Genomic DNA, 57,671 nt, shown 5'->3' with positions numbered 1-57,671 from the left:
ATGGTCATTTGTTAGATAAAGGCAAATACCAAATAATTGGTAGACCTTTGGGAAAAGGGGGATTCGGCATTACTTACAAAGCAGTGCATACCAGGCTAAATAAACAGGTGGTGATTAAAACACCAAACGACGATCTGATCTTCGATCCAGAATACCCTAAGTTTGCTCATCGATTTATCAATGAAGCGCAAATGCTTGCCAAGCTAGGAGAATGTCCACATCCTCATATTGTGTCTGTCAGCGATTTGTTTGAAGAAGAGAATATCCATTGCTTAGTCATGGATTTTATTGATGGGGAAAGTTTGTGGGATTTGGTACGGCGAAAAGGTGCTTTACCAGAACTTGAGGCGGTTAAATATATTTGTCAAATTGGCGATGCTTTAAATGTATTGCATCAGGCGGGGTTGGTACATCGGGATGCTACGCCAATGAACATTATGCTGCGGAATAACGGTAATGCGGTGCTGATTGACTTTGGCATTGCTGGAGAAATTATTCCCCATACAGTTACTTCTATGCGTCCGATGAATGAGGCTTTTGCTCCCTACGAACAGCGAAAAGGTGTAAGATCGCCAACAGTGGATATTTATACTCTGACAGCTTCTCTGTACTATACTGTCACAGGTCAACGCCCGACACCTTGTTTAGATCGCAAGCTTGACGATGTAGGGTTAGTGCCACCAAAGCAGCATAATTCTAGTATTAGCGAGAAGTTAAATCAAGCAATTCTTCAGGGAATGGCACTGGAGGCTGAAGGTCGCCCACAATCAATCCAGAATTTGTTGGTATTACTTCAGCCAGATACAGATGATTTAAGTTCGGATAAAAGGGTAGATTACCAGAATTTACGGGATTTACTCAAGGCGGGAAATTGGCGGGAGGCGGATTTAGAAACTGCTAAAGTAATGCTTAAAGTAGCAGGAAGGGAAAAGGAAGGCTACTTAAATGTCGAACACATCGAAAATTTTCCCTGTACCGACCTTCGCACCATTGACCGACTTTGGGTAAAATACAGCAATGGGCGCTTTGGTTTTTCTGTACAAAAGCGCATTTGGGAAAGTGTCGGGGGAAAACCTGGAGAGTTAAGTTACGAGATTTACAAGAAGTTTGGCGATCGCGTAGGCTGGTATGAGATGAAAAAAGACAACTGGAAAACATACAAGGACCTCACCTTCTCCCTAAATGCCCCTGTGGGGCATCTCCCTGTAGTGTTTAAAACAAGATTGGTTAGAGGGGTGATAGAGTTCATAAGGTTTGAAATGTGGGGGAAGGGGATGGCTCTTCTCTCGCGTCGAGACTTGTAAATTGTAACCTATAAGGCTTTCCGAAAATTTTTAAGAATTGCAACAGAGGGAAATTCCTCGAAGCTATGAGGATTCTGGCTTTCCGATACCTGGCACTGAGGTCGGATAATAGGAATTAGCCTGAACAAACTTTTCTGCCACCTCTGCAATTTCCGGGTCAGTTGCTTCCCACTCGCCCCAAGGAAAGCACATCTGTCCAGGGGCGGATTTTTTGGCTTTGCATTTAATTTTCATTCCCGCTAACAGACGACTACCCCAATGATTTTTCTTGTCTGATTTTGGTTGAGGGCGGTATTTTTTACAGAAACCCCGATATTTAGCGGCGCATTCATCCAGCGTTTTACCGAGAGACAAAAAAGCAGGATGCCATTGCGTAATGCCATCATCGCCTAATCTGTCGTGAATACGGTAGCGAATGGAATTCGCGGCTACACAGACGAAACCCGCCTGCGCGGGTTGAAAAAATGGTACGATGCTAACAGGTATAGCAATATACTCAAAAATTATTTAGTCCGCGTAGGCGGACTTGGTTTGTGTAGATGCGAATTCCATTCGCCGACTTTCTCTGCGCTTATCGGTATTAGGAAAACCTGTACTGTGATAGCGTTTTTCCCAAAAATGTCCAGTCCGATTCAGCATTCGATTAAAACACATGGCAGTGTACCAATTCAACCAGTGCATAATTTTGGGTAAATCTTCTGGTTGTGCTGGTTGTAGCAAATAATGAACGTGATTGCTCATTATACAAAGAGCATAGAGTTTAAATTGGTATTTGTCCTGTGCTTTTTTAATGGCGTAAAGAAACACTTCTCGACATTCTAATCGTGTTAGGCGAAACTCGCGGTTGTTGCAGCGAGTTGTAACGTGATAGGAGTATCCGGTTTGTAGTTGGCGTGGTTGGCGTGGCATTGGTTGGTGATTAATGTGGCATTAATGCCATTTTTTCGGAGTTTGGGGCGGGGTGGCGGAGGTTGGGGGCGAATGGAATTCGCGTCTACACAGACGAAACCCGCCTACGCGGGTTCAAAAAATGGTACGATATTAACAGGTATAGCAATATACCCAAAAACTCTTTAGTCCGCGTAGGCGGACTTGGTTTGTGTAGATGCGAATTCCATTCGCCGACTTTCTTTCCATTGGTTGCAAATTCCATTCGCCCCATATTCCATTCCTCAAGGATTTAAAAGGTAAAAAAATGAGGTCAAATTTCACCCAATTGTATGTGCATTGCGTCTGGGCAACTTGGGATAGATTACCTTTAATTACACCAGATATTCAAAAGGCAATTTATGCCGCAATTATTGCCGAGTGTACCCAGATGCGATGTACAGTGATTGCTATAGGTGGAATTACCGATCATGTGCATTTGTTAACAGGATTTCCGCCCACAGTAAATATATCAGAATTAATTAAACAAGTTAAAGGTAGCTCTTCCCATTTAGTTACTCATAAAATCAAACCAGGTGAATTCTTTAAATGGCAAGGTAGTTATGGGGCATTTACAGTTAGTCATGATGTCATATATCAAGTAGTTAACTATATCCAAAATCAAGCTATTCACCATCAACAAAAATCAATGATTCCTACCTGGGAATTAAATCATCAATAACTTCTTTGAACTTTATCTTTTACAAAGGTATGGAACAACCAGCAGCGCATCAGATAGCAAATCAACAATACCCTTGGGGAGAAAGACTAAGTGAAAGTAGGAGAAATTATGATTGATTCAGAACATAAATTTTTGCAAGCATTGGATAAGTGTATAGCCTTAGCAGATATGAAAGCTAAAGCTTCTAGTTTGCCTTATGAAGCGATCGAGCTTTTTTGTGAAATTTCCCAAAAACCATCAGTAATTATCAATCTAATTTCTCACCATTCAGCCAAAGTTCAAATAGCATTGAACAGCGTTCGAGACTATGCTGCAAATGCCGATAACTGGAAAATAAATGCTTATCCCTTTGGCGTTAAAGATCACTGTAGTATTTTAGGCTTTTTTCTTCAACTTAATCGTCAACCAAATGAGTTTGAGTTCTTTAGTGGTAATTTCCAGACTCCTGAAGATGTTTCCCACCTTTTAATAGAATGGAAGGGAATAAATCTTTTTGCTTCATTCAAATAGATGAGGCTAGGATAAACTTTAACCCAAGGGATAACCGTTATGGCATCAAATTTAACTAAAGAAGAAATCAAAGAGATGATTTTCCAGCTACCTGTCGAACAAATTATTGCACTGATGGCAGATATTGAGGAAAAAGTGGAAAATCTCACGATGATGCAGTTAGCAGAAACAGGATTTGCAGAGTGGAACGATCCAGAGGAAGATATTTATAATGACGAAACCTAATCCTACAGAAATCTGGTTAGTGCGGTTTCCATTTAGCGATCTAACTTCCACAAAACTCAGACCTGCTCTTGTTTTAGCAGTTCATAGAGAAGAATTCATCATTTTGGGTATTTTCTCAAAAGTACCTGTTGACCAATTACGCGATACTTGGGTTTTAATTGACGAAAATAATCCCAAATTTTCCCAAACTGGTCTGAAAAAGCAATCTTTAATTAGAGCAGATAAAATTGCCACTGTAAGTGAATCAATATTTCAGAAACAATTAGGAATATTACCAACAGATATTCAGATTTTAGTACAAGAGGCTTTGAAAAAAGCTCTTGGCATTGCTTTTTAAGTCTTCATTCATTTTTGCTTAAGAAAAAATGGGAATGGTAGATTTCATTATATATTGTTTTTAGAACGCAGATGAATGCAGATGAACGCAGATGAACGCAGATGAATTTTCTGATTCTATGTCTTGGGAAAGGGTAAGGGAAACTTTCAAAAAGATTTGGGGTTATGATGATTTTCGTCCGCCACAAGGCGAGGTAATTCGTTGCTTATTATCCCAAAAAGATGCAATGATTATTATGCCCACTGGTGGGGGAAAGTCGATTTGTTTTCAGCTTCCAGCTTTGCTACAAACTGGGTTAACTTTAGTGGTTTCGCCTTTGGTAGCTTTGATGGAAAATCAGGTGCAAGAGTTGCGTCAGCGGAAGTTACCCGCAGCACTTTTACATAGTGAGTTATCGCCGGGAGAACGCAAGCGAATTTTGGCAGATTTGGAACAACAAAAGTTAAGATTACTGTATGTTTCTCCTGAAACTTTGCTGAGTAAACCTGTTTGGGAACGGTTAGCGCAACCACAGTTAAAAATTAATGGGTTGATATTAGATGAAGCACATTGTTTGGTGCAATGGGGTGATACTTTTCGCCCAGCTTATCGACGGTTGGGAACGGTAAGAGATGCTTTACTTAAAGATAAACCATCGGGGAGTAAAATGGCGATCGCAGCTTTCACCGCAACGGCAGATCCTTTCGCCCAAAAAACTATCCAACAAGTATTACAATTACAACAACCAGAAATTTTCCGCCTCAACCCTTATCGAGATAATCTCAACTTAAAAGTTCAAATCGCTTGGACACCTTGCGGACGGAAACATCGACTGCTAAAATTTATTCAAGCTAGACCAAAACAAGCGGGTTTAGTATATGTGCGAACTCGCAAAGATAGCGAAGAACTTGCCGAATGGTTGCGAAAAAAAGGTTGCACAACCGCAGCTTATCACGCAGGTTTACATCCCCAAGAACGGCGCGAAATGGAAAGAGATTGGATTTCGGGAAAAGTACCTTTTGTAATTTGTACTTCGGCGTTTGGAATGGGGATAAATAAACCGGATGTGAGGTGGGTAATCCATTTTCAACCACCATTATTACTCTCGGAATATGTGCAAGAAATCGGACGGGCGGGGAGAGATGGGAAAGTTTCCCAAGCGTTATTATTAATGAGTGAACCGACGGGATTTTTAGATTCTGGGGATAAGCAAAGACGGGAGTTTTTTGAGGGGAAAATGCGATCGCAACAACGACAAGCCCAACAACTATTAAACAAACTACCCAAACAAGGCAATATTAACGATATTTCCCGGAAATATCCCGAAGCTGCAATAGCTTTATCTTTGTTACATAGTATGAATAAATTATCATGGCTTGACCCTTTTAATTATATCATTAAACCAGGGGAAAAAAGCCAAAGTTCTAATCAATTTGATGCAGCGAAACAGATGGATAAATATTTGCAAACTCGCCAATGTCGCTGGCAATTTCTGTTAACCGCTTTTGGCTTTTCCCAAGAAGCAGAGAAGATGAAATGCGGACATTGTGATAATTGTTGGAAGAGGGGACTGGGGACTAGGGGCTAGGGACTGGGGCGTTTTTTCAAAGTTATCCATTAGATTGAGATCCCCCTAAATCCCCCTTAACAAGGGGGACTTTGAACTTTTACTTCATCTTTTAAAGGAGGAATTTGAACTTTTTACTTCCTCTTTTTAAGGTAAATTTTTAAATTCTTACTCCCCCCTTTTTAAGGGGGGTTGGGGGGGATCTCAGGATTGAAAACAGACCAAAAAAACTGAAAAATAGAATAAATTAAACTTACTTATTTCTCCTCTTTTCCCAATCCCCAATCCCCAGTCCCCAGTCCCCAGTCCCTCATCAAAACTGCCGCAAAAAGCGCAAATCGCTACTATATAAACGGCGAATATCATCAAGTTGGTGCAACAGTAAAGCGACTCTTTCTACCCCAAAACCTGCGGCAAAACCTGTGTAAGTTTCTGGATCGTAACCAACAGATTTGAGTACATTTGGATCGATCATTCCACAACCCATAATTTCCAACCATTTACCTTTCCATCGCATATCAACTTCGGCGGAAGGTTCAGTAAAAGGGAAATAACTGGCGCGGAAACGAATTTCCATTTCTTCGCCGAACATTTGATGCAAAAACTCTTTGATTGTGCCTTTCAAATCGGTGAAAGTTAGGTTTTCATCAACAGCGAAAAACTCTATTTGATGGAAAACAGCGGTGTGAGTAGCGTCAACAGTATCCCGCCGATAACAACGCCCAGGTGCGATTACTCTGATTGGCGGATCGTTCTCTTCCATATAATGAATTTGAATGTTGGAAGTGTGAGTTCGCAACAAATTTCCATCAGGTAAATAGAGAGTATCCTGCATATCACGGGCGGGGTGATCTGGGAGGAAATTTAAGGCTTCAAAATTATAGTAATCGGTTTCCATTTCTGGGCCTGTTTCCACAGTGTAGCCCATCCCGACGAAAATATCGATCGCCCTATCAATAGTACTATTAATCGGATGTACTCTACCTTGCGGGCGATAAACCGCTGGCATTGTAACATCAATAGTTTCTGCTTCCAACCGCGCTTGAATTTCAGCTGCTTGTAAAGATGATTTCTGACTTTCTAAAGCAGTTTGCAAAGCTTCTTTAACTTCGTTCGCTAATGCGCCAATTTTCGGACGTTCTTCTGGGGAAAGTTTACCCAAACCGCCTAAAATTTGGGAAAGTTGACCTTTTTTACCTAAATAGGCAACTCGCAATTCTTCGAGTTGGGGTAGAGTATTAACAGCGGCGATCGCTTTTTGCGCGTCAACTTTTAACGCTGTTAGTTTTGCCTCTAATTCATTCGGCTGATTCGTCATGCTAATCTATTGTCAAACAGAAGGGGAAAGGTGTGGGTAAACACAGCCTATCGCTACCAGTTTAAGAGATTTTCGATCTTTTCTTAGAACTGCGGTTGATCCGAAGCTCATAATCTCTGAAAATCAGAATATGAAACTCTTAATCAGTAACGATGACGGTATTTTCGCACTTGGCATCCGCACCTTAGCCAATACTTTGGCAGAGGCAGGCCATGATGTTAGTGTAGTATGTCCTGACCGCGAGCGATCGGCAACCGGGCATGGTTTAACCCTACACGATCCAATTCGCGCCGAAGTGGTAGAATCAGTTTTTCATCCCTCGGTAAAAGCTTGGGCAAGTTCTGGAACTCCCTCCGATTGTGTAAAATTAGGCATCTGGGCATTATTAGATAGCCCTCCCGACTATGTGCTTTCCGGCATCAATCACGGTGCAAATTTAGGCACAGATATTCTATATTCAGGTACAGTTTCCGCTGCAATGGAAGGAGTAATTGAAGGAATACCCGGAATAGCTTTTAGTTTAACCAGTTTTACGCACCGAGACTTTCAGCCTGCGGCAACATTTGCCAAACTTTTATTAGATCGTTTAGCCAAAAAAACTTTACCCCAATTAATGTTGTTAAATGTCAACGTACCGCCTATAGAATGGGAAGAAATAGCAGGAGTAGCAATAACTCGCCAAGGAATACGTCGCTATATTGATGTATTTGAAAAACGCCTAGATCCTCGTGGCAAAACTTACTATTGGTTAACCGGAGAAGTACAGGAAGAAATAGAACCTCAAACCCATCCTTTCTTACCCCCAGAAATTCTCACAGATGTAGAAGCAATCCGCAAAAATTATATTACCATCACCCCCTTACAATACGACTTAACTTACGGTTCAGGATTGCAAGATTTACAACAATGGGGAAACCTAACAAACGATTGGGAACTAGGAAACAACCCTTCTTAATTCCAAATAAAAAACCTCAGCATCCCCACCCAAAACTAACAAAAACATCTGCGTTCATCCGCGTTCATCCGCTTACTCTGCGAGAAGGCTACGCCTACATCTGCGTTCTAAAAATAAAACCTAAATCAACGCATGAAAATCCAAATAAAAACCTTCACCGTAAACAAACGCTTCCCCTTAACTATCAGTAGAGGAACAACATCCCAAACTACAAACATTTGGGTAGAAATCGCAGAAGAAGGAATCACCGGATGGGGAGAAGCGTCGCCTTTTTCCATTGGCAACTTCCCCCAAAAAACCCCCTTTCTCCAAGAAACTCTCCAACAAATAGCCCCAAAATTAGAAAAATTTCACCCCTTAGAAAGACAACAAATCGAACAAGTTTGCATAGAAACAAAATTACCTTCCGCCGCCTGTGCAGCAATAGACGTAGCGTTACATGATTGGATGGGAAAAAAGGCAGGTTTACCACTCTGGAAAATGTGGGGTTTAGATTGTAAAAATATCGTCCCCACCTCCGTCACAGTTGGCATCAACACCCCCGAAGCGGCGGTTCAAAGAGTGCGAGACTGGGTAAACTTTCTCGATGCCAAAGTATTTAAAATCAAACTGGGAAATCCCCAAGGAATCGCCGCAGATCAAGCCATGTTTACCACTATTTACCAACAAGAACCCAAAGCAAAATTCAGCGTCGATGCGAATGGCGGTTGGAGTTTAGAAGATGCGGTGAAAATGTGTGAATGGTTAGCTCAATATGGCGTAACTTATGTTGAACAACCCTTAGAAAAAGGAGAGGAAAAAACCTTACCAGAATTAAAGCAAAAATCCCCGCTTCCCATCTTTGTCGATGAAAGTTGTTTTACCAGTAAAGACATTCCCAGTTTAGCAGATAAAGTTGATGGAATCAATATTAAATTGATGAAATCTGGCGGATTAACTGAAGCAATGAGAATGATTAATACAGCCAAAGCGTGCGGATTAAAAGTAATGTTTGGCTGTTATTCTGATAGTTCGCTGGCAAATACCGCCCTTTCCCACCTCTCCCCATTAGCAGATTATTTGGATTTAGACAGTCACCTAAATTTACTAGACGATCGTTTCAATGGTGCAACCATAAAAGAAGGACGTTTGTTACCCAATGATTTACCTGGATTAGGAGTAACATCAACCAAATATAACCTTTAAAATTTCATCTGTGTTTATCTGTGAACATCTGTGGTAAAAAAGCAAGAATTTGCAATTTTACAATAACTATAAAAATCGATATTCATTATGCTGCAACCTAACCAAAAATTAGCTATCTTACTTCATGAAGGCATTACAGGTACTAATGGTAAAACTGGATTAGCACTTTTACGCTATAGCCGATCGCCAATTGTAGCAGTAATCGACCAAAAATCAGCCGGAGAATCTCTCCCCAAACTAACAGGAATACCCTGCGATGTACCAATTGTAGCATCAGTAGAAGAGGCGCTTGCTTACCATCCCGATGTATTAGCAATTGGGATAGCACCTTCCGGGGGAATTTTACCAGATCCTTGGTTGCAAGAAGTTAAACAAGGGGTAGCTGCTGGTTTATCTGTGATGAATGGTTTACATACCCAATTAGGCAAAGATCCAGAAATTCAAACATTACTAAAAGAAGGACAATGGATTTGGGATATTCGCCAAGAACCTGCGGGTTTAGGTGTGGGGAGTGGGAAGGCGCGATCGCTCTCTTGTCGCCGGATTTTAGCCGTTGGAACTGATATGGCAGTTGGCAAAATGTCAACTACTTTAGAATTAAATAAAGCCGCACAAAACCGAGGTTTAAAATCAAAATTCCTGGGAACTGGACAAGCAGGAATTATGATTTCTGGGGATGGAATACCTTTAGATGCAATACGAGTAGACTTTGCTGCTGGTGCAGTTGAAGGGTTAGTAATGCGTCATGGCGAAGCAAATGAAATCCTGTTTATAGAGGGACAAGGTTCGCTTTTGCATCCAGGTTCAACAGCAACTTTACCACTTTTGCGCGGTTCTCAACCCACACATTTAATATTAGTACATCGCGCAGGACAAACACACATTAATAAACTTCCTCATGTGCCAATTCCACCTTTAAAAGAGGTGGTGAATTTGTATGAAACTGTGGCTTTTTGTGGGGGTGCTTTTGCTGAGGTTAAGGTGAGTGCGATCGCGCTTAATACCGCACATTTGGATGAGGAAAGGGCTGGAGAGGCGATCGAGCAAGTTAAGATAGAGACAGGTTTGCCTTGTACAGATGTAGTGCGTTTTGGTGGTGATTTGTTGTTAGATAGGGTTTTGAATTGAAAGAGGTAATAAAATGATAGAAAAAATAGTTCAAATTTCCGAAATTCAGGAAGAAAAAATCAAATCCTTGGCTGAATCTTTTGGCATATCTGAAGATGAAATAATCCGTCGTGCGTTGGATGAATTTATTCGATCGAATATGTTCAGACTTGAACCTAGTGACGGTAAGGGGCTTGAGCAATTTCTCGCCATAGCACAAGAAATCTCGAAAAAACACCGTTTTCCAGAAGGCTATCGTTTTAGCCGTGACGAACTATATGGAGAATATAATGCTTCTTTACCACAGGAATCTTTGCCAGAAAAGCAACCACAAGATACACATAAGATTGATTGAGAAGGAGTGCAAGTGATATCAGGTGCATCTAGTTATCAATATTTACTAGATACAAACATACTTATTTACCCAAACGATCCTAAAGATCCAGTGAAAAATAAACGGGCGACAGAGTTATTAAATTTTTTGCAGAGTGAGAAAAATGCAGCTTTGCCTGCTCAAGCACTTGCTGAATTTGCTAATGTCGCGTTGCGAAAACTTATTCCCCCTATGGATATGAGCTTGATCTATCTCCAAATTGAAGGACTAATACGGGATTTTCCAGTACTGCCACTCACAAAAGAGATAATATTAGAGGCATTCCGAGGTGTCCGAAACTACCAATTTTCTTACTACGATGCTCAGATTTGGGCTTGTGCAAAATTCCATCAAATCCCTGTGATTTTGAGTGAAGATTTTAATAGTCGATCGGTAATTGGTGGAGTAACCTTTTTAAATCCCTTTGATAGTGGATTTGATTTAAGATCGCTAGTATAAGAAGTACAATTTAATTGAACCGCAAAGACGCGAAGGACGCGAAGGAAAGAGGGAGGAAAGAGGTAATAGTTAGGGGAAGTGAATTATGGTGGAAATAATTCCAGCGCAGACAATTGAGTTGCATGATTTAATCGAAAAGTTTGGTCTACAACGTATTGAAGATGAGCAATTTTTTCGGGAATGGCAAGAGAATTTACCGGAACTTACGGATGTGGAAAAGCAAGCTTTAGATGAGGTAAAGCGGGATTATTTCCACTTAGCTGAGTATCCGATGTTGGAACCAATTGTTAAAATGGTTGTGCTTTCTCCGTTGTTGAAATTAGCGGGTTTTTATCGTCCTCCGTTTTACCTTTCAGCACAAAAAGAAGTAAGAATTGCTTTTGAAGATGAGGGAGTTACGATAACCGGAAGGTTGGATATTTTGGTTTTTACGCCTGAGTTTTGGATACTTGTAGTTGAATCAAAAAGAGCAAAGTTATCTTTACAAAATGGCATACCTCAAGCATTAGCTTATATGTTGGGTAATCTTCATCCTGAAAAACCCGCCTTTGGATTTGTTACTAATGGAAGTGAGTTTAGGTTTTTAAAACTGACTAGAGAAGACAGACCAAAATATGCCACGTCTTATTTGTTTTCGCTCGATCGAGGTGATGATGTCTATACAGTTTTGCAGGTGTTAAAACGGCTTGCTCTATTCTTTAGTAGTGATTTGTAGGAATTGAAAATAATCTGAAGTTATGGTTTTCAAATGGCGATCGCACTTTCCCCAAAATGCGATCGCCCTAAACCCTACCTATTTGTAAATCAATCTTCCTTCCAGATGACTATCCAAATGTTGATGATGGCTAAAGTATTCTTCTAAAACATCATTCTCGGATGTGGTAATTACTTTAGAGTCAGCTAATTTGGTCATTTCTTCCAGAGTCATATTTAGATTCTTCTCTGAACTGTGATAATTATATCCATTTACGCAAATAGTATAGTGGCGATCGGGTTGTACTGGTTGCCCGTGAATTGTCAAAGATTCTAGCTTCTTTTCAGCCTCATTGTAAACTGCTTGAACACCCTTATTTACCTGATAACAAGAATTACTTTGACCTGGCATTCTGTTTTCCGGTCTCATAATGTAGCTAAATAATTTGCTCAACTGTTCCCCAGTAATAGTTAGCTTATAAAGCGTATCATCATAAGGGTGAACTTTCCTTAAATCGTTTAACGTAACTATAGGCCCTAATTCAGTTCCTCTGATTGAACCGCTAAGTACAAAAACTACATCGCACATACTTTTTTCGGCAAAAATATCAGCAATTAAGTTACCTAATTCCGTTTCTTCTTCACGTCTAGGATGAGTTAGTTTACGTGCTAATCGACAAATTAATCGATTATACTTACGGTCTACTTCTTCTTTGAAACTAGCAATAAAAGTTTCTAATTCTGCATCTGGTTCTGCTAATGTATTATCCACAGGTAGGAGTTTCCACTTCCATTCCACAATGCTGTTAGTATCATCATCCACTACAATGTCGAAGCGTCCAATTTGGTCTGTACCAACCCCAGCTTGTGCAATCAAAATGTTATTAACTTCCGCAGGTTGTTCTAAAAATGTATGGGAATGTCCGCCAATAATCATATCCACACCCCATACTGGATCTAGCATTGCCGCTAGTTTTTTATCCTCTTCAAACCCGATGTGAGTCAGGAGAATTGTTAAATCGATATCTTCATCTTTGTATGCGTTACAAATCTTTCCAACTTCCGCTGCCGCATCTTCCAAACCAACAAATGTGCTGATACTTTGATCGCGTTTTAATGACTTCAGAGCTTCTTCGGTGATAATTCCAATAAACATGATATCAAATCCATCTACATTGAGAATAACGTAGGGATTCATCAATCGTTTATTATATTTTTTGATATATAGATTGGCATTGACGATCGGAAAATTTGCCATCTTTTCCAAAACCAACAAATGCGGAAATCCATAATCTAATTCGTGGTTCCCCAAACTTACCACATCAGGAGCCAAATAATTCATAATTTCTATAGTTGAAAGACCTTTATATTCGGTATCAATCATAGAACCTTGAAGCATATCCCCAGAAATCACAAACAGCACGTTTTTTTCTTCTTGACGCACCTTGTTTATATATCCTGAAAGCAACGACATTCCACCAATGACCCGACCATCTTCACCTTTTGATTCTGCTAGAAAATCGCCGTGCATATCATTAGAATGTAAAATTGTAAATTTCTTGAAACGTTCGCTGTTCATTACAATCTTTGCCTCTAAAAGTTATAAGTTTTTCAACTTTAATATACTACTTAAGGTATATATTTTGTATAAAAGTTTTATGAACTTATACTTAGTAATTTGTCTAAATAAAACCATATTTTAAGAGGTTTTCAGGCTAGATAATGACAAATTCTAGAAATTTATAGGTTTTGTCCTGTCAATTGCCGTTAAATTTTGTTAAGATTGTTTCGGTCTGTTTAATCGCCTGACTAAATCTAGTGGCGAAAAACCCCTTGTTTTAACTTCCTGGAGACTTCTGAATGCTGCGACTCGAACATATTAGTAAAATTTACCCCACAGGCGAGGTTTTAAAAGATGTCAACTGGGAAGTAAAACCAGGGGATAGAATCGGTTTAGTTGGTGTTAATGGTGCGGGTAAATCTACCCAACTCAAGATTATCACCGGGGAAATTGAACCAACATCTGGCGAAATCATTCGTCCTGCAAGTTTACATATAGGATATCTTACCCAAGAATTTGAAGTAGACCCTAGCCGCACAGTTAAAGAAGAATTTTGGCGTGCTTTTGGGGAAGCAAATGATGTGCATGAAGCATTATCCGAAGTGCATCGGGAAATGGAAACTGCTACCCCAGAAGAGTTAGATAAACTTATTCACGAAATGGACAAGTTTCAAAGGAAATTTGAAGCTTTAAATGGTTATGTTTTAGACGCGCAAATTGATAAGATTTTGCCGGAAATGGGTTTTGAATCGGGGGATGGCGATCGCTTAGTCAGCGCTTTTAGTGGCGGTTGGCAAATGCGAATGAGTTTGGGTAAAATCCTTCTGCAAAAACCCGATGTTCTGCTGTTAGACGAACCGACAAACCACTTAGATTTAGAAACAATTGAATGGTTAGAAAATTACCTAAAAAGTTTAACTACTCCAATGGTAATTGTATCACATGACCGGGAGTTTTTAGACCGTCTTTGTACGCAAATTGTGGAAACCGAACGGGGAGTTTCCACAACTTATTTAGGTAACTATTCCAACTATTTGCTGCAAAAAGCCGAAAATCAAGAAGCGCAATTATCAGCTTACGAACGCCAGCAAAAGGAATTAGAGAAACAACAAGCATTTGTCGATCGCTTCCGCGCCAGCGCCACTCGCAGCACCCAAGCAAAAAGCCGAGAAAAACAATTAGAAAAAGTTGAAAGAATCGAAGCACCAACAGCATCTTTAAGAACATTGCATTTTCGTTTTCCCCCTGCACCTCGTAGCGGTCGAGAAGTAGTAATTATCAAAGATTTGGTACATACTTATGGTGAGAAGATTCTATTTTTAGGAGCAGAATTGTTAATTGAAAGAGGCGATCGCATAGCATTTTTAGGCCCAAATGGTGCTGGTAAATCTACATTATTGCGTTTAATTACAGGTTTAGAAAAACCTACCGAAGGAACAGTAGAATTAGGCGCACATAACGTAATTCCCGGTTACTTTGAACAAAATCAAGCCGAAGCATTAGACTTAACAAAAACCGTTATGGATACAATTCATGATGAAGTACCTGACTGGAAAAACGAAGAAGTTCGCACATTGTTAGGTCGTTTCCTGTTCACTGGCGACACAGTATTTAAACAAGTCGGCGCATTAAGTGGAGGAGAAAAAGCGCGACTTGCATTAGCCAAAATGTTGTTACGTCCAGCTAACTTACTAATATTAGATGAACCGACAAACCACTTAGATATTCCTGCTAAAGAAATGTTGGAAGAAGCATTGCAAAACTATGATGGAACAGCTATTATAGTTTCGCACGATCGCTATTTCATCTCCCAAGTTGCCAACAAAATTGTCGAAATCCGTGATGGAGAATTTCGCGTTTATCTAGGAGATTATCATTACTACTTAGATAAAATTGCTGAAGAACAAGAACAAGCGAAATTAGCCAAAATTGAGGCAGAAAAAGCCGCTAAAAAAGCAGAAAAAGCCGCTAAAAAAGCAGCAGCAAAACGCAAATAAACTTTCAGAAAACTGGTGAAATTAAAGTTAAAGGACGCAGGAAAATTTCTTCTTTATTCACCAGATTTTCCAATTCTGCTGTTTCGTATTTTTGAACCTATCCAGATGCAGAAGCAGAGTAAGGAAAGTAAATTATGGTGGAAATAATTCCAGCGCAGACAATTGAATTGCATGATTTAATCGAAAAGTTTGGTTTGCAACGTATTGAGGATGAGCAATTTTTTCAGGAATGGCAAGAGAATTTGCCGGAACTTACGGATGTGGAAAAGCAAGCTTTAGATGAGGTAAAGCGGGATTATTTTCACTTAGCTGAGTATCCGATGTTAGAACCAATTGTTAAAATGGTCGTGCTTTCTCCGTTGTTGAAATTAGCGGGTTTTTATCGTCCTCCGTTTTACCTTTCAGCAGAAAAGGAAGTAAGAATTGCTTTTGAAGATGAGGGAGTTACGATAACAGGAAGGTTGGATATTTTGGTTTTTACGCCTGAGTTTTGGATACTTGTAGTTGAATCAAAAAGAGCAAAGTTATCTTTACAAAATGGCATACCTCAAGCATTAGCTTATATGTTGGGTAATCCTCATCCTGAAAAACCCGCCTTTGGTTTTGTGACGAATGGCAGTGAGTTTAGGTTTTTGAAATTGACTAGAGAAGATAGACCAAAATATGCCACGTCTTATTTGTTTTCGCTCGATCGAGGTGATGATATCTATACAGTTTTGCAGGTGTTAAAACGTCTTGCTCAATTATTTAGTTAACCCATTATGATTGGGCGATTGAAATCGCTTTGAGATAAGTGATATAATTTAATCAAATTTTGCATTTCTGTTTCAACATCACAGGCAATAGCAACAGTCCCATGAATACCCTTGATCAAGTGCTAGAAACTGCTTCGCAACTGCCCTACGAACAGCAGGAAATGCTGATCGAAATTCTGCAAAATCGCCTCCGCGAAAATCGCCGAGCAGAAATGGCTGCCGATGCAGAAAAAAATTTGGCTGACTTCCATGCAGGTAAATTTCAACGCCAGTCAGCCCAGGAAGTCATTCTAGCATTGCGCCAGTCTTTGCATGAGCCAGAAGTATGAGACAACTGGTTTTAACCTCCAAATTCAAACGAGCATTCCGCAAGTTTGTCAAGCGAAATATTGACCTCCAGCAACGCATTGAAGACACTCTTCAACAAATGGAAGCAGACGTATTTGCCCCAGCCCTCGCCACCCACAAACTAAGCGGCAAGTTTGATGGTCTTCAGTCCTGCTCTTGTGGTTATGATTGTCGTATTGTCTTCTCGATCGAACTCGATACAGAAACCAAAAGTGAAGTTATTGTTCTGCTTGACATAGGCACGCATGATGAAGTTTATTAACTGCGTCAGTAAAACAGAAATAACCGATTGTGACACTTGAGATTGCAGAATGTGGGTTTAAACTCCCGCCAGTCTTGAAAATCAATCCATTAAGATTAATTCCCCAAACTTCCCGGAACCACAAACATAGTAATAAGCTGTTAATCATTTAAATAGGGTAAAATGGAAAAGTCAACCGAGCAAAATGAGTCAGGGAATGCCAGCAAAGAATCATCTGAGTTTAGAACAAGTAGAGAAGCTACAAAAAGCCCTAAAAGATGAAGAAAATGGAAACATTAGAGAAAGAATTCTGATGTTACTGTTGCTAAATGATGGAAAAACTCAAGGTAAAATAGCGGAATTTCTGGGCTGTTCAATAAATAAAGTATCTTATTGGTGCGTACATGGAGATCCAGATAATCTGGAAAGCCTAGTGGATGAAAGGATGAAGGGGAATCATCAAAAAGCCACAGATAAATATAGAGAAATATTATTAGAGACAGTAGATAAAGAACCCAAAGAATTAGGATACGAATTTGGCAGATGGACAGCAGAAAGATTAGCAACATATTTAGCAGAAACGACAGGAATAAAATTAAGTGGGTCGCAAGTTAGGAGAATATTAGAGAAAAAAAAGTTCGTTTACCTCTGGGCGAAGTACAGCTTAGAGGGAAAGCGAGAGCCGGAAAAAAGAAAAGAATTTAAAAAGAAGATAACCGAATATTTAAAAATAGAAAAAGATAACCCAGAACGTTTACAAGTATGGTTTTGGGACGAAAGCGGTTTTAGTTTAAGCGTGATAAAAAGAAAGAATTGGTGTAAGAAAGGTAGCCGAAAAGAGGTGAGGGGAGAGCGAAGAAAGGGTCGGATTAATGTAATGGGAGGGCTGAGGTATTCCGACAAGAAAAGGTTTGTGGAGTTTCTGGATAAAAGCAATTCAGAAAGTTTTTATCAAGTGCTAAAACTGTTTTATCAAGAATTGATTGCTGAATGGGTAGCTGCTGGCAATGAAGCCGATGAATTTGCGGAAAAAGGAGCCAAAATAGTGATAATTCTAGATAATGCTAGTTTCCACAAAAAAGCTGAATATCTCCAGAAAATTGCTGCCGAAATGCCCAATATTCATTTAGAGTTTCTCCCCAAATATAGCCCGGATTATAACTTAATTGAATTAGTTTGGCATTCAGCAAAAGAATTTATTGCTAATCGACTATTTAAATCAATCGAAGAATTAGAATATTTATTGCATCAACTTTTAAATGAAGGACAGTTAATTATTAAATGGGAGCGAAAACTTAAAAATAAAGGTAATGCTCTTATCCCTGTTTAAATGCTTAACAGCTTACCCTGTCTACCAACAACCTGCACAAAATCATCAGGAAAAACAATAACATCACAATTAGAATGATAAAATCGAGCAGGCCAATAACTACCCAAACACTTAACTCTTCCCGGCTGATTTTGAGTAATTGTCTTTTCCACCGTACCCATTACCGCTTCCGAAAACATCTCAACATTTTCAGATACAAATAAATTTACCACTGATTACCTTCCTCCGAACATTTGGGGTAACAGAATCTAATTTGTACCATCAAATCAACCTTAACCAGAGGAGTTCCCGAAGTTAAGCAATAAGATAAGCTGTAGTAAAATCAACTTGGCAAATTCAGCACCAGCAAGCATTCCAGACACCAGCAAATCTATTACAACAAAATTAATCTCCCAGCTTAACTTCCTTAACTTCGGGATAACATCCTTATCTTCCTACCCTTAAATTAAAATAAAACAAACCCCCAAAATTCCCAATCAGTGAAAACCGACTCCCTCTTCTACCGCCTATTCCAAACCTTCCCCAGTATCTTCTTTGAACTAATCAACCGTCCCCCAGAAGAAGCAAACAACTATCAATTCTCATCAGTTGAAATCAAACAAACCGCCTTTCGCATTGATGGCGTATTTCTCCCTGCATCAGGTGAAGAAAACCCTATTTACTTTCTCGAAGTTCAGTTTCAACCTGACTCAGAATTCTACTCTCGCTTTTTCGCGGAAATCTTTTTATACTTACGTCAAAATAAACCCGAAAACGATTGGCGTGCAGTAGTTTTATATCCCAACCAAAGCACAGACACCGGAGATACAGCATATTGCAACACTTCAATCAGAAAAGTTGCCTTGAGATTTGGCGTAGCCAAAAGCTTTGTCCAAAAACTACTGTTGATGAAGAAAACTCAAGGTCATGTAGAGCCAAGACAACAAGGTGGAGCAATGAAGGGGGAGTTGGACGGAGCGGAAACACAACTAGCACTTATGGTTGAAGAATACCCAGACGCAACATTATGGGAATACTGCGAATATTGGGGTACAACTTACGATCATTGGGTAAGTACCAGTACCATGTGCCGTGCATTGCAAAAACAGGAACTAACGCGAAAAAAAAGACGCTCCGCAGTAGCCAAGCCAAAACAGAAAGGGTTCAAAAATTGAGAATGGAGTACTGGCAGCAAGTCAAGCAAATAGACCCGGAAAACTTAGTTTTTATTGATGAAATGGGTGTTTTATTAGGGTTAACACCAACTCATGCCCGCAGCCAGAAAGGAACTAGAGTCTATGGTTTTCAACCATTTTATCGCGGGGCCAAGGTGACAGTCATTGGGGCGGTCAGCATTTCTCAAGTTTTGGCGGTGATGACCTTGAATGGTTCGATGAATGGAGAGGCATTTAAAGTGTTTATCGAACAGTGTTTACTACCGCAACTTTGGACAGGTGCTGTAGTCGTGATGGATAATCTTCCTGCCCATAAAGTTAAAGAAATTGAACCTCTAATTGAATCTGTGGGTGCTAGAGTTCTCTACCAATCTCCTTATTCTCCTGACTTTAATCCCATCGAACATTGGTGGTCACAATTGAAAACTTTTTTGCGCGACTTTTCTCCCCACACTGCCAAAATGGTTGATATTCTGATTGCTACTGCTCTCGATTTGTTTAATCCAGAGCATTTAAAAAACTGGTTTACCAACTGTTGTTACTGTACCTCATAAACCTGCAATACGCTGTATCAAACATTACCGCGAATTTTTCACCAGTCAACGAGTCAGACGCATCTATCTAAATGAATTGGGAGAAATAGCAGAACAATCTATCGGTGTTGGAACTATCAAATTAGTCATTTCCCCAGAAGAAAACACCGTTGAACAAGCAAGAAATCTGATAAATAAAGTCAGGTCAGAAATACCAGATGAACTAACCCAGACCCAAGTATTACAATTAATAGAGACTATATTGGTCTACAAGTTACCAAACAAGAGTCAAAAGGAGATAGAAGCCATGTTTGGATTAAGTGAATTAAAGCAAACAAGAGTCTATCAAGACGCTTTCCAAGAAGGTCGCCAAGAAGGTCGTCAAGAAGGTCGTCAAGAAGGTCGCCAAGAAGGTGAAATAACAGGGAAATTAGCAGCAGTTCGCCCGATGTTAGCATTAGGAGCCAGTATCGAGCAAATAGCAGAAGCTTTGAGTTTAGATGTCGAGGAAGTTAGGAAGGTAGCGGAACAATAGTCTTCTAAATAGTACCAAAGTTGTGAGGAAATAGAGCAATGTTTAGCTTAAGTGAATTAAAGCAAACAAGATTCTATCAAGAAGCTTTCCAAGAGGGTTTTCAACAGGGTCTTCAAGAAGGTAAATTAGCAACAGTACCCCGGTTGTTAGAATTGGAGTTAACTGTGGAACAAATAGCACAGGCGTTAGATTTGGATGTGGAACAAGTAAAGAAGGCAGCGGAACAACAGTCTGCTAACTGAAACTATAAACTGTACGTTCGCTCATTTTTGAAGGGTAAGAGGAATTAATAGCTTACTGTGTAAGGTTTCAAGGTGATTGTGGATCTGATGGTGGTGATACCGTGTAATACTTGGGGAAGGCTTGGTTAGTTTAACAATGTAATACACGGAATAAGAGTAATGTGGAAGCGGGACATTCAAGGCAAGTTCGCACTCAAAGACGATGATTATCGTCAAGTGCGCTCTTTAAGAGTAACTGATGAAACCTGGAAGGCTTTGGGGATAGCTGCTGAATGCTTATGTATGACGAGAGCAGATTACTTGGAACAGGTGATGAGAGACAATGCTAGCCCAAGTATTATATGGACACTAGACCCCAGACATCAAGCCCAAACTACGGTGGCGGAACTGGCGACTAGGCCGCGCTCCGTGGCAATACTGGAAACTTTACGTGACCAAGTTTTAGTACAATTAAAGTTAGGTAAGCAAGCTCCAGGCTACAAAGCAGCACTCAAAGCCCTGAATCATTTTATTGCGGCACTGACTGACCAGGATACACAAGAGTCCGAATAGATCACAGGAAAAACAGTGGAAATAAGTTCCGAGCGAATAGACGATATTCCATTGATTGTGGAATGGCTCAAACAGATGGAAATAGCCAAATGTATTGACCAAAAACTCACTCCACCACATGGAAACCACAAAGGACTCAGCTACGGACAATTGAGTGTATTGTTATTAACATATATAATTACCCAGTCAGACCATCGGTTATCTGCTGTGGAAGCCTGGGTTCAGGCACACCAACAGATTTTAGAGTTAAGTACGGGGTGGTCGCTCAAGGAAAAAGATACTACTGATGACCGATTGGCAAGGGTAGTTGAAGAGTTAGGTAAGCAGTCAGAGGCTAGGCGGGAAATCGAAGTAAAATTAGGACGACATCTGATTCGGGCCTACGAATTACCGACAGAAGTGGCACGAGCTGATACAACTAGTTTTAGTGTGAATCATCAACAGGAAGAATCAAACGAAGAAAGTCTACTGCGTCATGGGTACTCCAAAGACAAGCGTCCAGACTTATTGCAATACCGTCAATTACTGGCAACCCTCGACCCGATGGGAATGCCATTGCTGAGCGCCACCCTGGAAGGTAATGGCGCTGATGACCCATTATATTTTCCGACATGGGAACAAATGGCAAAGGTGATGGGACACAAAAATTTTGTCTTCATCGCTGATTGTAAAGCTGGCTCGATGGCAACTCGCGCCCGAATTGCTGCCAATGGAGGTGTTTATTGCTTCCCTGTACCCATGAGTGGACAACACCCCCAATATCTCAAACAGTGGGTACTCTCCCCACCAGCAGAAACAGTGTCCATTCGTTTACCGCGACAAGATGAAGAAGAACCTGCTGTGGGAAAGGGCTTTGAAGTAGAGTTAGGCAAGTTTTGGTTAAATGAAGAAACGATGAAGTGGGTACGTTGGCTAGAACGCTACTTGGTAGTTTATTCCCAAAGCCTTGCGGCTTCTGCCATCCGTGGTCAACAGCAACGCATATTGACGGCTAGAGCTGCTCTGGATAAATTAGAAAAGAAGCCTGGTAACGACCGGGAGCAACTGGGCTATAAAGTAGAAAACATTCTCAAGCGCTATCGGGTCAACGATTTCTTCTCCACCACGATTACAGAAGAAATCATCTTTGAAACTCGCTCTGTGGGACGAGGACGACCATCAAAAAATTCTCCGACTGAGGAAGTAACTAGTATTTCTCTTCAACTTCATATCCAGCAGATTGATGATGCGATTAAGCTTTCAGAAACCTTGGCCGGATGGCGACTGTATGTCACTAACGCCCCGACCACTCGACTGACCCTACCACAAGCTGTCATGTATTACCGGGATGAATGGCTCTTGGAACGTGGGTTTCACCGTTTTAAAAGAGGTTCCTTGCCAGCCCTACCCATTTACTTCCAAAATGAAGACCGAATTACTGGCTTAATGTTCATTTTGAATATAGCTTTGCGCGTATTTACCTTGATGGAGTTTGTGGTACGGAAGGCTCTCCAGCAAACGCAACAATCTTTGGCTGGTCTTTATGACGGCAATCCAAAGCGAAAAACCAATCGCCCATCAGAGTCGCGAATGCTTCAGGCTTTTTGTCAGCTTACTCTCTATCACCTTCCTGACTCTACCATTTTCATCACGCCGCTGTCCGAGCTTCCAAGTATTACACGGCAAGATTTGACTTCCTTCGTACCGTGTAATACTACGTCAATCTGATCTACCTTTGCCAAGTATTACATGGTATCACCACCATCAGATCCACAATCACCTTGAAACCTTACACAGTAAGCTATTAATTCCTCTTACCCTTCAAAAATGAGCGAACGTACAGTATAAACGGAAAGTAAAAGTGCGATATGCCTACAGCGTATCGCACTAAACAAAAACTTACTGAAGTTGCTGCAATTTTTCGCGCAAAATTTCCGCTTGTTTCTCCGCTTCCGCCAAAGCATCCTTATCAGCTTGGACAACTTCAGGAGAAGCATTCGCCACAAAAGCTTGATTATTCAACCTTGCTGAAAGTGATTGAATATTCTTCTCAATTTTGCTCAACTTCTTCTCTAACTTGCTGCGTAAAGCTGCAATATCTACCACACCAGTTAAAGGAACAATTACCTGAACAGTACCAACAACCCCAGTAGTTGATTGTCCAACTTCCTCATTTAAACTAGGAGTAATAGAGAGTTTTTCCACCTTCGCCAAATCTTGAATATAACTCTCACCTGATGTTAGAATTTGACGTTCTTTTTCATTCTCACTTTGCAAAATTGCCGTCACTTTTGTTGACGGTTTAATATCAGCATCAGCGCGTAAATTGCGAATCGTGCGAATTGTGTTAATCAACAAATCAAAATCTGCTTCCAACTCCGAATTAATCAGATTTTCATCTACTTTCGGGAATGCTTGTAACGCCAAAGATGCTGATTCTTCAGCTTGAGTGAGAGTGTGCCAAATTTCCTCAGTGATGTGAGGCATGAAGGGATGAATTAATTTTAAAGTCCCTTCTAACACGAAAGCAAGAGTTTGTTGAGCAACCTTTTTAGAAGTTGCATCAGCATCTTTTTGCAGACGAGACTTGACTAACTCAATGTACCAATCGCAGAACTCACCCCAGAAGAAATCGTAGAGTGTTTTTGCTGCTTCACCTAATCCGTAATCATCGATATATTGAGTAGTTTGCTGCACAACCTGATTGTATCGGGAGAGAATCCAACTGTCAGATAATTCTAGGGACTGGGGACTGGGGACTGGGGACTGGGGACTGGGTTTTAATTCCTCTAAATTCATCATGACGAAGCGGGAGGCATTCCACAATTTGTTGGTGAAGTTGCGGGAAGCTTCTACTGCGGAAGATTCGCCTTTTTTGCGATCGTAATCCAGTCGAATATCTTGACCTGCGCCAGCAACTTGCCGCACCAAAGTATAGCGTACTGCATCAGTACCATACTTATCAATCAAATCCAAAGGATCGATTCCATTTCCCTTAGTCTTAGACATTTTTTCCCCATTTTCATCTAAGACTAAACCGTGAATATAAACATCACGGAAAGGCATTTTGCCAGTGAAATAAGCTGCCATTAAAGTCATTCTGGCAACCCAGAAAAAGATGATGTCAAAACCAGTAACTAGAACACTTGTAGGATAATAAAATTCTAAGTTTTCGGTTTTTTCGGGCCAACCCAAAGTAGAAAAAGGCCATAAACCGGAAGAAAACCAAGTATCTAAAACATCGGGATCTTGTTCTATTTTGACATTTTCGCCAAACTTAGCTTTAGCTTTTTCCCAAGCTTCTGCTTCCGTAAATGCGACAACAAAAGGTGTATTATCAGTGATTTCGTTATTTGTTTCACTGATAGCATACCAAGCGGGAATTTGATGACCCCACCATAATTGACGAGAGATACACCAATCCTTTAATTTTACCAACCAATCACGATAAACTTTAGTCCAGCGATGGGGAACAAAATTGGGAGAATTTTGCTCATCTAAGAATTTTAAAGTTGTTTCACCGAGAGATTGAATTTTGACAAACCATTGAGTTGAGAGGAGAGGTTCGATCGGGGCTTTTCCGCGATCGCTAAATGGTACACTATGCTTATACTCCTCAATCTTCACCAAAAAGCCATCTTCTTCCAACCGTTTCACCACATTTTCCCGTGCCTTAAAACGGTCTTGACCTTGGAACGGCCCCGCATTTTCATTAAGCGAACCGTCCTTATTCATAATATTAATAAACGGCAGATTGTGACGCTGACCCATTTCAAAATCATTCGGGTCATGTGCCGGAGTCACCTTAACACAACCAGTCCCAAAAGTAGCATCAACCAATTCATCAGCAATAATCGGAATTTCCCGATTCATAATTGGCAAAGTAACAGTTTTGCCAATCAAATGTTGATAGCGTTCATCATTAGGATTAACCGCCACAGCAGTATCACCCAACATCGTTTCCGGTCGAGTAGTTGCAACTTCTAAATAACCCGAATTATCAGTTAGTGGATAACGGAAATGCCATAAATGACCATTTACTTCCTTATTTTCTACTTCCAAATCAGAAACCGCAGATTGAGAAACTGGACACCAGTTAACTAAATAATTGCCGCGATAAATCAAACCATCATCATAAAGGCGAACGAAAGCTTCAATAACCGCCTTCGTTAAACCTTCATCCATTGTGAAACGTTCCCGCGACCAATCAACCGAGATACCCAAACGGCGCATCTGGTTAACTATTGCACCCCCGGAATTATTTTTCCATTCCCAAGCGCGTTCTAAAAATGCTTGACGACCGAAATCAAAACGGGTTTTCTTCTCTTTTTTAAACTCCTTATCCAGCATGGTATGAACTGCGATGCTGGCGTGGTCAGTTCCGGGAATCCAAAGAGTATTGTAACCTTGCATTCGATGGTAACGAACGAGGATATCCATGAGAGTTTGTCCGAAGGCGTGCCCCATGTGGAGACTACCCGTAACGTTGGGTGGCGGAATGACCATGCTGTAGGATTTTCCGTCGTTTTTGGGGTCAGCTTTAAAGGTTTGGTTTTCTGACCAGAATGTTTGCCACTTAGATTCGGTGGAGAAGGGGTCGTATTGGGGGGGGAGGTTTAGTGTCATTGGTTAAGGGATTCGCTGTTCTGGTAAAATTTTGACATAAAGGAGAGGGAGGTAAGAGGAATGAACCACGTTAGCGAAGCGAAACGCGCTAGCGTTTTAGACACGAAGGGCACGAAGGAAGAAGAGAGAAGAATGAAGTGGTTAAATGATGAGGTGGAGAGGTTAGCGTATCAGGTGATTGGGGCGGCGATTGAGGTGCATCGGGTGTTGGGGCCAGGATTTTTGGAGTCGGTGTATCAGCACGCTTTAGCTACCGAATTTCAGGCGCGTAATATACCTCATGAACCTAAGAAAAGTGTAGCAATCAATTACAAAGGTCATCAAGTTGGAGAGAGCGAATTAGATTTCCTAAGTTGGTAATATTTTAGTCGTTGAATTAAAAGCAGTAGAAAAACTAGCACCTATCCACGATGCCCAAGTCATCTCCTACCTAAAAGTAACCAAATGCCCCCTTGCCCTACTAATCAACTTTAACGTCCCCATCCTCAAAGAAGGTATAAAACGCATTATCCACAACTCTTAATTCCTCTTCTTCTTCTTCTTCCTTCGTGTCTTCGTGGTTCAAAAAAAACTCTTAAACCCTCTCCAAAGGACTAATCGGCTTAACATCCGCATTCATACCTACAAAGTATACTATATAACTCAAAAAGCTAAAACTATGGGACTTTTCGATCAAATACTCAACGCAGTTAATGACCCCAACTTGCAAGCTAATGCAGGTCAACTGACTAACATTTTCAATAGCGTCCAGCAGCTACAAAACAACCAAGGTACTGATAGTTCTACAATGCAAGCTGCTTTGTCGGGTGTTGGTAGTTTGGTGCGTTCTTCTTTACAGCAAAAGCGTGCTGAGGGTGGTAATCAATTAGTTGAAAGTATCATCAATCAATTTGCTGGAACTTCTCCTAATCCTTCTGCTGTTAATGCTTTGTTTGGTTCTCAGTGGGAATCTGTTGCAGATGTAGTTTCTCAAAGAACGGGGATCGATCGCAATACCATCCTCCAACTTCTCCCCATGTTAGTTCCTTTAGTACTCAATTTCCTCCAAGCTGGTAACAATCAGCAAAATCCCCAAGGTGGAAATCCTGTAGTTAATAGTTTCCTCGATGCTGATGGCGATGGCGATGTTGATATCGCTGACGCTATGCAAATGGCAGGTCGCTATTTCGGTTAATATTTAGTACGTTGTTGCGCTTTAGCGCTAAAGCGCAACAACGTACTTTTCAACCTTCTGTGCCTCGATCGATTCTACCTATTTCCGCCTCAGTTAACTCTACTTCTAACGCCCGCACTGAGTCCTCAATACTAGCAACTTTACTCGCCCCAGGAATCGGTACAACACAAGGCGATTTCGCTCTTAACCATGCTAAAACAATACAATATACTGATACTCCTTTTTCTGTTGCTAGGTTTGCGATCGCTTCTACATCTTCTAAACTACCCACTCTCCGACTTCCACCCAACGGACTCCAAGGTAAAAAAGTTAAACTCTCTCTCTCACAATATTTCAACACTCCATCAATTTCTGGTAAGCGATACCAAGGGTTAAATTGATTCTGCACCGAAACAATTTCTACTATCTCACGCGCCTCTTTAATCTGCTCAACTGAAAAGTTAGAAACGCCAACAAATTTAATTAATCCTTCGTCTACAGCTGCTTTCGCTACTTTCAGCGATTCTTTAATACTATACTCTGGATCGGGTGAATGATATTGCCATAAGTCGATCGCTTTCCCCCCACCCAACGCCGCAAAACTTTCCCTAATTGTCTTTCTTAAATGTTCAGGATTTCCATTCCTTGTCCATGCACCATTCGGACGCATCAATCCGCCTTTAGTAGCAACAATCACATTACTAACATCACCCGCATACTCGCTTAATGCCTTGGCAATTAGTTTCTCATTGTGATGTTTATCTGTTTCGTCTTTACAATAAGAATCCGCTGTATCAATAAATGTAATTCCCAAGTCAAGAGCACGATGTATGACTTGAATAGATTGCGATTCTGGCGGTCTGCTGCTTAACGACATCGGCATTCCACCCAGACCGATCGCACTTACACTAATATTAGTCTTTCCCAGACGTTTCTTTTCCATCACTAGACCTTGGTTGCACCGTAAAATTATACGTTACTCTAATCTCCGCTTGATTAAAGTATTTCTGATCTCATCTCATCTGATAAGTCTATCTCAATATTCTGGATTTCTTGTAAAGTTTGCCACCCCGCTTGCCACATTGTCCGATCTTTCAAAGCTTTAGCATTTATCCAAAATCGCACGTTTCGATCGCAAGAAGCTACCATCTCAGCAAATACCCATTCCCCTTGGTTTTTGCGATTTACTACTTGAAAATGTCTCCAACCCCAAGTTTTTTGTAAAGCTGTCCATTTGGAACCAACTAAATGGGGAAACTTCTGCTTTTTCGCCATCTTTCAACTTTATCTGTCTTCAGATAGTGTGTATTTCCTAATACTAATTTTAGGCTGAAAGCGTATGTTATTGGTGGAAAATAATTATGGCTGAAACACCTAAACAGCCGGGATATAAAGATAATATTGATGCGCCTCCTCAAACTGACGATGAAAGAGTCGTAGATCCCAGAGATTTAGTTCGCACTGGTAACATTCCCGACAACCCCAAAGAATTACTTTCTAATCCCGGTTTTGCCCCGCAAATGATTAATGAAGGCGACAATTTGCGGGGAGATTTACGAGAAGAGGAATAAAAGAATTAAGGTATAACTCAAATCAGGTAGCAGGGGAGGTAGAACCTCCCATATCTCGTTCCCAGGTTGAACCTGGGAACGAAAAACAGAGGCTCTGCCTCTTGAATCGCAAATCCAAAATCTAAAATAGCTTGATGCCTGCTGAACTTTTCTAACAATAAAAAAATTCAACAGGCATCAATTAAAACTTGCTTCAGTTTAGAACAAACCGAGAGTCAAAGATTTGTCGATCGGGAAAATTGCCCCAATACCTAACCAAAGAGTTACCAAAGTACCAAATAAAAATACTGCGGTTGCTAGTGGACGACGGAAGGGGTTTTGGAATTTGTTCACGCTTTCAATAAAAGGCACCAAAATCAAACCCGTTGGCACAGAAGCCATCAACAACACGCCCAACAATTTGTTAGGTACTGTACGCAAAATTTGGAATACAGGCCACAAATACCACTCTGGCAAAATTTCCAAAGGTGTGGCAAACGGATCGGCAGGTTCGCCCACCATAGCAGGGTCGAGAACTGCTAAACCGATACACAATGCGATCGTACCCATAATTACGATCGGGAAGGTGTACAACAAGTCATTAGGCCAAGCTGGTTCACCGTAATAGTTGTGACCCATGCCTTTAGCTAGTTTGGCACGTAATACGGGATCGCTAAGATCCGGTTTCTTCAGTACGGACATCTTTAAAAGTGCGCTCCTCTATTGAGATATCAAAAAACAACCGTTAACTTCCGATCTTACAAAGGCCCAGAGATACCTTGCTTGCGAATCATCAGGAAGTGTAACAGCATAAATACAGCAATCAACCAAGGCAGCACAAAGGTATGAGCGCTGTAATAACGAGTTAGGGTAGCTTGACCAACACTGGAACCACCCCGTAACAAGTCTGCAATCAATACACCAACTACGGGAATCGCTTCGGGTACACCACTAACGATTTTCACCGCCCAGTAACCAAGTTGATCCCAAGGTAAGGAGTAACCTGTTACACCAAAGGAAACAGTGATTACAGCCAAAACCACGCCTGTCACCCAAGTTAATTCGCGGGGCTTCTTGAAACCACCAGTCAAATAAACTCGGAAGATGTGCAGAATCATCATCAGCACCATCATGCTGGCAGACCAACGGTGGATGGAACGAATTAACCATCCAAAGTTGACTTCATTCATGATGTACTCTACAGAAGAAAATGCTTCCGTAACAGTTGGTTTGTAATAGAAGGTCATGGCAAATCCAGTGGCAAACTGGATTAAAAAGCAAACTAAGGTAATCCCACCCAAGCAATAAAAAATATTTACGTGGGGAGGTACATATTTGCTGGTTATATCTTCCTCAAGCGCTTGGATTTCCAGGCGTTCTTGGAACCAGTTATATACTGACGAGTCTTTTAACTGCTTAGTAAACATGAAGCAAGAGTTCCTAATCTAATGTATTGCTGATGTCGCGTTTCCCAATCTCCTGCTTTGAGGATGGGTTTAATTAAAAGCCAACCTTTGTCTGCTTTAGGGATAAAAATATTTGCCTCTAAGAACTGTAAGGCAAATACTGCCCGTATTTAATTTTATGCAGGTTGTTAGCTCAGTTGAGCATTGTATTCTCGATCCTTTAGGAAAGGATGAGCTTTGCTACGCTCTCACTTCTATTAAAAAAAGTAACATAGTCGGACATTGGTTTTCATAATTTCCCCAGCGGATTTGGGCAAGGCAGGGGAGGTGGGGAGGTGGGGAGGTGGGGAGATGGGGAGATGGGGAGGTGGGGAGGTGGGGAGATGGGGAGGTGGGGAGATGGGGAGATGGGGAGGTGGGGAGATGGGGAGATGGGGAGAGATCTAGATCTAGAAACTCCCCCCCATCCCCCTACCTCCCCACCTCCCCAGTCCCTATTACCTACCGTCTTCTACCAAAGCCACCGCTGCGGCTACTACCGAAGCCGGAGGTGCTCCGAGAGCGCCCGCCGCTACCGAAGCTGGAGGTGCCGCGAGAACTGGGTGCAGATTTACCTGATTGTCTCAGAGTACTGGAACCGAAACCGGAACCTGTGGCTCTTTGTCCGGGTGTGGTGCGGGTGGGTCGATCGACTCCACTACTCGCAGAAGGATAATTTCTCAGCCCACCCGTAGTACGGATATAAGCAGGGCGATTTCTAACTGCTGCTGGTGGTTGGTTATACCGTTGTTGGTAACTAGCAGTAGCTTGACTGTAAGTATTTCCATATCCACCGTAACCAGTCATTACGGACATTCCTGGTTGATAAACTGGTGGTACATAGTATCTCGGCGCAAACAACATATTGCCGACTAAGTTACCTGCTACTGCACCTGCAAATGGTGCCCAGAAACCTCCGCTTTCTTGCCGGACGATTACAGTTTGAGGTTGTCCGGTTTGCGGATCGGGGCGGTTTTCGGTGACTGCGCGGATATACTCAATTTTGAAGTCTTCTGGAATATGTAAGGATGTTTGACCGTTGTTTTCTACCTTTAGGTAACTCTTTTTGCCAGCGGCAACTTCTTCTGGGGTGAGTTGGGCCATTTGCAAGTCTGTGGTGCGGAAGTTGGCGGGTGTTCCTGGTGGTGTGTTGAGCAACATCAGGCTATATTCGCCGTTGGCATCGTTGTATCTTGCCTGTTGTACGGGGTATTCCCCGGCACTGATTTTGCTGGAAACTGTTCTAGCAGGAAAGCTCTGATTTCCTACTGGTGTGTTGGAAACCGTATTTCCGCCACCGCAAGCTACGGTAGTCCAACACAAGGTTAATGAGAGAAATATTACGGTGAGTTTACGGAGAGTCGATCGATTGATATTCATGCTGTTTTCAGGAACTTCGATTTGTAGTTAATCACTCTCTAGAGCTTAATAAAATTTTCTTCCGACTTTCAAATATCTAACTACAGAGGGATAAGTTCTGGATAATTTTCCAATATTTGATCGTCGGTTAGTTCATCACCTAATCTGGCTGGAGACCAATGTATTTGGATCGCTCTAAGAGTTCTTTGATAATGTAAATTAATTAGGGCTTTTAGACCAGCTTTGAGAGCGTTAATATCGGCAAGATCGGTTTCTAATTGAGGCACTTCGCCTTCAAATGCTACTGTGATCATAACAATTAAGTTACGAGTAACTGGTAGTGATAATGGTTCGGTTTCTCCTACCTGTTCGCCTGGGTACGAGTCACTCTTGTAACGTTCGGCGGAGTCAGTAAATAAATTACTTACTTCGTCGCCTGCTTCGCCTTCATCCCAAAATACGTTTCCTTCATTGGCTGCCGATCGCCAATATAAGTCATTTCGTAATAGCTCTTCGCAAATTTGTACTAATCCTTCTCCCAATACATCGATTTCACCTTCAGCATCAATTGCTTCTCTACCAACTCGATTAAGTAAGCCAATTATCGGGGCAACTTCATTACCTGCTAAATGAATAAAAATTCGACAGACAACAAAGCGGGTACGCCCCATCATTTTGTTCATGCGATCGCGCATACTACTCATCAATTACCTCATAACTCCAGTGCTTTAAGTTTATTTTAATTAGTTATGAGTAAAGTTTTTCACAAAGTTCGATATTATACTAGTTTCTGGTAAAGTGTATTTCGTAGATTCAATGGCAGTAATTTCATCAGGATCGACAAAGTTTGCTGATTTTACCCAATGTTTGCCAAAGTTAGGGTGATTATACACTGGCAAAGTTTGATCGCTTGAATTACATAAAACCGTTTGGGTAGGAGCATGAAAAAATTGCAATTTTTTGTGAATATTTAAAGCTGATTTCATTAATTTGATCTGGAATGTCTGGCTGAGTTCTGCTGTCAAAAATTCAGCAATGTTTTTGATTTTGGCTTTTTCTTTTTCTTGCAAAATGTTAAGGTTTTCCTCTTGTAATATTTGCAAAAAACGGACAAGATTTCTTTGAGTTGCTTCACTATCTACAAAAGGCAATATGGCAGCGAATGCAGCTGAAAATAATTGATTATCGTTTTCCATTGCAAAGGTCAACATGGTGCGACGATGACTAAGTTTAATAGTTGGTGGTTGGGATAATGGTGAATATTTTTGAGCGATTTCATAATAAGCAGTGGCTAAATTTATATGAGATTCGTGGTCTAAAGGAGCATCGATGATAATTTGAATTGTGGGTAATGTTTGATGAAAAAACTTTCTTACTTCATCAGGACTGAGGCGACGAATCTGCGTGCGATCGCCATCAGGACTCAAATCTAACCACTCGCAAATAATTCCCTCGGTTTTTAACCCAAATCTAGACACAGAATGCAGTTTTGCTCCCGTTAAATTGGCTCCTGATAAATTAGCATCAGTCCAGTCAGCATTCATTAATTTTGCTTCTCTTAAATCGGCATGAACAAAACTAGCATTATGTAAGTTAGTATTACTTAAATCAGCACCAGTTAAGTTAGCACCACTTAATTTAGCATCACTTAAATCAACCCAACGCAAATTGGCTCCGCGCAAGTCTACCCAACGCAAATTTGTTCCACTTAAATTCGCTCCACTCAAGTTACAAAAACTCAAATTTGCTTGTTTAAATTCAGCATTTGTAGCATTAGCACTACTTAAATCGGCTCTACTTAAATCTGCACCTTGCAGATTTGCTCCTTCTAAATTAGCAGCGATTAAAGAAGCACCTCTCAAGTCAGCAGAACTTAGGTTAGAGCGACTCAAATTAGATTGTCTCAGTTTTGCTTCCCTGAGATTAGCATTACTCAGGTTAGCACCAGTCAGATTCGCTCTACTAAGTTCTGCTCGAATTAATTCAGCCCTAATTAAGGCGGCTTCTACTAATTCTGCATCGCCTAAATTAGCTAAAATCAGATTAGCGACGTTGAGAATAGCGTAATTCAATTTAGCTTCAGATAAATTTGCACCACTGAGTCTGGTGACATTCAGTTTGGCATAACTCAGGTCTGATTTACTCAAATTTGCCCGACTGAGATTGGCTAAGCTTAAGTTTGCTTTAGTCAAAATTGCACCACTCAAGTTAACTCCGCTTAGTTGAGCTTCACATATATTGATTGCCGCAAAGTTACGCTCTCCATTTGCATAGCTGCTAAGTAATTCTTCTATTTCCATCTGGCTACCTTGCCATCAAACAGGGGACTTTTAAATTAACTGAACTTGTGGAGTTATGTACTCCTCAACTCTTATTTTAATTGTGGATTGCAGAAAATTCAAAAATTAATTGTAAATTTAGAGATAAGAATTTCTGAGAAAATCAAAAATTAAATTTATCGGAGGCAGCGTGGATTTTGTATCGCTTACTCTCTCTGGTAAATTTTCCCAAGAATTATTAATCACAAAGCGTTTCCCAAAGTTAGAATCTTGATAAATGTTTAAAGCTTGCTCGCTAGAGTTAGTCAGTGTCACCTGTGCTGGAGCTTTGAAAAATTCGCTCTTACTGATATTTTTACTTAAGTATTTGTCTAGCTTAATCTTTTTGATATTTTTATTAATTTGGTTAACGTGATTGGTAATTTTTTCTAATTCAGTTTTTTCTGATTCAAGTAATAAATACTCTTCGGCTCGTTCTTGAACAATTCGCATAATTGAAGATATATTTTCTTGAATAATTTTACTATTTTCAAACGGACAAACAGCTAAATAAGCACTGATGAACAACTGTCCATCGTTATCAATTCTTAAGGTGATTGTAGTTCTTCTTTCGCTAACTTCAATACTAGCTGGACGGTTAAAACTAGAGTATTCTTTGTAGATCTGATAATATGTTTCGGCTAAAGCAAAGTTAGCTTCTTGATCTAAAGAAGCATCAATAATAATCCGAATTGTTGGGGAAGTTTGATGAAAAAATCTGCTGGCTTCTTCGGCGCTTAGGCGATAAATTTGCGATCGATCTCCTTCAGGACTCAAATCCACCCACTCACAATTTATCCCTTCAGTCTTGATGCCAAACCTAGACACTGCATAGAGTTTAGCCCCCGTTAAATTTGCTCCAGTTAAATCTGCACCAATCCAATCTACCTGAATTAAATTAGCTTGAGATAAGTCAGTATGCACCAAACTAGTATTCATTAGATTAGCATTACTTAAATCTGCACCGCTCAAATTTGCACCGCTTAGTTTAGCTTCACTAAGATTCGCCCACCTTAAATTTACCCCACTTAAATCAGCCCATCTTAAATTTGCTCCCCGCAAATCCGCCCCCGTCAAATTCGCCATGCCTAAATTCGCTTGTCTGAGTTCTGCGCCACGTAAATCTGTACCGCTTAAATCGGCTCGGCTTAATTCTGCACCATGTAAATTTGCTTGTTGTAAATTAGCTCCAGTCAAACTAGTTCCCCGCAAATTAGCTTCACTTAAATTAGCTCCTCTTAAATTAGCTAATCTTAGCCTAGCTTCTCCTAAATCTGCTCCCGTAAGATTAGCTTCACTCAAATTAGCTCCACTCAGTTCCGCCCGAATTAATTCAGTCCGAATCATTGCTGCTTGAAATAAATCCGCTTCCCGCAAGTCAGCCCTAGCTAAATTAGCTACATTCAGAATGGCTCCAGATAAATTTGCTTGGGTTAGATTCGCGCCGCTGAGCCTTGCTACATTAAGTTTTGCTTGGGTAAAATTAACTTGGCTGAGGTTGGCTCCACTGAGATTTGATATACTCAAATTCGCTTCGGTCAAATTTGCTCCACTCAAGTTAATTCCACTTAGGTTTGCTTCGGTTAAGTTAATCCCAGTGAAATCCCGGAGTCCTTGGGAATATTTATTTAAAAATTCTTCTACTTCCATAACACTACCTTAGAAACACCCAAATTTAAGCGATAAAATTTTGTTTTGGGTTTTGCCAATAGCAAATTTAGTAAGCTGCTGAATGAATATTGGCATTTTAAACCCAGAATTAGACGATAAACTGATATGACACTACATTTTGCCTATATTTACTATGGTGAGGAATCGATGAGTCTATCCTAAGCTAGGATTTTCTGTAAGCTAGAGCCATTCATTATATATGCGGATTGTATATGGCTTTCTACGGTCAACTAAAAGAATTTATATTGGGTGAATCTCTACCAACTAGCACTCACGCGGAAGAACGATTAAGTAAAGCCGCTGCGTTAGCAGTACTTTCCTGGGATGCTCTCTTGTCAGTTGCTTATGCTAGTGAGGAAATTTTACTAGTTTTGGTTGCTGCTGGTAGTGGGGCGCTCAGTTGGTCTTTGCCGATCGCCGCTGGGATTGTTATCCTACTGGTAATTGTGGTCTTATCCTATCGTCAGACTATTCGCGTACCCCAAAGGGGGTAGCTCTTATAAGCTGTTCCGCATTTAAATTGGATTGTTTGGAAACAGAAGAAAATTCGTCTAATTCTCTCCCCTGCCCCCCTGCCCCCCTGCTCCCCTGCAATCTTAATAAGTGATTTAAATGCGTGACAGCTTATTGTGGCTCGTGAGAACTTGGGTTTATATCCGGGATTAGTGCGGGGGTAAGCGAATCAGGGCGGATTTTTATGATTCCTACCTATACATTTTGTGAAATTTGTCGATGAGTTTGAAAACAAACATGAGGAACTTTTATCAACGGTAATTATTCCCGCTTTTGTGACCCGAAATTGGTGGGAAAATTTATTACATAACCAAACAAGTTGATTTCTGAAGTTGGCTTTAAGGGCAAAAAAAGGTAGAGTAGTGACTACAGTGCGGTATTTCTTGTAACTAAATTAGAGATGAATATTGGAATTGTAGGGTTAGGTTTAATTGGTGGTTCTTTGGCGTTGGATTTACGATCGCTTGGTTATCAAGTTTTGGGTGTCAGTCGGCGCGAGTCAACTTGCCAAATCGCGATCGAGCGAGGTATTGTTAATGATGCCAGCGTGAATCTCTCACTTTTAGCCGCAGCAGATGTGGTGTTTATTTGTACACCTTTAGATTTAATTATTCCTACTATTGAACAATTACTTCCCCATCTTTCGCCACAAGCAATCGTAACTGATGTGGGTTCGGTTAAATCACCAATTGTGACAGAAGCAGTCAAAATTTGGCCTAATTTTATCGGCGGACATCCGATGGCGGGAACTGCTGAAAGTGGCATAGATGCGGCGCAATCTAATTTGTTTGTAGGCAACCCTTACGTACTAACTCCAGTAAAAAATTCTACTCCTGAAGCAGTTAAAATAGTCGGGGAAATTGTCCGATCGCTCCAAGCTAAATTTTATCTTTGTCGTCCCGAAGAACATGATAAAGCAGTAGCTTGGATTTCCCATTTACCAGTCATGATTAGCGCTAGTTTAATCGGTGCTTGCTTAAGTGAAAATGAGATCGATGTATTAGAATTAGCACAAAATTTAGCTAGTTCGGGATTTCGAGATACGAGTCGGGTAGGTGGCGGAAATCCCGAATTAGGAGTGTTGATGGCAACCTACAATCAAGAGCAATTGTTGCGATCGCTCTTTTCCTATCGTCAAACTCTCGATCGATTAATTACCCACATCCAGCAAGGAGATTGGAATTCCTTAGCAGATATCCTCCAAACAACCCAACAAGCTAGACCCCAATTCTTATCATCCAAAGAACTTTGAGCAAAGAAAGGTAGAAAGCAGAAGCGGAAAAAACGTTTCCCTTCTCTAAATTTATTTAGGGTAAAAAATTGCCATCAAATTGACATACGCTTGTAATCAAAGTGTCACACACGATATCTAGAATCAAAAACGTAAAGCAAAACAGTCTACTACTAAAGATAAGTCTTATGGAGTATCTCCGGATCGGAAGTCACTACTTACGAGATTAAGAACTATTGCCATCCCATCACAGAAAATACCAGAATTGAAACTTCAGGAGAATTAAAGAAAAATGGAAATCAAAGACACAAAACCTAACGATCGAGGAACTAAAAAATTTGCTATGCCCAAGGTAGCTACCTATTTATCGTTAGTGCTATTAGGATCGGGAATTAGCTTGGCAGGTAGCAATCTATTATCACAAAACAATCTGCCTTCTCAAGCCACTGATAAATCAACTACCCCGAACATCATAGCCCAATTACCATTTAACTCAGATAGCAATTTTGTTACTAATGTAGTGCAGGAAGTAGGGTCAGCAGTAGTCAGAATTGACTCTTCGAGAAGCGTGAGTACGAGAATGCCGAGAGGTATGGAGGAAGATCCATTTTACGGGCAATTTTTCGGTGGTCGGGGAATGCCAGACTACCCGCAGCGATCGCGCCAAGTCAGCGAAACTGGTTCCGGGTTTATTATCAACTCTGACGGTCACATTTTAACTAACGCCCACGTCGTTTCCGGTAGTGACACCGTAAGAGTTACCCTCAAAGATGGTCGGGCTTTAACAGGTAAAGTGTTAGGTGCAGACTCAGTGACTGATGTAGCAGTAGTGAAAGTTGAGGGGAACAACTTGCCAACAGTCAAGCTGGGTAACTCAGATAGTTTAAAACCGGGTGAATGGGCGATCGCGATCGGCAACCCCCTTGGTTTAGATAATACCGTCACCACAGGAATTGTCAGCGCCACAGGTCGCAGCGGTCGTCAAGTCGGCGTTCCCGATCAAAGAGTTAGGTTTGTACAAACAGACGCAGCCATTAACCCAGGAAATTCCGGTGGCCCACTGTTAAACGCCTCTGGTGAAGTAATTGGCATCAACACAGCTATCATTCAAGGTGCCCAAGGCATTGGTTTTGCTATCCCAGTCAACACCGCGAAAAGTATTGCTGACAAGTTAATCTCTCAAGGTAAGGTGCAACATCCTTACTTAGGTATTCAGATGGTAGACCTAACTCCTGAGATAAAGCAAAACATTAACAGCGACCCCGAACTAAATCTAAACGTCAATGAAGACGATGGCGTATTGATTGTTCGAGTCATGCCAAATTCCCCAGCCGAAAAAGCCGGGTTACGTTCAGGTGATATTATCAGCAAAATCAACAATCAATCGGTGAAAGACTCCAACTCCGTACAACAAGCTGTAGATGCCAGCAACGTTGGTGCTCGTTTGCCAATCGAAGTCCGTCGCAGCGGTCAGAATGTTGATGTAGTTGTGCAACCGAGCGCTTTGCCAAATAGACAGCAACAGCAACCAGAATAAGGAAATAAGGAAAGCCAAAGCACATAAACAAGTAAACTAACGTAAATTTGCTTCTAGGGATAGGTCTTTAGCCTATCCCTTTTGTATGATTAAAGAGTCATACTAACTAATAACGCTCTCAAGGAATTTGTGGTGTACCTATTTAGATATCTGGAAAATAAATCGAGGTCTTTTGTAATTGGACTCAGTATTTTACTGGTAATTCTTATCAGTTTCATTGATTACGTAGTCTCACCTGATATTGCTTCCGTATTTTTTCTGCTTCCTGTAGCTTTAGTTAGTTGGTGTGTTAGTGAAAAATTTGGCATATTAATCTCTTTCATTTGTGCCACTGCCTGGTTTTTAATTCATTTATTAAAAGGGGAAGTTGTCTCACCAAATTATCTCCCTTATTGGAATGCTTTCATTCGTTTAGCCTTTTATTTGACGGTAAACTATCTGTTTGCAGAATTACATAACGCTCGGAAAAGAGAAAGTAAATTAGCCAGAACAGATGAAATAACTGGCGTGGCTAACCGAAAGTTGTTTGTTGAGTTGGCTAGTATGGAGTTAAAGAAGTCACGGCGTTATGGTCATCCTTTTACAATAACTTATATTGATTTAGATAATTTTAAAAATATTAATGATTATGGTGGTTATAAAGTTGGCGATCATGTTTTACAAGTAGTAGCACAAACTATTAAACATACAGTGCGAGAGACTGATATTGTGGCTCGAATTGGTGGGGATGAATTTATTATTTTCTTGCCGGGACTAGCTTATGAACCTGCTCAAATAGTTATTAATAGAGTTCGCAATATACTTTCCGAAACTATGGAAAAAAATGTTTGGCCTGTAACTTTTAGTATCGGTGCTATTACTTATATTAATCCTCCAGAAACAGTTGATGAGATTATCGAAAAAGCTGATTATTTAATGTACATTATTAAGAATAAAAGTAAAAATGTTATTGAACATATTACAGAAATATAAATTAATTATTGATTTTTTGGTGATTTAGCGCTATTATTAACTCAATAATAGCGCTGGAGTGCCTACAAGATAAAAATTTTTCAGTGATAATATTTAAGAATTGGGAAATAGTAAGGAAATTGCTAATATCCCAAATAAACTGAGAAGAGTAACGGAAATTATAGCTAAAAATGTTGTCAACATATTAAATAGTAAATGAGAATTGAGTGATAGTAAGCATTAATGCAAAATAGAATTTTACATCCTTAAATTATCAAGTAGATGTCACAAAGCAATGATCTTTTTATGTCAAAGCTATGACTTAAGCTAAAGGTAGAAAGAAGCGAAATATACTACCTTGACCAAGCTGGCTTTCTACTTCAATTCGACCACCTTGTAATTCTACTAAACGGCGAGAGATAGCTAAACCTATTCCTGTTCCTCCAGAATACCTTGCTCTGGAACGATCGGCCCGCCAAAAACGCTCAAATACATGAGGTAAATCGTCTGGGGAAATTCCCAGTCCTGTGTCAATTATGGCAATCCAAAGTTTACCAGATTCAGTCCAAGCTCGCAAGGTGATTGTACCTTGGCTAGTGTAGCGAATGGCGTTTCCCAATAGGTTGACTAAGATTTGTTCTACGCGATCGATATCTGCTAATACTAAAGGTAATTGTGCCGGACATTGTAAGCTTAAAATTGGCCCATCTTCTAATAATTGGTCGGCAAATTTTTGCACTAATAACTCAAATAAAGGTCGCAAATTGACAGGTTGTAAATTAATTGGTAAGTATCCGGCTTCTGCTTTAGAAAGTTCTTGCAAATCATTAACTAATCTTTCCAAACGCTTGGTTTCTCTCGCTAATTGCTGATAGATTTCTGGTGACGGTGCAATTTTGCCATCAGCAAGTTCTTCTAAATAACCGCGAACTACTGTTAATGGAGTGCGTAATTCATGAGATAAATCGCTGACTAATTCTCGACGGCGTACTTCTACACCTTCGATACTGGAAGCCATTTGATTAAAACTAGTTCCCAGTTGATTAAGTTCAGGAATTTCTAAGGAAGGTACTCGTTCATCTAAGTGTCCAGTGGCAAATTTTTGGGTAATTTCTTCCATTTGGTTTAATGGTTGAACTATGCGCCGAGATACCCAATAACTTAATCCTCCCGCAGCAGTAGCGCCAGCTAAAACTGACCAAAAGGTACTCCGACTCCAAGCAATTTCAAATCCTTGAATTAGTCTAGTTCTAGCGTAACGGATTTGGTAGCCGTCACCTTCTAGTTGTTGTAAATGGAGAATAAATATTTTTGGCGAGGAGATTTTGCCAATAATTACTAAGCTGAGAACTCCCACCATCATTACTAGGAGGTGAGAGAGGAATAAACGCGATCGCAAACCAACTTTGCTCATAAAATCAATTAATATCTAACCAGGGTCTTCAAATTTGTAACCCACCCCAATTACAGTTTTAATAAATGTAGGATTTGCTGGGTCTGGTTCAATTTTTTTTCGCAATCTGGCGACGTGAGTATCAACTACTCGTTCATCACCAAAAAAGTCATCTCCCCAAAGTTTATCGATTAATTGAGTACGGTTCCAAGCCCGATTCGGTTGACTAATAAAAGTACTCAACAAGTTAAATTCTAACGTAGTTAAGTCTAATGTTTCTAATTCATTAGGATACAATTGTCGTTGAGCGGTACGTTGATCTATATCAACAATAAAATGAGGTGTTCGGTAGACTAAACTGTTGCCTCCTTGTCGTAAACTGCGCCGCAATAATGCCCGAACTCTAGCAACTAATTCTCTCGGACTAAAAGGTTTAACTAAATAGTCATCTGCGCCTGTGGATAAGCCGATTACGCGATCGATCTCTTCACCTTTAGCAGTTAACATTAAAATATAAGGGTCTTTTGGCCCTGGTTTTTGCCGAATCCGGGCACAAACTTCTAAACCATCCAACCCAGGTAACATTAAATCTAAAATAATTAAATCTGGTTGTTGTTGCTGAAAAATTTGTAAAGCACTCAATCCATCCCGGCTTTGTTGACAGGAAAATCCTTCATTTTCCAAAGTTAATTGAATTAATTTAGCGATTTCCGGCTCATCTTCAACAATCAAAATTTCCATGTTTACCTGTCATATAAACTTTTAGTTTGTAAGGTGCGTCAGAACTCGCAAATTATTTTAACTCGTATCTAATTGTAGTGTCTGACGCACCCTACTGTTACTAAGAATATGTTTTAAGAAGATGCTTCCTGCAATTCATTAAGACGTGCTAAAACTTCTCGACTATGAATTGATGGATTGACTCCTGTGAAAATTTCCCGGATTACTCCTTTGGGGTCGATAATAAAAGTGTGACGCATGGAGAGAGCACCTAACCAAGAGCCATAACCTTTACTAACTTTGCCATCGGTATCAGCAAGTAAAGGAAATTTCAAGCCTTCTGACTCACAAAATTCGGCATGGGTATTTACAGAATCAGCACTAACACCAATTATTTTGGTATTGATTTGTTGATATTTCGGCAAATCTTGTTGAAATCTCCGAGCTTCTAAAGTGCAACCAGAAGTAAAATCTTTGGGATAAAAATAAAGGACTACCCATTTCCCACGATAATCAGCGAGCGATACTTCACCGTCGCCTGTGTTTGTGGGTAATGTAAATGTTGGTGCGGGTTGATTTAAAGGAGGAAGTTTACCTCCAAGAGCATCTGCACCTGGAATAAAGTTAACCCAAGGAACTAAGGCTAAACAAAGAACAAGTAAGATGCTAAAAAGATGACGAAGGAGTTTCATTGGAGGAACGAAAGACGCTGTTTTACATAATTTTACAATGTTCTAATTTAAATTTGCTATTTGTGTTGTAAATTTCTCCTTTTCCTCTCTTGCAGCAATGGAGGTAGAACCTCCTTTCACCTCGTTCCCAGGTTGAACCTGGGAACGAGAAACATAGAGGCTCCGCCTCTTGGTGCAAGATCTAAGTTAAGAAATGGCTAAGAATAGATTTAGGTAAAAAAGATAAATTTGATTTGTAATTGCCAGTCTTCATCTTGTCGCCAAAGTTGAATTTCTCGAATAAATTCCCGGAAATAAAATCTACGTTCCGATTCAGACAAATCTTGCCAAAATTGGGGAATTGAGACAGCTTGAGCAGTTTCGCGCAAATTTACTGGCGGTAATTCTGCTAATTTTGATTGCAGTTGAGCAATTTCTGTGCGGAGTTTGTAAGCGCGAATTTGGGAGGTTTCTTGGTCTAAAATTCCTTGCTGAATTAAGTTAGGTAATTGGCTAAGAATTTGTTGCTTTTGAGCGATCGCATTTGCTAAACTTTTTTTCATGTCTTCCATATCTGGTAATTGCATTTGAGCGACTGCTTGCGGCAAATCTCGACAGATTAATTGAATAGTTTGCTCTAGTATTTTCTGATATGATATAGCTGAGCATTTAGGAGATTTGGGGCAGTTAATGGGGCGTAAATAAAGATATTCTTTGTCTTTTTTATGTGTAGTGACTCTGGTAATATTCATTGGCGATCGACATTCGCCACAAATAACTAATCCAGCTAAGGAACGTGGCGCACTAGCGGTACGAGGAGACATTTGTTGATTGCGGCGTAACAGGCGATCGATCTGTGCTGCTTCTTCTCTAGAAATTATGGCAGCATGGGTATCAGAAATAATTTGATTGTTTTGATAAGCTAAATCGCCTCGATAAACGGGATTAATTAACCAACGTTTTCCGGTAGATACTGATATTTTTTTCCCATATTTCTTGGCTAAATAACGAACAGCCCCCCGCAAAGAACCAAAGAGTAAAAATTGCTCAAAAAAGTAGCGAACTACGGGAGCAGAACTTTTATCTATGATATATTTGTCTTTACCTCGACGATAACCGTAGGGTGCTTTGCCAGGGGGAGGTAAGGCTTTTAAACGATTGCGGGCGTGTCCTTGTTTTAAACGACGACTGCGTTGGGTATTTTGAATTTCTTGTAATAGTTTGAGTAGGTCGATTTTGCTATTTTGGGTAATGGGAGAATCTTTGTCTCCGATAATCAATTTAACACCGAGGGATTCGATTTCTTGGAGGCGATCGCATACTTCCTGTACAGAATCTCCTAATTCTGCTAAACTGCGAATTAGTAAATGCTCTGGTGGCTCACTTTGGCTTTTAACTAACAGTTGTTTTAGTTGTTCTCGCCCGCCAAAATCTTGGTAAATTTGCTCTACTTCTGCGGAAAAAACATCTGCTTCGGGTGCTGTTTCCCACAAAGGATCGCTGTAAATATAAGCAATGTTTTTGACCATCAGCCTTTAATTTAATTGAACCTGACTTAACTCAATAATGTTACCATCAGGATCTTGAGTGAATAAGGCTGCACGACCGGAAGCACTGACTTGAAAAGGGCAATTATGAGAGATTAATTGTTGTTTAGCAGCATCTAAGTCAGTAACAGAAAAAGCTAAATGGCGATTGCGTCCCCATTTTTCTGAATCTACCATATCTGGTACTATTTTCTCGCTAACAATTAGGTGAATTTGGAAGCTAGCAATTTCATACCAGGCACCAGGAAACTTTAGCGATCGCTCTACTTTGGATAGTCCCAATATTGTCCCATAGAAATATTCAGATTGTTCTAGGTTAGCAACCAGAATAGCTGCATGAAGGCTTTGGGTAATCTGCATGGTTAGTTGATTTACACTAAGTAATGGAAAATAAATTTGTTTGGCAAGTTAAAATTTGAAATAATATTAATTTATCATCAATTGTGCAAGTTACGCTATCTACACAAAGAAGTGTTTGAGAATACAAGCGATTCAAGAAAAGTAAGTATTACTACTAGCGAGTAAGGCGGTAGGGTAGAGCGTGACTAGAGATACAGTAATCTGAGAAATTAAGTAAATTATGAAGCAATATATTAAGAAAAATTAGATAGAGGTTAAAATGGGGATTAATTTAAACATAATTAGATACAATATAAAGCTGACGATAAGTGATTGTGGAGTTAGTTCTAATTAGCAAAATAACGCCTGAACTGGTAAAATCCTACTGATTGTCAATTATGAAGTTTTCTACAAAGGTGTAAGTATGTCAGAAATTAGCAAGGAGGAAATGCGGGAAAGGTTGGGTAACATTGACCAGATCCGCGACATTATTTTTGGCCCTCAATTGCGAGAATATGATAATCGGTTCGAGAAGATAGAATCTGACATTTCTTTACTACAGCAAGAAATGCGCGATCGCATCGATCAAGTAAAGACAGTTGTATCTACAGAACTACGTTCAGCATTTGATACTTTAGAGAAAAAAATCAGGTCTATTAGCTTAAGTTATCAAGAGGAAATTAGCGATTTACGGCAACAAGTCGATCGGGTAAATAAAAAGTTTACTAACGCTCTAGAAGCACTCGATCAAAATATTGACAGCCAAAGTACTTCAATTCGCAAAGAACTAACAGAAAGTAGAACTAAACTACAAGAAGATGTTCGGACTTTGAGAATTCAAGTTTTTGAAGAATTAGAGCGACGTTTATCATCAATGAGAGATGCGAAAGTTTCTAAAGATGATGTGGCAGAAATTTTGTTTGAGTTGGGAATGCGGCTCAAAGGAAATGAATTTGTTCCACAATTAAAACAAGCTGTTACAGTGGATGATGATGTTTATACGGATATTCCAATGATAGAAGAAAGCAAAAAATGGGAGTAATCTAGAATTAACGAGTTGAAAGCTTAGAAATAAGTTTTCAACTTTCTACTTCGTCGGGTATTCAGCTAACAATTAAATGCAGGGGTTATCAATTATGAGCTTATCTCCAGAAAATCCGGCTGAAATCAATCAGCTGGAATCTTTTGTTTCTCAATCTCATCACCTTAGCCAAGAAACAGGAGTAGAGGTAGAAAAGCTAGTCAACTTATTAGTTGACTTAAAAATTATACGTCAGGATAAATACAGTAATGAGTTAATTAATGATAGTAGTAATCAGAGTAACGGAACGTTAGATATAGTATCAGAAATTGCTCAAAAGAATATAGAAATAGATAATTCAAATGAAGAAATTCAGGAAGATTTAGCAACTACTACCTCAGCAGTTGTAGAAAAATCAACTGAGGAACCAAACTCTTCTCTAGAAATTAAGCATGAAGAAGTATCTCAACCTGCTAACTCCTTGCTAGAACATTATGATGATAATGTAGAAGAATTATACGATGCTTATAAACGGTTGCAAGTTCTTTTATTAGAACCAGAATTAGCTGAAATCCAAGGTTTAATTGGTAAATATGAACAAAAGCTTGCCAATATTGAAGAGCAGATTTCTCAGCCGCAACAATTAATTAGTTTACTTTTACCGATCGTTCACGAATTAATTGCAGCTAAAACCCAGGAAGATAAAAACAGTATTGCTGGCGCAATAGCAGCTGCTATTCCACCAGCAATTTCCTTAGAAGTGCGCCAAGAACCGCAGGAAATAGCTCTAGCAATTGCACCGGAAATAGCAGTAGCAATTAAGGAACAAATTAAGTTAGATCCAGAAGTAATGATTGAGGCGCTTACGCCAATTATCGATCGAGTAATTGAGAGTAAAAGAGAAGAAGATAAAGAGGCGTTAATTTCGGTGATCGCGCCTTTACTTCCGCCAGCAATTTCGCAACAAATTCGTCAACATCCGCAAGAAATTGCTCAAGCGATCGCGCCTGAATTAGCAGAAGCAATTAAAGAACAAAAGAAAATAGATGCTAATGCTATTTCTAAAGCATTAGCATCAGAAATGGGGAAAGCGATTAAAGAACAAATAGCGTTGGAAAGAGATGCAATGGTAGATGCTCTTTATCCGGTGATAGGTAGCACTATTAGCAAATACATGGCGGATGCGATTCGATCGATTAATGAAAAAATTGAAAATGCCTTAAGTTTTGAGGGAATAAATCGTAAAATTCGCGCCAAAATGCAGGGAGTTTCAGAAGCAGAACTGATTCTTAAAGAAGCTATTCCTTTTAAAGTTCGTGCTGTATTTTTAATTCAAAAAAACTCAGGTTTATTAATCGCAGAAGTGCAACCAGAGGAGAAAGAAAAACTAGAATCAGATATGGTAGCTGGGATGCTGACAGCTATTCGGAGTTTTGTGAATGATTGTATTGCTCGATCGGGAGATGTTTCGGAAATTGACGCGATCGACTATGGCAACTCTAAAATTGTTTTAGAAGTAGCAGGATATTGTTATTTAGCAGTAGTAACTCAAGGGAAAACTCCTCAATGGTACATTCGCAGAATGCAGCAAACACTATACAATATTGTTCAAATTGCTGGTAATGAAATAGAGAATTTTGCCGGAGATCCTGATAGTATTCCCGAACAAGTTAATCAACTTTTAAGTCAATTAATTAAAATTGGCGAACCAGCTGCAAAACGCCAAATTTTTCGACCTTCGGGATTACTAATTGTTACTTCCTTGCTGTTGAGTGCAATTATTTTACCTTGGGGATTTTGGCAATATCGAAATGGCATCGATCGACGTTTAGAAAATGATGTAATGCAAGCTTTAGCATCTGCTCCCGAATTAGCTGTTTATCGTTTAGGAGCGCAGGTTACTGATGGTAAATTGCAGCTTTTAGGCAGTTTACCTAATCAGTATCTCCGCACAAAAGCTGAAGAAATAGCCAAAAAAATTGCCCCTAACCAACTATTAGAAAATAAAATTATCGCCGTAGAAGTGCCACCTAATCCTGTAGATATAGCTTCGGAAATTAAACGATTAACTGCTACTTTAAATAAAATCAATGGAGTGACAGTTTATTCTCTATACTCAAGTGGTAAAGTGCTGATTAAAGGAACAGTATCTCAAATTGAAGATGCAGAGAAAATTACTCAAGCATTCAAACAAATTCCCGGAGTAAAAACTGTTACTAATACAGTGGAAATTCTACCGCAAGCGATCGCCACCCGGATCTATTTTGACTCAGGATCGGCAGAATTAAAAGCAGGAAATCAAAACAAAATTTTGCAAATTAAAGATTTGTTAAATCGTTACCCAAACTTGTCTTTAAGAATCATGGGTTACAGCGATCCTCTTGGTTCTTTCGATACTAACCTTAAGTTAGCACAATCCCGTGCAGAAACCGTAAAAAATGCTTTAATTACTCAAGGAATCGATCCAAAAAGATTGCAAGCACTAGCAGCACCTACACCCCCTTTAGGTGTAGACTCGCAAAAACCATTATGGTTAGCTAGATGCGTTGAATTCCAACCTGTGGTGTCGAAGGAAAGCAGTAAATAATTATGGCTACAATCTCGAAAAAAATTTGTTTAGTAGGTGATTTTGGGGTAGGGAAAACCAGCTTGATTCGGCAGTTTGTCGAACGTGCATTTAGCGATAGATATCTTTCAACTGTGGGAGTAAAAATTTCCCGAAAAACTATGGAATTAACCAAAAGTTCGGAGCAGAAAGTAGAAATACAGTTGATGATTTGGGATTTAGAAGGACATACTAAATTTAAAGCGATCGCACCTTCTTATTTACAAGGATCTAGCGGCGCGATTATAGTTGCAGATGTTACCCGCCAAGAAACAGTCGAGCGACTAACAGAGCATTTGCAGCTTTTTTTGTCAATTAATCCTAAAGGATTTGCGATCGTTGCTTTTAATAAATCAGACTTATTTGATGATGAGACAATAGAGCAATTACTTACTACTTATAACTTTAAAGAGCAGGCGCAAGTTTTATCTACTTACGCCACTTCCGCAAAAACAGGTAAAGATGTCGATCTTATCTTTGAAAAACTAGCTTACAAAATACTTTTTCCCGAAGAAAGCATTTGCTAGTTAAACAACTTTAATGCTCATGTAATAACCCAGGAACTTCACTATGCAACTATCAAAGATCGAGCAATTTTTTAAAGAAAATTTAATTTTGACTTCTATAGATTATTTGCTAGTAGATGACAAATTTAAAGTGGTTGAAATATCGGCAGGAGTGCCAAAATTTAGCGATTGTCCTCCAGAATCAATATTGAATCAAGATGTTAGCGAAGTTTTACCAGAATTAGTTGGAATAGAAGACATTGTTGGGGAAATTTTACAAGGCGATCGCAAATATTTTGATTATAAAGGAATTGCGCGATTAACTGCTTCTAATGATACTTTATATATTAACCTCCACATTATTAAAGACCATGAAATTACTAGCAATCAATTACTGATTATCTTGGAAGATGTTACAGAAAAAATGCTCCTAGAGCAAACTTTGGTACAAAGAAACAATGAATTAGAACTGTTATTTAGTAAGTTATCTGCTTCTAACCAATACATCGATAAAATTATCGGATCGATGGCAGATGCTTTATTAGTGACAACCCAAAGTGGAAAGATTAAAACTGTAAATAAAGCAGCAGTAAATTTATTTGAATACAATGAAATAGATTTGATTAATCAACATCTATCAACTATTATTATTAATTATGAAAATCAACTAAAAATCATTCAAGAAGAAGTATTATCCACTGGGGAATCCTTGTCAGATATAGAATTAATTTGTCATACTAAAACCGGGAAACAAATTAACGTTTCCTTTTCTTGCTCCAGCATTCCTACAGAAATTCCCGGAGTTCAAGATTACTTGTATATTGGTAGAGATATTACTGAAAAACAAATAATCGAACAAGAAAGAAAGCGTATTGAAAAGCGGTTGTTCGCGCAGTATGTTATTAGTCTAGCTTTGGCAGATTCAGTCAATCTGAAGTCAACATTACCAAAAATTCTCTTAGGAATATGCGAAAGTTTGAGTTGGGATATAGGTGAATTTTGGCTACCAGAAATAAACGATGAAAATCCTCAGTTGCATTGTTTAGAAATTTGGGTTAAACCGCACTTAAAGATTCCCGAATTTATTGCAGTAACGAAGCAAACAGTTTTTCCGTTAGGTGAAGGTTTACCGGGAAAAGTTTGGCAAACAGGTGCTCCTTTATGGATGGATGATGTAGTTAATGATGGTAGCTTTGTGCGATCGCAAATTGCTGCTAATGCAGGAATTTGCAGTGCTTTTGCCTTTCCTATTCAGCATGAAAATGAAACTTTAGGAGTGATGTCGTTTTTTAGCTGTCAGCGTCAAGAATACGACGAACACCTATTACAAACAATGCTAACTATTGGCAATCAAATTGGACAATTTATGCAACGGGAAAGAGCAGAATTGGCATTGCACCAGGAACAGCAACAAACCGAACAATTGTTGCTGAATATCTTACCATACAAAATTGCCCAAAGATTAAAAAGTCACCCTAGCACTATTGCTGATTATTTTAGCGAAGTTACTGTTATGTTTGCTGATATTGTTGGGTTTACCAACCTGTGTTCGAGAGTATCAGCAACGGAACTTGTAGAAATATTAAATGAGATATTTTCCGAATTCGATCAATTAGTAGAAAAGCATAATTTGGAAAAAATTAAAACCATTGGCGACGCTTATATGGTAGTAGCAGGATTGCCAAAAGCGCGAGCAGATCACGCGATCGAGATCGCAGAAATGGCACTCGATATCCAAACAACAATTGCTCAATATAATGAGGAAACCAACAACTCTTTAAATATCCGAATTGGCATTAATAGCGGAGATGTGGTTGCTGGTGTAATTGGGAAAAAAAAATTCACTTATGATTTGTGGGGTGACACAGTTAATATTGCTAGTCGAATGGAATCTCATGGATTGCCAGGAAAAATTCAAGTTACAGAAGCAACCTATCAATATTTGCGCGATCGCTACTTATTTGAACAACGCGGCAATATCACCATCAAAGGTAAAGGAGAAATGCTCACCTATTTCTTAACTGGTAGAATTTAAAATGTCAGAAAATAATCCCCAATTAACCCCAGATGAATTCTCAGAATGGCAGATGAAAATTACTATTGCCAACCTGCATAACATTCTCTGCCACTGTCGTCAGTGTGACAAAGAATGGGTAGCATCGACTTTTGAAACTTGTAGTTGTGGGAGTACAGAAGTCGAACACATTCTTTGCTGGCAATTTCCTGATGATTAACGCCTTCAAGATCCCCGACTTCTTGAAGAAGTTAGGGATCTAAATCTACATCACCCGATCGGGCGATCCTATTGTAGGACGACAAGAAACAGAAAAATTTAGGAAGCTTAAGTAATAATAACCGAGCGAGTTTGAGCAGCGTATGAAAATTATTAAACTGCAAACACTTAGAGGGCCAAATTACTGGAGCATTCAGCGACAAAAATTAATTGAAATGTGGCTGGATCTCGAAGAAATGGACGAAATTTATTCTAACGAGATTCCCGAATTTTATGAAGGATTAGTTGAGATTTTACCTAGTTTAGAAAATCACTTTTGCTCTCCGGGACATCGCGGAGGTTTCCTGAAACGAGTTAAACAAGGCACATTAATGGGGCACGTTATCGAGCACGTTGCCTTAGAATTACAAACTTTAGCCGGAATGCGCGTTAAATTTGGTCGCGCCCGTTCCACATCTAAATCAGGAGTTTATCGGGTAGTCTTTGAATATCGTCAAGAAGCCGCAGGTCGTTATGCCGCAAAAGCCGCTTTAAGATTAGTCGAAAATATTATCGATCGCAGTTACTATCCCGAAAAAGAACTAAAATTAGACTTAGAAGATTTAAGAAAATTAAAAACAGAAACTTCTCTTGGTTTAACCACTGAAGCTATTCTGAAAGAAGCCGAAACTCGGAAAATTCCTTGGACAGAATTACCAGCGAGAGGTATTGTTCAATTAGGCTACGGCATACATCAACGACGCATTGTTGCTGCCCAAACTAGCAACACCAGCTTGTTAGGAACTGAACTCGCTTGCGACAAAGAAGGCACAATTACTATGTTGCGAGAAGCGAATTTACCTGTTCCCAAAGGCACAGTAATTTACCGTTTTCGCCAATTAGAAGCTGCCATTGAAGAGATTGGTTTTCCGATTGTAATTAAACCTTTAGATGGCAATCATGGCAGAGGAATCACTTTAAATATTAACTCTTGGCGCGATGCAGAAGATGCTTACGATTTGGCAAAAAGTGAGTCCAAATCTGGTGGAGTGTTGGTAGAAAGATATTACAAAGGACGGGATTTTCGCGTATTAGTAATTAACGGCAAAGTTGTCGCCGTTGCAGAAAGAGTACCCGCCCATGTAATTGGAGATGGGAAATTAACAATTGCCGAATTAGTAGCCCAAGTTAACCAAGATCCGCGTCGGGGTGATGGGCATGAAAATATCTTGACTCGGATTACCATTGACGAACATAGCGAACAAGTTTTAACCAAACAAAGATTAAGTTTAAATAGCATTTTGGAAAAAGGAGAAGTCTGCTATTTAAAAGCAACTGCTAACTTGAGTACTGGGGGAACTGCGATCGATCGCACCGCAGAAATTCACCCCCAAAATATTTGGATTGCCCAAAGAGCAGCGAGAATAATTGGTTTAGATATTGCCGGAATTGATATTACTTCCCCCGAAATTTCTCGCCCATTAACGGAAGTAGATGGGGTAATTGTGGAAGTCAATGCTGCACCCGGATTAAGAATGCACTTGCAACCAAGTGAAGGTACTCCTCGCAACGTTGCTGCACCGATTTTAGATATGTTATATCCGCCCGATCGTCCGCAACAAATCCCCATTGTCGCTGTCACCGGAACTAACGGAAAAACTACCACAACTCGCTTAATTGCTCACATTTTCCGCCAAACCAAAAAAACCGTAGGTTACACTACCACAGACGGCACTTATATCGGTGATTTCTTAGCCGAACCTGGAGATAATACTGGCCCACAAAGCGCCCAATTAATATTACAAGAACCCTCGGTAGAAGTGGCAGTTTTAGAAACAGCTAGAGGCGGAATTCTTCGGTCTGGTTTAGCTTTTTCTCACTGCGATGTTGGCGTAGTTTTGAATGTTTCTGACGATCATTTGGGATTGCACAATATTAACACTTTAGAAGACATGGCTCATGTCAAAAGTGTAGTTGCTGAAGCGACTAATCCCAATGGTTTTGTAGTATTAAATGCTGACGATTCATTAGTAGCAGCAATGGGAAAAAGCGATCGCGTAAAAGCTAAAGTAGCTTACTTTTCAATGGATCGTTGGAGTCCGATAATTTGGGAACATATTCAAAATGGAGGAGTCGCCGCAGTTTATGACAACGGATACTTATGTTTGCTTTCCGGTGAAGATGTAATTCAAGTTGAACAAGCGGTGAATATTCCCTTAACTTTGGGTGGAAAAGCACCTTTTATGATTGCGAATGCTTTAGCTGCTGCTGTTGCTGCTTATGTGCAAGGCGTAAGCGTGGAAAATATTAGCACCGCTTTAAGAACTTTTCGCGCCTCAGTGGAACAAACTCCCGGAAGAATGAACTTAATTAATTGGGCAAATTTCCACGTTTTATTAGATTATGCTCATAACCCCGCTGGCTATCAAGCTTTGGGGCAATTTGTGAGCAATTGGTTAACAGGAGAACGCATTGGTGTAATTGGTGCTCCAGGCGATCGCCGCGACCAAGATTTTCATAAACTAGGAACATTAGCTGCTCAAATTTTCGACCGAGTTATTATTAAGGAAGATGAGGATAATCGCGGTCGTAATCGTGGGGAAGTTGCGGCTTTAATTCGGGAAGGAATTACTCAAGAAAAACCGGATTTTCCCTACGAAATTATTTTGGATGAACAAACGGCGATCGAAACAGCTTTACGCAAAGCTACCGAAAATAGTTTAGTAGTAGTTTTGCCCGATAAAGTCGATCGCGCTTTAAGTTTACTCAAACAACCCGCTATACTATAGCAATAATTGTAGAGACGTTTCATGAAAGGTCTCTACAATTATTCATGAAACGGCCCCTACAGAGTCAAATTTGCTTAACCAAGCAGTATTGAATTCGCACTAGAACACCAATTCAGTAATCCCAGAAACCGGGTTTCTTTGGCTTGGGGTAACAAAATATCGACTGCTCTAGGGAAAGAAACCCGGTTTCTCATCCCCAACTACAATACTGAATCGGCGTTTTAGTAATCCATAATTTACTTTTTTAACACTTTTCGTCGCTGCATTGCTTCGCCAACAGTAATGTTTAACTCGTTCCCAATTAATAACACCAAACAACTGAGATAAATCCACAACTGTAGCACAATAAAACCGCCAACTGCGCCATAAACTCGGTTAAAATTGCCAAAACTTGCTACATAAATTTTAAACCCTTGGGAAAGTAATGCCCATGCTAATGTAGCTAGAATTGATCCTGGTAAAATCGGTGTTCCCGAAATCCAACGACTAGGGCCAAAACGGTAAATAAAACCGATCGTCAACGCTGCAATTCCTAACGCTAAAGGTAAACTTAACCGCTGCCAAAATCTTAAAATATCAAATCGCATCCAGCTATTTTGACTAGCAGCATAATTCACAAAAAAATCAGTAATAAATATTAAGGCTACGGCACTAACTAATAAGAACATAGTTGCTATTGTTAGTAATATCGAAACTAATCTAGCTTTCCAGAAAGGTCGCATCTCTTCTTGAGAAATTCGCTGTATTTTATCCAACGCATACATTCCCGCACTCATTCCCGCAGAAGCCGACCAAATCCAAAACAAAAAACTCAGAGAAAATAGCGATTGACTTTCGGTTTTCAGCACTTCTTTAACAAACCCACCAAGGAGAAATGCTACTGCATCTGGTACGACTTTCGTTACCCTAACTAACAGATTTTCAAAGGTAGTTTTTAAGGGATTAAATAACCCGATCGCTGCCAAAAATGCCATAATTGCGGGAAACAAAGATAACATCAAGTGATAAGTCATTTCCGCAGCTAAACCTGGTAATCTCTGCTTGAAGGTGCGCCCTACGACTTCCCGCACAATAGCCAAGTTAAGGTACTTAAAAAACCGGAAAAATCGAGTTAATAGCATTTTTTGATAAAAAATTACTAGACATTTTCCTCAGTTTAGACTGAATTTGACCGATCGGGAAAACTTGTTAGTATTTAAAAATACATAAATCCAGGGAAATAAACTGTTCGTACAAAATATGGGCGAAAGAGACGCTCTCTACAATACTTGTCTATTTGTTGTCAGGCGAAAATATAAGAAAACCCAGTTACATTAGGGTAAGTATCATTTAACAAGGAAAATTAGCAGTAGATTAGGCGATCGATTGATTAACCTCTATCAGCCTATTCGTGATAAAACTTTACTAGAAAATCTCATGAATTTACTATAAAATAACTAACTGTAGGGTATTAGCCCACACCCCTAAATTACAGAAAAAGCTGTAATTTATTTTTATGGGATTCAGATACAAAATCAAGGTTTTATCAGCCCGAAAAATTAAATTTTGTAACAAAATCTAGCAATTTTCTGTATACTTAAATGAGCGCAGAAAAAAGATATATGGACTTAGCGTGAAAACGTTGTTTATAGTTCAATTAGGAAAAATTTATGCTGAGAGTTGAACCGCAAAACCGCCCTATTCTTAAACAGGGAATCAAAGGTGATTGGGTGGTATTTCTGCAAGATCAATTAAATGGATGTGGCTACGGGCCAATAAATTTAGATGGAGATTTTGGGACTCAAACATTAGCAGAAGTTAACCGATTTCAAAAAAACCTCGGCCTTAAGGTAGATGGAATTGTTGGCAGAATTACTTGGACTAACCTTGATAAACACAGAAAAATAGTTGGCTGGATACCAGAATGGCCTAGTTCTTTAACTTTAAGAGGAACTGCTGGTGCTGATAGTTTGCAAAGAGTCCAAGCTAGTCTGATTCCAGAAGCTCAAAAATTGATGGGTGCTCTGCCACGCTTTTGGGGTAGATATTTTCAAGGTAATTTAAATTCTGGAGCATACTTCCGAGCTACAGAAAACCAGCCTCTCAGAAATGCGGGAATTAGAGTTTTACCCATCTCGCGCCAAACTAACAGAGTAGATGAAACTCAACAAGTAGGAGAGCAATTAGGTCGCCTTCACGCTAGAGATTTTTTAAACAACTTTGGAGAAAGTTATTTAGCTTCCCAACAAGTAGACGGCTTTTATTTTTTCCTAGATGCAGAGCCAACAGATCCTTTATCTGTTGGTTTTTATATAGGCTGGTCAACTGCGGTAATTAAAAGTAGTACAAGAGTAAGACTTTTGCCTGCTCTTTATCTGAATGCCGCCGATAGTACTACTACTAAAAATCTAAGTACAGCTATGAAAGCTGGCGCACAATGTCATGGTTTATGGGTAGCTAATTATGGAAATAATCAAGCTCTCATTACCCCTTGGGATAAAACTAAAGCTAGAGTTGCTACTCCCGTTCCTTGTAAAGTTCTGCTCCGTCAATATGCCGGAGATATCAAAAATGGATTGTATGATTTTAATCAAATGAATCCATTTTTAGATAATCAGGAATTAGTTCTTAAAAGATTAGTTTTACCTCCTGCATAACTATTCAGTTATCCTCCCAGGTTTTCTCAGTGACAGAGTTGCAAATAAATCTTCTGTTTATGATAATTTGGGAGGAAGTCTAAGATCTAGTAAGGTTGATTTATGGCTTTTAATATAAGTGTTCTCAAATTAGAACCAATTAAAAAAGGCTCGACAGGGCTTTATGTCAGTGCTTGGCAACAATTTTTACAGTCCAAAAATTTTGCGATCGGGGCAGCTGATGGGTCTTTTGGTAATGTAACAGATATAGCCACTCGTAACTATCAGCAAAGAAACGGTTTGTCTGTAGATGGAGTAGTGGATACTTTAACTTATCGTAAGGCTTTAGAACAGGGATATTTATTTTTTGTCCCTAATCGTACTGGGAATATGATTTTGAATTATCTCAATTTCGAGGTGACAGAAATTAGAGATTTGCAGCGCAGTCTAAATGTTATAGGGCCTTTGGTTCCGCCATTAGCAATTGATGGTGATTTTGGGGCGAGGAGTGTAGAAGGATTAGGAGAAACTTACAAAAAGATAGATATTAATTTTCGTCCGGCATTAGAACGAACTCTTTCCGCAGCCACTAAACAAAAGTTAGGCACAGATTTGCCAGCAGCTTTAAATATTATTACCGAATATGCCAGAAGATTAAGGCAACAATTAAGTGGTGCTCAGTGGGTAAACTATTTCCCTGGTAAAAATACAATAGCTGACTTGGTTTCACCATTTCGCCAAAGAGTGGAAGCATTTGAACAAGCATTAAGAACAGCTGGTGCGAAAATAGTAATTGCTGCTGTTTATCGTCCTCCACAAAGAGCTTATTTAATGCACTATTCTGCACGTATTTCTCGTGGAGAAATTGCACCCCAAAATGTGCCATCTTTTGCGGGTGTAGCTATTGATTGGGTGCATTATACAAATGCTGCTTCCGTGCAAGCGGCGCGAGATATGGTGAATGCTTATGGGATTGGTAGTAATCCTGTAGCGTTAGTTTCTCGTCATACTCAAGGTTTTGCTATTGACTGGGAAATTACTTGGGAAGGAACGTTAAATGTGAAGAATGCTCAAGGGAGAATTGTTAGTATTGGCGCACCTCGGACTAGTTATCAAAATACTGTTCTTTGGCAAGTTGGTGCTACTTATGGTGTAATTCATTTGCGCTACGATCCGCCCCATTGGTCGATCGATGGTGGTTGAATTAACCTAGTTCGTTGTAAGGACTTTAGTCCTTCTATTTGACAAGAAAACGACTGAAGTCGTTACAACGGACTTAGAAATTAGCTGCTGTTGATGGTGTCCAATCTTCTCCAACGCGCAGGGTTAAATCTGATTCAATGTCACCAATAGAAGCAGGTTCAATATTACCTATTCCTAAAGTTGATTGTAGTTTTTCTGCGGCTTTTATATCGCCTTTTTGGACGATAATTTGGGTTTTTGTTTCGGTTTCAGGCCAATCTCGAACTAAATAAATATTGCGGAAACCTAATTTTCTTAAATATTGGGCGGCGCGATTACTCATGTTTGGTTGACCGGAGGCATTTTGAATGGCGATGCGAATGGAAGTTGGGGAATTATTATCATTGTTGTCGGCAATTTCCTTAGCTTCTACACCGAAATAGTTTTGCATGAGACGATCGCGCTTTTTCTCATCAACTACCCAATAACTCCGACCATCAAACTCTCCAGTTTGACTAAATCTCCCAGGTAACATTACCATTTTAATATCAGTTTGTTGCAAGTTCAGCCCAAAATTTGCTAAAGCTAACATTTCTTCCCAATTAATATTAGTATCCACATAGTTTTTCATGACTGACATTATTTCTGGCAACCGAGGCAAAATACTAGGATTTGTTAAACGTTGTCTGACAGCTTTTAGTAATAACTGTTGTCTTTGTACTCTCCCAATGTCGCCACTTTCATCTTGACGGAATCTGGCAAATTGTTCTGCTTGCGATCCATTGAGAGTTTGTAAACCTGGTTCTAAATTAATTTCTAGACGCTGAGTTACATCTTTGTAGTGCATTTTTTTGGGGACAAAAACTTCT

Annotated in this window: 54 protein-coding genes and 4 pseudogenes (2 of these 58 cut by a window edge); 38 read left to right on the top strand and 20 right to left on the bottom strand. The window is 39.8% G+C overall.

Translation table 11 applies throughout. The annotated features are described in order from the left end of the window. Positions 1 to 1,304: the 3' portion of a GUN4 domain-containing protein gene (locus tag ACE1CA_RS25445; protein WP_413280727.1), read on the top strand. The gene continues 13 nt to the left of window position 1, outside the view; 1,304 of the gene's 1,317 nt are visible here — the last part of the coding sequence; its start codon lies beyond the left edge, outside the window; its stop codon occupies positions 1,302 to 1,304. A 63-nt stretch (positions 1,305 to 1,367) separates the two neighbouring features. On the opposite strand, the pseudogene ACE1CA_RS25440 reads toward ACE1CA_RS25445, so the two are convergent. Beyond that, positions 1,368 to 2,213: pseudogene (locus tag ACE1CA_RS25440) on the bottom strand (transposase). A gap of 286 nt (positions 2,214 to 2,499) precedes the next feature. On the opposite strand from ACE1CA_RS25440, the gene tnpA reads away from it, so the two are divergent. From tnpA to ACE1CA_RS25415, 5 genes are all read left to right on the top strand, one after another. Beyond that, positions 2,500 to 2,913 (top strand): IS200/IS605 family transposase, encoded by a 414-nt coding sequence (gene tnpA / locus ACE1CA_RS25435; protein WP_413280726.1) that lies wholly within the window; start codon positions 2,500 to 2,502, stop codon positions 2,911 to 2,913. A gap of 108 nt (positions 2,914 to 3,021) precedes the next feature. Beyond that, the gene (locus ACE1CA_RS25430) at positions 3,022 to 3,423 is read left to right on the top strand and encodes a hypothetical protein (RefSeq protein ID WP_413280725.1); all 402 of its coding nucleotides are present in this window, start codon (positions 3,022 to 3,024) and stop codon (positions 3,421 to 3,423) included. A gap of 39 nt (positions 3,424 to 3,462) precedes the next feature. Beyond that, positions 3,463 to 3,648 carry a hypothetical protein gene (locus ACE1CA_RS25425; RefSeq protein ID WP_413280724.1) on the top strand — a complete coding sequence of 62 codons (186 nt, stop codon included), beginning with the start codon at positions 3,463 to 3,465 and terminating at the stop codon, positions 3,646 to 3,648. Further along, positions 3,635 to 3,985 (top strand): type II toxin-antitoxin system PemK/MazF family toxin, encoded by a 351-nt coding sequence (locus ACE1CA_RS25420; RefSeq protein ID WP_413280723.1) that lies wholly within the window; start codon positions 3,635 to 3,637, stop codon positions 3,983 to 3,985. The genes ACE1CA_RS25425 and ACE1CA_RS25420 overlap by 14 nt, the downstream gene beginning before the upstream one ends. Positions 3,986 to 4,076: 91 nt before the next feature. After that, on the top strand, positions 4,077 to 5,552 hold the full coding sequence (locus ACE1CA_RS25415) for a RecQ family ATP-dependent DNA helicase (RefSeq protein ID WP_413280722.1): 1,476 nt from the start codon (positions 4,077 to 4,079) through the stop codon (positions 5,550 to 5,552). A gap of 292 nt (positions 5,553 to 5,844) precedes the next feature. On the opposite strand, the gene pheS is transcribed toward ACE1CA_RS25415, so the two are convergent. Then, positions 5,845 to 6,849 carry a phenylalanine--tRNA ligase subunit alpha gene (gene pheS / locus ACE1CA_RS25410; RefSeq protein WP_413271234.1) on the bottom strand — a complete coding sequence of 335 codons (1,005 nt, stop codon included), beginning with the start codon at positions 6,847 to 6,849 and terminating at the stop codon, positions 5,845 to 5,847. 130 nt (positions 6,850 to 6,979) lie between these two features. Between pheS and surE the strand changes: the two genes are divergently transcribed. The 6 genes from surE (at position 6,980) to ACE1CA_RS25380 (ending at position 11,643) form a co-directional block, all read left to right on the top strand. Then, complete coding sequence (gene surE / locus ACE1CA_RS25405; protein ID WP_413280721.1) at positions 6,980 to 7,804, top strand: 5'/3'-nucleotidase SurE; 825 nt, start codon at positions 6,980 to 6,982, stop codon at positions 7,802 to 7,804. A 132-nt stretch (positions 7,805 to 7,936) separates the two neighbouring features. After that, positions 7,937 to 8,989 (top strand): dipeptide epimerase, encoded by a 1,053-nt coding sequence (locus ACE1CA_RS25400; protein WP_413280720.1) that lies wholly within the window; start codon positions 7,937 to 7,939, stop codon positions 8,987 to 8,989. A gap of 87 nt (positions 8,990 to 9,076) precedes the next feature. Further along, positions 9,077 to 10,117 carry an N-acetyltransferase DgcN family protein gene (locus tag ACE1CA_RS25395; protein ID WP_413280719.1) on the top strand — a complete coding sequence of 347 codons (1,041 nt, stop codon included), beginning with the start codon at positions 9,077 to 9,079 and terminating at the stop codon, positions 10,115 to 10,117. Positions 10,118 to 10,130: 13 nt separating this feature from the next. Further along, entirely contained in the window at positions 10,131 to 10,451 is a 321-nt protein-coding gene (locus tag ACE1CA_RS25390) for a hypothetical protein (RefSeq protein WP_413280718.1), read from the top strand. A gap of 6 nt (positions 10,452 to 10,457) precedes the next feature. Then, the gene (locus tag ACE1CA_RS25385; protein ID WP_413280717.1) at positions 10,458 to 10,928 is read left to right on the top strand and encodes a PIN domain-containing protein; all 471 of its coding nucleotides are present in this window, start codon (positions 10,458 to 10,460) and stop codon (positions 10,926 to 10,928) included. 85 nt (positions 10,929 to 11,013) lie between these two features. Then, the gene (locus ACE1CA_RS25380; RefSeq protein ID WP_413280716.1) at positions 11,014 to 11,643 is read left to right on the top strand and encodes a type I restriction enzyme HsdR N-terminal domain-containing protein; all 630 of its coding nucleotides are present in this window, start codon (positions 11,014 to 11,016) and stop codon (positions 11,641 to 11,643) included. A 78-nt stretch (positions 11,644 to 11,721) separates the two neighbouring features. Here ACE1CA_RS25380 and ACE1CA_RS25375 read toward each other — a convergent pair whose 3' ends face one another. Beyond that, positions 11,722 to 13,200 (bottom strand): bifunctional metallophosphatase/5'-nucleotidase, encoded by a 1,479-nt coding sequence (locus ACE1CA_RS25375; RefSeq protein WP_413280715.1) that lies wholly within the window; start codon positions 13,198 to 13,200, stop codon positions 11,722 to 11,724. 281 nt (positions 13,201 to 13,481) lie between these two features. On the opposite strand from ACE1CA_RS25375, the gene ACE1CA_RS25370 reads away from it, so the two are divergent. From ACE1CA_RS25370 to ACE1CA_RS25350, 5 genes are all read left to right on the top strand, one after another. After that, positions 13,482 to 15,179 (top strand): ABC-F family ATP-binding cassette domain-containing protein, encoded by a 1,698-nt coding sequence (locus ACE1CA_RS25370; protein ID WP_413280714.1) that lies wholly within the window; start codon positions 13,482 to 13,484, stop codon positions 15,177 to 15,179. Positions 15,180 to 15,313: 134 nt separating this feature from the next. Beyond that, positions 15,314 to 15,934 (top strand): type I restriction enzyme HsdR N-terminal domain-containing protein, encoded by a 621-nt coding sequence (locus ACE1CA_RS25365; RefSeq protein WP_413280713.1) that lies wholly within the window; start codon positions 15,314 to 15,316, stop codon positions 15,932 to 15,934. Between the two features lie 101 nt (positions 15,935 to 16,035). Next, complete coding sequence (locus ACE1CA_RS25360; protein WP_413280712.1) at positions 16,036 to 16,263, top strand: hypothetical protein; 228 nt, start codon at positions 16,036 to 16,038, stop codon at positions 16,261 to 16,263. Then, positions 16,260 to 16,544, top strand: coding sequence for a type II toxin-antitoxin system RelE/ParE family toxin (locus ACE1CA_RS25355; RefSeq protein ID WP_413280711.1), 285 nt, complete (start codon positions 16,260 to 16,262; stop codon positions 16,542 to 16,544). Before ACE1CA_RS25360 ends, ACE1CA_RS25355 begins: the two co-directional genes overlap by 4 nt. A gap of 196 nt (positions 16,545 to 16,740) precedes the next feature. Further along, on the top strand, positions 16,741 to 17,853 hold the full coding sequence (locus ACE1CA_RS25350) for an IS630 family transposase (protein ID WP_486517970.1): 1,113 nt from the start codon (positions 16,741 to 16,743) through the stop codon (positions 17,851 to 17,853). Here the strand turns inward: ACE1CA_RS25350 and ACE1CA_RS25345 are convergent. Then, positions 17,850 to 18,065, bottom strand: coding sequence for a hypothetical protein (locus ACE1CA_RS25345; RefSeq protein WP_413281714.1), 216 nt, complete (start codon positions 18,063 to 18,065; stop codon positions 17,850 to 17,852). The two genes, ACE1CA_RS25350 and ACE1CA_RS25345, sit on opposite strands and share 4 nt — an antisense overlap. Before the next feature lie 267 nt (positions 18,066 to 18,332). Between ACE1CA_RS25345 and ACE1CA_RS25340 the strand changes: the two genes are divergently transcribed. The 6 genes and pseudogenes from ACE1CA_RS25340 to ACE1CA_RS25315 all read left to right on the top strand — a co-directional run bounded on the left by ACE1CA_RS25340 (position 18,333) and on the right by ACE1CA_RS25315 (position 22,576). Then, entirely contained in the window at positions 18,333 to 19,007 is a 675-nt protein-coding gene (locus ACE1CA_RS25340) for an Rpn family recombination-promoting nuclease/putative transposase (RefSeq protein ID WP_486517530.1), read from the top strand. Next, the gene (locus ACE1CA_RS25335) at positions 18,920 to 19,561 is read left to right on the top strand and encodes an IS630 family transposase (RefSeq protein ID WP_413278992.1); all 642 of its coding nucleotides are present in this window, start codon (positions 18,920 to 18,922) and stop codon (positions 19,559 to 19,561) included. The genes ACE1CA_RS25340 and ACE1CA_RS25335 overlap by 88 nt, the downstream gene beginning before the upstream one ends. A 22-nt stretch (positions 19,562 to 19,583) precedes the next feature. Then, positions 19,584 to 20,075 (top strand): annotated as a pseudogene (locus tag ACE1CA_RS25330) (Rpn family recombination-promoting nuclease/putative transposase); the annotation flags it as partial. 38 nt (positions 20,076 to 20,113) lie between these two features. Beyond that, positions 20,114 to 20,317 carry a hypothetical protein gene (locus tag ACE1CA_RS25325; protein WP_413278993.1) on the top strand — a complete coding sequence of 68 codons (204 nt, stop codon included), beginning with the start codon at positions 20,114 to 20,116 and terminating at the stop codon, positions 20,315 to 20,317. 159 nt (positions 20,318 to 20,476) lie between these two features. Beyond that, positions 20,477 to 20,869 carry a hypothetical protein gene (locus tag ACE1CA_RS25320; RefSeq protein WP_486517528.1) on the top strand — a complete coding sequence of 131 codons (393 nt, stop codon included), beginning with the start codon at positions 20,477 to 20,479 and terminating at the stop codon, positions 20,867 to 20,869. Positions 20,870 to 20,884: 15 nt separating this feature from the next. After that, positions 20,885 to 22,576 carry an IS1634 family transposase gene (locus tag ACE1CA_RS25315; RefSeq protein ID WP_486517526.1) on the top strand — a complete coding sequence of 564 codons (1,692 nt, stop codon included), beginning with the start codon at positions 20,885 to 20,887 and terminating at the stop codon, positions 22,574 to 22,576. Positions 22,577 to 22,747: 171 nt separating this feature from the next. On the opposite strand, the gene ACE1CA_RS25310 is transcribed toward ACE1CA_RS25315, so the two are convergent. Further along, on the bottom strand, positions 22,748 to 25,474 hold the full coding sequence (locus ACE1CA_RS25310) for a valine--tRNA ligase (RefSeq protein ID WP_413280914.1): 2,727 nt from the start codon (positions 25,472 to 25,474) through the stop codon (positions 22,748 to 22,750). A 132-nt stretch (positions 25,475 to 25,606) separates the two neighbouring features. On the opposite strand from ACE1CA_RS25310, the pseudogene ACE1CA_RS25305 reads away from it, so the two are divergent. Continuing rightward, a pseudogene (locus ACE1CA_RS25305) lies at positions 25,607 to 25,997 on the top strand (GxxExxY protein). Positions 25,998 to 26,132: 135 nt separating this feature from the next. Next, positions 26,133 to 26,648: a DUF937 domain-containing protein gene (locus ACE1CA_RS25300; protein ID WP_413280916.1), complete on the top strand. Its 516-nt coding sequence runs from the start codon at positions 26,133 to 26,135 to the stop codon at positions 26,646 to 26,648. Between the two features lie 49 nt (positions 26,649 to 26,697). On the opposite strand, the gene ACE1CA_RS25295 is transcribed toward ACE1CA_RS25300, so the two are convergent. Together ACE1CA_RS25295 and ACE1CA_RS25290 are read right to left on the bottom strand one after the other, a co-directional pair. After that, the gene (locus tag ACE1CA_RS25295) at positions 26,698 to 27,570 is read right to left on the bottom strand and encodes an aldo/keto reductase (protein ID WP_413280917.1); all 873 of its coding nucleotides are present in this window, start codon (positions 27,568 to 27,570) and stop codon (positions 26,698 to 26,700) included. A 53-nt stretch (positions 27,571 to 27,623) separates the two neighbouring features. Beyond that, positions 27,624 to 27,902, bottom strand: coding sequence for a TIGR02450 family Trp-rich protein (locus ACE1CA_RS25290; RefSeq protein WP_413280918.1), 279 nt, complete (start codon positions 27,900 to 27,902; stop codon positions 27,624 to 27,626). Between the two features lie 86 nt (positions 27,903 to 27,988). Here ACE1CA_RS25290 and ACE1CA_RS25285 point away from each other — a divergent pair, with 86 nt between their 5' ends. Continuing rightward, on the top strand, positions 27,989 to 28,198 hold the full coding sequence (locus ACE1CA_RS25285) for a hypothetical protein (RefSeq protein ID WP_413280919.1): 210 nt from the start codon (positions 27,989 to 27,991) through the stop codon (positions 28,196 to 28,198). Between the two features lie 198 nt (positions 28,199 to 28,396). Here the strand turns inward: ACE1CA_RS25285 and petD are convergent, their stop codons facing one another. The 6 genes from petD to ACE1CA_RS25255 form a co-directional block, all read right to left on the bottom strand. Beyond that, positions 28,397 to 28,879 carry a cytochrome b6-f complex subunit IV gene (gene petD, locus ACE1CA_RS25280; protein ID WP_413280920.1) on the bottom strand — a complete coding sequence of 161 codons (483 nt, stop codon included), beginning with the start codon at positions 28,877 to 28,879 and terminating at the stop codon, positions 28,397 to 28,399. A 56-nt stretch (positions 28,880 to 28,935) separates the two neighbouring features. Continuing rightward, a complete protein-coding gene (gene petB, locus ACE1CA_RS25275) occupies positions 28,936 to 29,604 on the bottom strand; it encodes a cytochrome b6 (protein ID WP_413280921.1) in 669 nt (222 codons plus the stop codon). Positions 29,605 to 30,084: 480 nt separating this feature from the next. Then, on the bottom strand, positions 30,085 to 31,002 hold the full coding sequence (locus ACE1CA_RS25270; protein ID WP_413278613.1) for a hypothetical protein: 918 nt from the start codon (positions 31,000 to 31,002) through the stop codon (positions 30,085 to 30,087). Between the two features lie 80 nt (positions 31,003 to 31,082). Beyond that, complete coding sequence (locus ACE1CA_RS25265; RefSeq protein WP_413278614.1) at positions 31,083 to 31,685, bottom strand: DUF1517 domain-containing protein; 603 nt, start codon at positions 31,683 to 31,685, stop codon at positions 31,083 to 31,085. Between the two features lie 39 nt (positions 31,686 to 31,724). Next, a complete protein-coding gene (locus tag ACE1CA_RS25260; RefSeq protein WP_413278615.1) occupies positions 31,725 to 33,281 on the bottom strand; it encodes a pentapeptide repeat-containing protein in 1,557 nt (518 codons plus the stop codon). Between the two features lie 117 nt (positions 33,282 to 33,398). Then, positions 33,399 to 34,949, bottom strand: a complete 1,551-nt coding sequence (locus ACE1CA_RS25255) for a pentapeptide repeat-containing protein (RefSeq protein WP_413278616.1) — start codon at positions 34,947 to 34,949, stop codon at positions 33,399 to 33,401. Between the two features lie 233 nt (positions 34,950 to 35,182). On the opposite strand from ACE1CA_RS25255, the pseudogene ACE1CA_RS25250 reads away from it, so the two are divergent. The 4 genes and pseudogenes from ACE1CA_RS25250 to ACE1CA_RS25235 all read left to right on the top strand — a co-directional run. Beyond that, positions 35,183 to 35,483: pseudogene (locus ACE1CA_RS25250) on the top strand (amino acid permease); the annotation flags it as partial. 400 nt (positions 35,484 to 35,883) lie between these two features. After that, positions 35,884 to 36,735 (top strand): prephenate/arogenate dehydrogenase, encoded by an 852-nt coding sequence (locus ACE1CA_RS25245; protein ID WP_486517524.1) that lies wholly within the window; start codon positions 35,884 to 35,886, stop codon positions 36,733 to 36,735. Between the two features lie 271 nt (positions 36,736 to 37,006). Then, positions 37,007 to 38,251, top strand: coding sequence for an HhoA/HhoB/HtrA family serine endopeptidase (locus ACE1CA_RS25240; RefSeq protein WP_413278619.1), 1,245 nt, complete (start codon positions 37,007 to 37,009; stop codon positions 38,249 to 38,251). A 132-nt stretch (positions 38,252 to 38,383) separates the two neighbouring features. Continuing rightward, a complete protein-coding gene (locus tag ACE1CA_RS25235) occupies positions 38,384 to 39,223 on the top strand; it encodes a GGDEF domain-containing protein (RefSeq protein WP_413278620.1) in 840 nt (279 codons plus the stop codon). A 301-nt stretch (positions 39,224 to 39,524) separates the two neighbouring features. Here ACE1CA_RS25235 and ACE1CA_RS25230 read toward each other — a convergent pair whose 3' ends face one another. The 5 genes from ACE1CA_RS25230 to ACE1CA_RS25210 form a co-directional block, all read right to left on the bottom strand. Continuing rightward, positions 39,525 to 40,616, bottom strand: a complete 1,092-nt coding sequence (locus tag ACE1CA_RS25230) for a sensor histidine kinase (protein WP_413278621.1) — start codon at positions 40,614 to 40,616, stop codon at positions 39,525 to 39,527. Between the two features lie 15 nt (positions 40,617 to 40,631). Continuing rightward, positions 40,632 to 41,336 carry a response regulator gene (locus ACE1CA_RS25225; RefSeq protein WP_413278622.1) on the bottom strand — a complete coding sequence of 235 codons (705 nt, stop codon included), beginning with the start codon at positions 41,334 to 41,336 and terminating at the stop codon, positions 40,632 to 40,634. Positions 41,337 to 41,449: 113 nt separating this feature from the next. Continuing rightward, the gene (locus ACE1CA_RS25220; protein ID WP_413278623.1) at positions 41,450 to 42,007 is read right to left on the bottom strand and encodes a peroxiredoxin; all 558 of its coding nucleotides are present in this window, start codon (positions 42,005 to 42,007) and stop codon (positions 41,450 to 41,452) included. Positions 42,008 to 42,216: 209 nt separating this feature from the next. Then, entirely contained in the window at positions 42,217 to 43,515 is a 1,299-nt protein-coding gene (locus ACE1CA_RS25215) for a recombinase family protein (RefSeq protein ID WP_413278624.1), read from the bottom strand. Between the two features lie 6 nt (positions 43,516 to 43,521). Then, positions 43,522 to 43,893, bottom strand: a complete 372-nt coding sequence (locus ACE1CA_RS25210) for a VOC family protein (RefSeq protein WP_413278625.1) — start codon at positions 43,891 to 43,893, stop codon at positions 43,522 to 43,524. Between the two features lie 403 nt (positions 43,894 to 44,296). Between ACE1CA_RS25210 and ACE1CA_RS25205 the strand changes: the two genes are divergently transcribed. From ACE1CA_RS25205 to cphA, 6 genes are all read left to right on the top strand, one after another. Then, positions 44,297 to 44,914, top strand: a complete 618-nt coding sequence (locus ACE1CA_RS25205) for a hypothetical protein (protein WP_413278626.1) — start codon at positions 44,297 to 44,299, stop codon at positions 44,912 to 44,914. Between the two features lie 94 nt (positions 44,915 to 45,008). Further along, complete coding sequence (locus ACE1CA_RS25200) at positions 45,009 to 47,480, top strand: OmpA family protein (RefSeq protein ID WP_413278627.1); 2,472 nt, start codon at positions 45,009 to 45,011, stop codon at positions 47,478 to 47,480. A gap of 2 nt (positions 47,481 to 47,482) precedes the next feature. After that, a complete protein-coding gene (locus ACE1CA_RS25195; RefSeq protein ID WP_413278628.1) occupies positions 47,483 to 48,025 on the top strand; it encodes a Rab family GTPase in 543 nt (180 codons plus the stop codon). A gap of 43 nt (positions 48,026 to 48,068) precedes the next feature. Continuing rightward, on the top strand, positions 48,069 to 50,039 hold the full coding sequence (locus tag ACE1CA_RS25190) for an adenylate/guanylate cyclase domain-containing protein (protein ID WP_413278629.1): 1,971 nt from the start codon (positions 48,069 to 48,071) through the stop codon (positions 50,037 to 50,039). 1 nt (position 50,040) lies between these two features. Next, a complete protein-coding gene (locus ACE1CA_RS25185; RefSeq protein WP_413278630.1) occupies positions 50,041 to 50,238 on the top strand; it encodes a hypothetical protein in 198 nt (65 codons plus the stop codon). Positions 50,239 to 50,380: 142 nt separating this feature from the next. After that, entirely contained in the window at positions 50,381 to 53,005 is a 2,625-nt protein-coding gene (gene cphA, locus ACE1CA_RS25180; protein WP_413278631.1) for a cyanophycin synthetase, read from the top strand. A gap of 236 nt (positions 53,006 to 53,241) precedes the next feature. Here the strand turns inward: cphA and ACE1CA_RS25175 are convergent, their stop codons facing one another. After that, positions 53,242 to 54,126: a YihY/virulence factor BrkB family protein gene (locus ACE1CA_RS25175; protein ID WP_413278632.1), complete on the bottom strand. Its 885-nt coding sequence runs from the start codon at positions 54,124 to 54,126 to the stop codon at positions 53,242 to 53,244. A gap of 528 nt (positions 54,127 to 54,654) precedes the next feature. Between ACE1CA_RS25175 and ACE1CA_RS25170 the strand changes: the two genes are divergently transcribed. Together ACE1CA_RS25170 and ACE1CA_RS25165 are read left to right on the top strand one after the other, a co-directional pair. After that, positions 54,655 to 55,641: a peptidoglycan-binding domain-containing protein gene (locus ACE1CA_RS25170; protein ID WP_413278633.1), complete on the top strand. Its 987-nt coding sequence runs from the start codon at positions 54,655 to 54,657 to the stop codon at positions 55,639 to 55,641. Positions 55,642 to 55,743: 102 nt separating this feature from the next. Next, entirely contained in the window at positions 55,744 to 56,823 is a 1,080-nt protein-coding gene (locus ACE1CA_RS25165) for a peptidoglycan-binding domain-containing protein (RefSeq protein WP_413278634.1), read from the top strand. Positions 56,824 to 56,896: 73 nt separating this feature from the next. Here the strand turns inward: ACE1CA_RS25165 and ACE1CA_RS25160 are convergent, their stop codons facing one another. Continuing rightward, positions 56,897 to 57,671, bottom strand: the 3' portion of a protein-coding gene (locus ACE1CA_RS25160) for an LCP family protein (protein WP_413278635.1). Its footprint extends 635 nt past the window's final position; the window shows 775 of its 1,410 coding nt (coding positions 636-1,410); its start codon lies beyond the right edge, outside the window; the stop codon is at positions 56,897 to 56,899.

The organism is Floridaenema evergladense BLCC-F167, assembly GCF_041929205.2.
Taxonomy (GTDB): Bacteria; Cyanobacteriota; Cyanobacteriia; order Cyanobacteriales; family Aerosakkonemataceae; genus Floridanema; species Floridanema evergladense.
The sequence above is the reverse complement of the archived record's forward strand: the minus strand, read 5'-3'. Positions and strand labels throughout refer to the sequence as shown.

Bases quoted from the DNA above. Each gene is read 5' to 3' on its own strand.
- tnpA (WP_413280726.1), top strand. From the start codon at position 2,500: ATGAGGTCAAATTTCACCCAATTGTATGTGCATTGCGTCTGGGCAACT.
- ACE1CA_RS25430 (WP_413280725.1), top strand. From the start codon at position 3,022: ATGATTGATTCAGAACATAAATTTTTGCAAGCATTGGATAAGTGTATA.
- ACE1CA_RS25425 (WP_413280724.1), top strand. From the start codon at position 3,463: ATGGCATCAAATTTAACTAAAGAAGAAATCAAAGAGATGATTTTCCAG.
- ACE1CA_RS25420 (WP_413280723.1), top strand. From the start codon at position 3,635: ATGACGAAACCTAATCCTACAGAAATCTGGTTAGTGCGGTTTCCATTT.
- ACE1CA_RS25415 (WP_413280722.1), top strand. From the start codon at position 4,077: ATGAACGCAGATGAATTTTCTGATTCTATGTCTTGGGAAAGGGTAAGG.
- pheS (WP_413271234.1), bottom strand. From the start codon at position 6,849: ATGACGAATCAGCCGAATGAATTAGAGGCAAAACTAACAGCGTTAAAA.
- surE (WP_413280721.1), top strand. From the start codon at position 6,980: ATGAAACTCTTAATCAGTAACGATGACGGTATTTTCGCACTTGGCATC.
- ACE1CA_RS25400 (WP_413280720.1), top strand. From the start codon at position 7,937: ATGAAAATCCAAATAAAAACCTTCACCGTAAACAAACGCTTCCCCTTA.
- ACE1CA_RS25395 (WP_413280719.1), top strand. From the start codon at position 9,077: ATGCTGCAACCTAACCAAAAATTAGCTATCTTACTTCATGAAGGCATT.
- ACE1CA_RS25390 (WP_413280718.1), top strand. From the start codon at position 10,131: ATGATAGAAAAAATAGTTCAAATTTCCGAAATTCAGGAAGAAAAAATC.
- ACE1CA_RS25380 (WP_413280716.1), top strand. From the start codon at position 11,014: ATGGTGGAAATAATTCCAGCGCAGACAATTGAGTTGCATGATTTAATC.
- ACE1CA_RS25375 (WP_413280715.1), bottom strand. From the start codon at position 13,200: ATGAACAGCGAACGTTTCAAGAAATTTACAATTTTACATTCTAATGAT.
- ACE1CA_RS25370 (WP_413280714.1), top strand. From the start codon at position 13,482: ATGCTGCGACTCGAACATATTAGTAAAATTTACCCCACAGGCGAGGTT.
- ACE1CA_RS25365 (WP_413280713.1), top strand. From the start codon at position 15,314: ATGGTGGAAATAATTCCAGCGCAGACAATTGAATTGCATGATTTAATC.
- ACE1CA_RS25360 (WP_413280712.1), top strand. From the start codon at position 16,036: ATGAATACCCTTGATCAAGTGCTAGAAACTGCTTCGCAACTGCCCTAC.
- ACE1CA_RS25355 (WP_413280711.1), top strand. From the start codon at position 16,260: ATGAGACAACTGGTTTTAACCTCCAAATTCAAACGAGCATTCCGCAAG.
- ACE1CA_RS25350 (WP_486517970.1), top strand. From the start codon at position 16,741: ATGCCAGCAAAGAATCATCTGAGTTTAGAACAAGTAGAGAAGCTACAA.
- ACE1CA_RS25325 (WP_413278993.1), top strand. From the start codon at position 20,114: ATGTTTAGCTTAAGTGAATTAAAGCAAACAAGATTCTATCAAGAAGCT.
- ACE1CA_RS25320 (WP_486517528.1), top strand. From the start codon at position 20,477: ATGTGGAAGCGGGACATTCAAGGCAAGTTCGCACTCAAAGACGATGAT.
- ACE1CA_RS25310 (WP_413280914.1), bottom strand. From the start codon at position 25,474: ATGACACTAAACCTCCCCCCCCAATACGACCCCTTCTCCACCGAATCT.
- ACE1CA_RS25300 (WP_413280916.1), top strand. From the start codon at position 26,133: ATGGGACTTTTCGATCAAATACTCAACGCAGTTAATGACCCCAACTTG.
- ACE1CA_RS25295 (WP_413280917.1), bottom strand. From the start codon at position 27,570: ATGGAAAAGAAACGTCTGGGAAAGACTAATATTAGTGTAAGTGCGATC.
- ACE1CA_RS25290 (WP_413280918.1), bottom strand. From the start codon at position 27,902: ATGGCGAAAAAGCAGAAGTTTCCCCATTTAGTTGGTTCCAAATGGACA.
- ACE1CA_RS25285 (WP_413280919.1), top strand. From the start codon at position 27,989: ATGGCTGAAACACCTAAACAGCCGGGATATAAAGATAATATTGATGCG.
- petD (WP_413280920.1), bottom strand. From the start codon at position 28,879: ATGTCCGTACTGAAGAAACCGGATCTTAGCGATCCCGTATTACGTGCC.
- petB (WP_413280921.1), bottom strand. From the start codon at position 29,604: ATGTTTACTAAGCAGTTAAAAGACTCGTCAGTATATAACTGGTTCCAA.
- ACE1CA_RS25270 (WP_413278613.1), bottom strand. From the start codon at position 31,002: ATGAATATCAATCGATCGACTCTCCGTAAACTCACCGTAATATTTCTC.
- ACE1CA_RS25265 (WP_413278614.1), bottom strand. From the start codon at position 31,685: ATGAGTAGTATGCGCGATCGCATGAACAAAATGATGGGGCGTACCCGC.
- ACE1CA_RS25260 (WP_413278615.1), bottom strand. From the start codon at position 33,281: ATGGAAATAGAAGAATTACTTAGCAGCTATGCAAATGGAGAGCGTAAC.
- ACE1CA_RS25255 (WP_413278616.1), bottom strand. From the start codon at position 34,949: ATGGAAGTAGAAGAATTTTTAAATAAATATTCCCAAGGACTCCGGGAT.
- ACE1CA_RS25245 (WP_486517524.1), top strand. From the start codon at position 35,884: ATGAATATTGGAATTGTAGGGTTAGGTTTAATTGGTGGTTCTTTGGCG.
- ACE1CA_RS25240 (WP_413278619.1), top strand. From the start codon at position 37,007: ATGGAAATCAAAGACACAAAACCTAACGATCGAGGAACTAAAAAATTT.
- ACE1CA_RS25230 (WP_413278621.1), bottom strand. From the start codon at position 40,616: ATGAGCAAAGTTGGTTTGCGATCGCGTTTATTCCTCTCTCACCTCCTA.
- ACE1CA_RS25225 (WP_413278622.1), bottom strand. From the start codon at position 41,336: ATGGAAATTTTGATTGTTGAAGATGAGCCGGAAATCGCTAAATTAATT.
- ACE1CA_RS25220 (WP_413278623.1), bottom strand. From the start codon at position 42,007: ATGAAACTCCTTCGTCATCTTTTTAGCATCTTACTTGTTCTTTGTTTA.
- ACE1CA_RS25215 (WP_413278624.1), bottom strand. From the start codon at position 43,515: ATGGTCAAAAACATTGCTTATATTTACAGCGATCCTTTGTGGGAAACA.
- ACE1CA_RS25210 (WP_413278625.1), bottom strand. From the start codon at position 43,893: ATGCAGATTACCCAAAGCCTTCATGCAGCTATTCTGGTTGCTAACCTA.
- ACE1CA_RS25205 (WP_413278626.1), top strand. From the start codon at position 44,297: ATGTCAGAAATTAGCAAGGAGGAAATGCGGGAAAGGTTGGGTAACATT.
- ACE1CA_RS25200 (WP_413278627.1), top strand. From the start codon at position 45,009: ATGAGCTTATCTCCAGAAAATCCGGCTGAAATCAATCAGCTGGAATCT.
- ACE1CA_RS25195 (WP_413278628.1), top strand. From the start codon at position 47,483: ATGGCTACAATCTCGAAAAAAATTTGTTTAGTAGGTGATTTTGGGGTA.
- ACE1CA_RS25190 (WP_413278629.1), top strand. From the start codon at position 48,069: ATGCAACTATCAAAGATCGAGCAATTTTTTAAAGAAAATTTAATTTTG.
- ACE1CA_RS25185 (WP_413278630.1), top strand. From the start codon at position 50,041: ATGTCAGAAAATAATCCCCAATTAACCCCAGATGAATTCTCAGAATGG.
- cphA (WP_413278631.1), top strand. From the start codon at position 50,381: ATGAAAATTATTAAACTGCAAACACTTAGAGGGCCAAATTACTGGAGC.
- ACE1CA_RS25175 (WP_413278632.1), bottom strand. From the start codon at position 54,126: ATGCTATTAACTCGATTTTTCCGGTTTTTTAAGTACCTTAACTTGGCT.
- ACE1CA_RS25170 (WP_413278633.1), top strand. From the start codon at position 54,655: ATGCTGAGAGTTGAACCGCAAAACCGCCCTATTCTTAAACAGGGAATC.
- ACE1CA_RS25165 (WP_413278634.1), top strand. From the start codon at position 55,744: ATGGCTTTTAATATAAGTGTTCTCAAATTAGAACCAATTAAAAAAGGC.